A 49,261-nucleotide genomic window follows, 5' to 3' on the forward strand; every position below is an offset into this window, starting at 1 on the left:
GAGCGGGGGGGGGGGGGGGGCGGGGGGCCCGGCGGGGGGGGGGGGGGGAACGGCGGCGGGGCGAGGAACAGCGGCCGGACCGGCTCCCACGGCCAGTGACACCGGCCGGGCGGCCAGCCGTGCCCCTGGGCCGGCCCGCCCGCGGCGATCGCCATGACCAGCGCGGCGCAGACGGCGAGGACGGCGCAGGCGGCTGTCGCTCCGGTGCGGCGGACGCGCTGTCCTGGTGACATCACGGGGCGATCCTGCGCGCGAGACGCGCGCACCACGAGGCTGTCGGCAGATTTTCGCTTGATGTGGTGAATTCCGGCGCCAGGAGGATTGAACGCCGTAACCCGGTGGCGGTCACAGGGCGTTGACGAGCGTCAGGTACCGGTCCCAGTCCCAGTGGGGGCCGGGGTCGGTGTGGGTGGCGTCCGGCACCTCGTGATGGCCGATGACGCGGGCGCGGGTTCTGGGGATGCCGTACGCGGCGCAGATCCGCGCGGTGAGGGCGGCCGACCGTTCGTACATGGTGGTGGTGAACCACCGGGGCTCGTCCACCCAGCCCTCGTGCTCGATGCCGATGCTGAGCGTGTTGTAGCTCCAGTTCCCCGCGTGCCAGCCGATGTCCCGCTCGCGCACGCACTGCGCGATCCGCCCGTCGGCGGCGACCACATAGTGCGCGGAGACCTCGCGCGCCGGGTCCTGGAAGATCCCCACCGTGTCCGCGTACGTCTCCTGCGCGACGTGGATGACGACATACCGCACCGGGTACGTCGACGGTCGGTCGGCGGCCGTGTAGGTGGAGGCGGCGGCGGGAGCCCACGCCGCGCCGGGGAACTCGGCGGCGCCCGCCTCCCCGGTCGGGAGGGCGGCCGTCGCGGTCCGGCCCAGGGCCTGGTCGCCGGAGACCGACAGGGCCGTGGTCCCGGTCGCCAGCACGGCGCCGCCCCGCAGCAGCGAGCGGCGCGACGGGCGCGGGCCGGGCGGGGGCGGTGGGGCCATGGTGTTCCTTCTCGGCGTGCGTGCGGAAGGGGCGTGCGCGGCGGACCGCTCCCATGCTGAGGCACGGCCTGTGGCCTGCCAAGATGTCCGTTCCCGCCAGGGGCGGATCTCGGCCAGGGTCACCACGGGACAGGTGTCACCCCGGGGTGCGCGGGGCGGCCCCCGCGCTCAGGACCGCCGCAGCAGCGCGTCGGCGTCCGAGAGGGCCGCGGCGATCCTGGCCAGCGCGGCGTCGTCCCGTGCCACCGCCTCGTACGCGGGCCCGTCGGACGTGCCCCAGTCCCGGGCGACGGCGGCCGGATCGCGGCCCAGGAGCAGCCCGGCGGCCTGGGCGGCGGCGCCGGGGGCCACCAGCTCCCGCGCCCGGGGCACGAGCACCGGGCGGCCGGACAGCCTGCGCACGGTCTCGCGCCAGGCGGTGCCTCGGGCGCCACCGCCGATGAGCACGATCGGCACGGCGGGATCGCCGCCGTTGCCGTCGCCGTCGAGGACCTGGCCCAGGGCGCGCAGCAGGGCGAACACCGCGCCGTCGTAGGCGGCCTGGAGCACCTGGCCGCCGGTCGTGGCGTGGCGCAGGCCGTGGACGAGGCCCGTGGCGCCGGGGAGGTCCGGGGTGCGCTCGCCGTCGAGGAACGGCAGCACGACGGCCTCGCCGCCGGGCTCGGCCGCCTCCCGGTCCAGGCCGAGCAGCGCCGCGAACCGGTCGACGGCCAGGGTGCAGTTGAGCGTGCAGGCCAGCGGCAGGAAGGCGTGGCCGGCGTCCGCGAAACCGGCCACGACACCGGTCGGGTCGGCCGGGCGGCGCGTGGAGACGGCGTAGACGGTGCCGGAGGTGCCCAGGCTGAGCACCGGGCGACCGGGAACGAGCCCGAGGCCGAGGGCGCCGGCCATGTTGTCCCCGGTGCCGGCCGCGACCGGGATGCCCGCGGGCAACGGCAGGCCCGGCCGGACCGTGCCGGCGGGCTCGCCGGGCGGGACCACGCGCGGCAGCAGCTCCGGGTCGAGCCCGACGTGCGCCAGGACGCCGTGGTCGTACTCCCCGGTCGCGGTGGACCACCAGCCGGTGCCGGAGGCGTCGCCTCGGTCGGTGGTGCCGCCGCGCGCCTCCTGGCCGGTCAGCCGCCCGGTCAGGTAGTCGTGCGGGAGCCGCACGGCCCGGGTGGCGGCGGCGGAGGCGGGCTCGTTCTCCCGCAGCCAGGCCCACTTGGTGACGGTGAACGCGGGCCCCGGGACGCTGCCGACCCGCTCCGCCCACGCCTGGGCGCCGCCCAGCTCGCCGACCAGCCGGTCCCGTTGCGGCGCGGAACGGGTGTCGTTCCACAGCAGCGCGTCGCGCACCGGGCGGCCCGAACCGTCAAGTGTCACCAGGCCGTGCTGCTGACCGGCGACGGACACGGCCGCGGCCCGGCCGACGACCGGCCCGCACTGTCCGACCGCGTCGGTCAGCGCCCGCCACCACTGCTCGGGGTCGGCTCCCCGGCCGGGGGTCACCGTGTGCGGCGCCTGGCCGCGGGCCACGACCGAACCGTCGGCGGCGTCCACCACCAGGACCTTGGTGGACTGCGTGGAGCTGTCCACACCGATGACGAGCGGGCCCTCGGGCACGGGCATGACACGCTCCTTCCGGGCGGACGGACAGGCGGAGGCCGGGCAGCGGCCTCCGCGGCGGCGCGCGGAGCATCCTAACTGTCCGGCGTTCGTCGGCCCGCGCTGCCCGGAGGTCCGGCGGAGGGCCGTGTTCACCGGTTCTCCGGGGACGTCAGCGCCAGCAGGCCCAGCACGATCAGACCCATCCCGGCCCAGGCCGCGGCGCCGAGGTGTTCGCCGACGACCGTGACGCCCAGCACCGCGGCCACCACCGGTTCGAACAGGCTGAGCGTCGTCGCCGCGCTCGCCGGGACCCGGGCCAGCCCGGCGCCGAACAGGGTGTACGCCAGCCACATCGGGACCACCGCGAGGTAGGCGGCGATCGCCAGACCGCGTGGCTCGCCGACCAGCGCGCCGCCCGTCGCCGCGAACAGCGGCTGCGGCGCCCGGCTCATCCGGTCCGGGCACTCGGCGCGCGCCACGATGGGCGCGCTGTTCGGGCTCGGGGCCACCGTGCTGCTGGTACGCGTAGGTGGCGTAACCGGCGCCCGCCAGCACCGCCAGGGCGACGCCGGCGGTCACCCGGCCGCCCGGGCCGCCGCCGCTCCCGGCGAGTACCAGCGCGAGGCAGCCCAGCATGGCGCACGCTGTCGCGGCCCACCGGCGCCGGGTCAGCCGCGTCCCGTCGACGGCCCGCTCCAGCAGGGCGGCGGCGACGGGGGCGCAGCCGAGACTGACGACCGTGCCGACGGCCACCCCCGCCCAGGCCACGGCGGGGTAGAACGCCCGCGGGTAGACGACCACGCCGATCGCGCCGAGCAGCGCGCAGCGCAGCGCCCCGGGGCCGTCGCGCAGCACCGCGAACGCGGGCCGGCCGGCCGCCGCCAGGGGGAGCAGACCGCCGAGGCCCGTGGTGGCCGCGCCGATGGACAGGGCCGAGGCGTCGTCGGGGGCGAACCCGGCGGCCGTGCCGGTGGTGCCCCACAGCGCGGCGGCGGCCAGGATCAGGCAGGGCCCGACGGCCGGACGGCGCGTGGCGGGCACGGCCGTCGAAGGGGTCGAACGTGTCGAAGGGGATGAAGAGGATGAAGAGGGAGAGGGGGGCGCGGACATGGTGAGGGGCGTCCTGCTCCGTGAGGTCCGTGAGGTCCGGGATCAGCGGGAGGGCGCACCGGGACACCGGCCGGGCCGGTGGGCGGCGGGCCGGTGGCGTGTCGCGGCGTCAGTCGTGCGCCCTCAACGGGCGGACGGCGGCGGTGTGACGGTGTGCCGGTAGGACGGTCGCATGAGCGAGAGCCTAACGGGCCGTGCCGGGGCGCCCGAGCGAGGCGAGGGCGCCCTCCAGGGCGAAGGTGGCCGCGCCCAGGCTCACCGGGTTGGCCGGGAGGGGGCTGAGCACCAACTCGGTGGCGGCCAGCGGGCCGCGCAGCGCGTACCGGGCCAGGGCCTCCCGGGCCAGCTCCAGCAGCGGCGGGCCCAGCCGCCGGGCGACCCAGCCGGTGAGCACGATGATCTCGGGATTGAGCAGGTTGACCAGATCGGCGAGGGCGGCGCCGAGATAGCCCGCCGTGGTCCGCAGGACCTGGCGGGCCACCGGGTCCCCCTCGACGTAGCCGCGCGCCAGCCGCGCGACGGTGGCGGCCTGGTCGCCGGGGGCGAGCATCGGGCTGTCCGGGCTCGTCTCCCGCAGGTTCCGCATGATGCCGGGTGCCCCGACGTAGGACTCGACGCAGCCGCGCCGGCCGCAGTGGCATGGGCGGCCGTCCAGCACCAGCGTGGTGTGCCCCCACTCGCCCGCGCTGTTGGAGACACCGCGGTACGGGGTCCCGCCGAGGGCCAGCCCGGCGCCGACGCCGGAGCCCAGGCTCACCACCACCGCGTCGTCCCGGCCGCGCGCCGCGCCGAACCACAGCTCGGCGACCAGGCAGGCCCGCAGCGGGGTGTCGAGGTACAGCCGGTAGGGGACACGCTCGGACAGCAGCCCCAGGAGCGGCACGTCGTGCCAGCCCCAGTCGGCGGCGAAGACCGACACCGCGCCCTCCCGGTCCACCATGCCCGGCACGCTGATGCCCGCGCCCAGCACCCGCGGCTCGGCCGCCGCCCGTGACGCCGCCGCGCTGACGGCGGCGGCGATGCGGCCGGCCACCCGCGGCGGCTCGTGGTCGCCGCGCCGCAGCTCCTCGTGGGCACGGGCCAGCACGCGCAGCGCCAGATCGACGACCTCCACATGCACATGGGTCTCCGCGACCTCGACGCCGATCAGCGCCCCGCCGCGCGGGTTGACCGCGAGCAGGCCACGAGGCCGCCCGCCGCCCGAGTCCTCGAAGCCCGCGTCGATGAGCATCCCCTGATCCAGCAGCTCGCCCACCAGCGTCGCGACGGTCGCCAGGCTGAGGCCGGTCGCCGCCGCGAGCCGGGGACGGGACACCGGGGACTCCGCGATCGCCTGCCGGACGAGCCGGTAGCGGTTGGCCGTGCGGATGTCGCGGGAGGAGCCCTTCACCTCACTCCCCGCCGCCGTCCTTGCCCTTCCGCCGGAACCATCGTCGCTTCCCCGGCCCGCCCGCCTTGCCCCGGCGTCCCGAGCCGTATATCCATCCGGCGGGCGGCTCGTCGGAACGCCAGGGCTGCGGGGTGGGGCCGCCGTCCTTCCAGCGCTCGCTCAGCATGCGTGTCCTGGCCGCGGGCTCGCGCACCTCGGCACCGCGCACGAAGCTCTCGTCGAGCACGACGTCGTCCCACTCGTCGCCTTGCGGGTCGTCCCGGCCCGTCGGCTCCGTCCCCATGAGCTGTCTCCCGTCAACCCTCGGTGTCCGGCAGTCCACCACAGGGTGAACTCCTCGCACGGCCGGCTGGTTCCTGCCCAGACGCGGCATCCCGGGGCGACACCGTACCGAAGGGGTGCCTAGCGCCGCGCCTCCGGTGTCCCGGCGTCCGCCCGGTCCCCGCGCGTCGCGTACAGGCTTGTGACGGTGGTGACGGCCAGCACGGCGCAGATGACGCCCAGCGAGAGGGGGGTGCTGATCTCCGGGGTGTGCACGCCCGACTCGTGCAGGGCGTGCAGCACGAGCTTCACGCCGATGAAGCCGAGGATGATCGACAGCCCGTACGACAGGTGCACCAGCTTCTCCAGCAGGCCGCCGATCAGGAAGTAGAGCTGGCGCAGGCCCATCAGCGCGAACGCGTTGGCGGTGAAGACGATGTAGGCGTCCTCGGTGAGCCCGAAGATGGCCGGGATCGAGTCCAGCGCGAAGAGCAGGTCGGTGCTGCCGATCGCCAGCATCACGATCAGCATCGGCGTGATCAGGCGGCGGCCGTTCTCCCGGATGAAGAGGCGGGTGCCGTGGTACCGGTCGGTGGCCGGGAAGCGCCGCTCGACCAGCTTCAGGAAGCGGTTCTCCTCGTACTCCTCCTCGGGGTGGTCGGCCCGCGCCTCCTTGATGAGCTTCCACGCGGTCCAGATGAGGAAGGCGCCGAAGATGTAGAAGACCCAGGAGAAGCTGGCGATCAGCGCGGCGCCCGCCGCGATGAACCCGGCGCGCAGCACCAGCGCGATCAGCACGCCGACCATCAGCACCCGCGCCTGGTACTCCGCGGGCACGGCGAACTTGGTCATGATCAGCACGAAGACGAAGAGGTTGTCCACGCTGAGCGACTTCTCGGTGACATACCCCGCGAAGAACTCACCGGACGGGGTGCCGCCGGAGAAGATCAGCAGCCCGATGCCGAACAGCACCGCCAGCACGACCCAGATCACGGTCCACGTCCCGGCCTCCCTGAGCGTCACCTCGTGCGGCTTGCGCCCGAAGAAGAAGTCCACGGCGATGAGCGCGCAGAGCACCACCACCGTGAGCACCCACATGGTCAACGAGACGTCCACTGTTCCTCCGTCTTCCGGTCTTCGGCACGGGGCCGTGCCGAACCGTGCCTTCCCCGAGGCGGCCAGGACGGCCGCCCGGACCGCCGAGGCGATCGGATGCAAGGTTAATCAAATAGTAAAGACCCTGGTGTTCGAGGTGGATAAAGAGCCGGTTCCCGTACTGGTGAACGGCGCCGCCCGGATGGCCCGGGCGGCGCCGGGCGGAATTCGGGTGCGCGTCCGGGGCCGCCGGGAGGAGGATCGGCCTCCATGGGACGATCTGCCGCCGGGCTGCGGATCTACCGGGACATCTTCCGCGTACCGGGCGCCGGGGCGTTCGTCGCGGCGAGCGTCGTGGGCCGTATGCCCATGTCGATGCTCGCGCTCGGCACGGTCCTCCTGGTGACCCATGTCACCGACAGCTACGCCACCGCCGGAGCCGTGGCCGCCGGGGGAGCCCTCTGCTACGCCCTGGTGGTCCCCCGGGTGGGGTACGCCATCGACCGGTTCGGGCAGCGGCGGGGGCTGCGCCCCGTCGCCCCCCCGGTCGGCGCGGCCGGCGGACCGTTCCTGCTGGCCGCCCCGACGGGGGCCCCGCGCCGGCTGCTCTACGCGGCCGGCGCCGCCCTCGGCGCGACGATGCCGCCGCTGAGCGCCCTGGTCCGGGCCCGCTGGAGCCACCTGGCGGGCGACGACCCCTCCGGGACGCTGCTGACGTCGTCGTACTCGTTCGAGTCGGTGGTCGACGAGCTGATCTTCGTCGTCGGGCCGCTGCTCGTCGCCGCCGTCGTGCTGATCCACCCGGCGTCCGGCGTGGTCGTGACCGTCCTCACCGGGATGACCGGCAGCCTGCTGCTGGCCGCGCAGCGCCGGACCGAACCCCCGGTGCCGCCCCGCCGGAGCGGCGGCGCCCGCGCCCTGTCCGTCCCGGGGCTGCGTCTGATATGCGGTGTCTACGTGTTCACCGCGGCCATGTTCGCCGCGTGGGAGCTGAGCACGCTGGCGTTCACCGACGTGTACGGCGGGACCTGGGCCGTCGGCGTGGTCATGGCCGCGTACGCGTCGGGCAGCGCGGCCGGGGGACTGTGGTACGGCGCGCGGGCCTGGCGCCTGCCGCTGGACCGCCGGTTCCTGCTGGCGCTGGCCGCCGTGGTCGCCGGGGTGGGCCCGCTGTGGGCGATGCCGAACGTGGCCGCGCTGTGCGCCTTCTCCCTCTTCTCCGGCTTCCTCATCGCCCCGACGATCATCGCCGGTTACAGCCTGGTGCGGCGGGGCGCGCCCGGCGAGGCCCTCACCGAGAGCATGGCCTGGCTCTCCACGGCGGTGGGCCTCGGCCGGGCGTTCGGCGTCCTGACGGCGGGACTGGTCATCGAGGAGCACGGCCCGCGCTGGGGCTACGTGTTCACGCTCGGCTGCGGCTGCGCGGCTCTCCTGACCGGCGCGCTCGGCGCCGGGAAGCTCCGGGTCATGGCCACCGCCCGCTTCACCCGTACCGCGTGATTCCGGTCACCCCGCGCCGGGTCAGCTCTCGCCGCCGTCCTCCGGCGCCAGGGGCAGATCCGCCCAGACCACATGTCCCCGGCCGCCCTCGCGCGGCCGTACCCCCCACACCTTCGCCAGCGCGCAGACCAGGAACAGGCCCCGGCCGCTCTCGTCGTCCTCGGCCGCGGGACCGGGCGCCCCCTGCGGACCCGTCCCGTCACTGGCCACCGCGACGCGCAACGCCCCCTCGACGCGACGCAGTTCGCAGCCGACCGTCCGGCTCCCGGTGTGCCGCAGCGCGTTGGTCACCAGCTCCGACACCACCAACTGGGCACTGTCGGCGGTATCGCCCGGTGTCCGCCACGCCGCCAGTTGCAGGCGCGTCCGTCTTCGCGCCTCGGAGGCCGAGGCGTCGACGGCCGGCAGGACGAAGCTGAGCCGCTCGTCCGTCAGAACAACGGTCCGGTCCTGTCCGGGTGACTGAGCGTGCGAGGAAAAGGCCACCGACCTACTGTGCGTGCTGGTCGTCTCATCCGGCAAGAGTCAACCTGCAATTTTCAGATGTACCGATATCAGTCTGTCGCCGACGCTGACGCCATGACAGACTGCTTGTACATGGCGGTAGTTGAAGGGGCGGCATAGTGGCGAGCGGACCGGCGGGCGGTGCGGCGACGGTGCTGCGGCTCGTGCTCGGCAAGCGACTGCAGGACCTGCGGGAGACCGCGGGACTGTCCTTCGAGGAGGCGGCCAGGGCACTGGACGTCACCCACGCCACCATCCGCCGGATGGAGAAGGCGCAGGTCGGCCTCAAGGTCCCCTACGTCGAGAAGCTCCTGCGCATCTACGGCGTGACCGGCCAGGGGGAGATCGACGGGTTCCTCACGCTGGTGCGCGAGGCCAACCAGCCCGGCTGGTGGCACCGGTACCGGGACGTCCTGCCCGAGTGGTTCAGCGCGTTCGTCAGTCTGGAGGCGGAGGCCGACCAGATCCGGGCGTACGAGCCGCACTACATTCCCGGCCTGTTGCAGACCGAGGCGTACGCCACGACGGTGCTCCGCGCCGGCATGCCGCACGCCCCGGCCCGTGAGATCGAGCGGCTCGTGGCGCTGCGCCTCACGCGCCAGGAGCTGCTGGTCCGCAAGCAGCCGCCGCTGCTGTGGATCGTGATGGACGAAACGGTTCTGCGCCGGCCGATCGGCAGGCCGCACGTCATGCGCGCCCAGATCGCCCGGCTGATCGAGGCCGCCACCACGATGCCGCAGGTGCGGCTCCAGGTGATGCCGTTCTCCGCGGGACCCCATCCGGCGATGTACGGGCCTTTCCACCTCTTCCGGTTCCCCCTGCCCGAACTGTCCGATGTCGCCTGTGCGGAGAGCCTCGTCGGCGCGGCGTACTTCGATCAGCGCGACGATGTGTCGGCGTTCCGGGAGGCCCTGGACCGGATGTGCGCGCAAGCCGCGCCAGTGAACCGCACCGGGGCCCTCCTCGGCGCCATTCGCAAGGAGATCTGAACCATGGATCGCGTATACAACGGCATGCCCGCCGCGCAGCTCGGCACCGAGGGGTGGCACAAGCCCTGGAGCGGCGGCAACGGCGGGAGCTGTGTCGAGGTGATGCGGCTGGGGGACGGCCGGGTGGCCCTGCGCCAGTCGGCCGACCCGGACGGCCCCGCGCTGATCTGCTCGCATCACGAGATCGAGAGGTTCATCCAGGGAGTGAAGTCCGGAGAAGCGGACTTCCTCCTGGTCTGACCATCCGCGGGGATGGGAGCGCGGTGTCCGCCCACGGGGGGGCGGACACCGCGCCGGTAAGCAGGGACGAGAAGACGGAGCACGCCGTGAGCGACGAAGGCCGGACCGGGGTCCACAGCGCGGGATTCACCGCGGAGCAGATCGACACCGGCAGACCTCACCCCGCGCGGATGTACGACTACTACCTCGGCGGGCAGGACAACTACGAGGTGGACCGCGCCGCCGCCGAGCGCGTGATCGAGCTGCTGCCGGACATCAGAACGGCGGCCCGGGAGAACCGCGGGTTCCTGCGCCGCGCCACCAGGGCCGTCGTCGGCCGGGGCATCCGCCAGATCATCGACATCGGCACCGGCATCCCGACCTCGCCCAACACCCACGAGGTGGCGCGGGCCACCGACCCGGACGTCCGGGTGGCGTACGTCGACAACGACCCGATCGTCAGCACCTACGCGGGCGCCAAGCTGATCAACGACGGGAACGCGGAGTTCGCCCTCGCCGACCTGCGCGACCCGGCCTCGATCCTCGCCCATCCCGCCGTCACGGAGCTGATCGACCTCGGCCGGCCCGTGGCGCTGATGCTCGTGGCCATCCTGCACTTCATCGACGACGCCGACGACCCGGCGGGCATCGTCGCGGCCCTCACCGAACCGTTGCCGCCGGGAAGCTGCCTGGTCCTCAGCCACGGGACCTCCGACTTCCACGACCCCGGCCGGCTCCGGGCCGTCAGCGACGTCTACCGCGAGGCGACCGCCGCGCTCACGCTGCGCCCGCGCGCCCGGGTGCTGGAGTTCTTCGACGGATTCGACCTCATCGACCCGCCCGGCCTGGTGCAGCCGCCGTTCTGGCAGCCGGAGCGGCCCGTTCCGGAGGATCCGGTGCTGCACGGGCTCGGGTTCTACTGCGGGGTCGGCGTGAAGCGCTGACCGCCCGGCACAGGCCGCCAACGGCACCGGGAAGCGCCCCGGACGGACGCGTCACCACGGGTGGCGCGGATCGTTGCCGTTCGTGAACGCCATACCGGACTGACCCCCTTTCAGGCTTGGCATGGTCATAACGTGCCGAGGGTAGGGCGCCTGTGCCCTGCCGTTCCTCGCTGCTCTTCTTCCGGAGGTTCCATGAAACTGCGCCGCTTCCTGGCGTCGGCCGCCCCCGCGGCCGTCGCGGTCGGCGTGACCGCCCTCGCCCCGGGCTCGGCCCTGGCGCAGGACACCCCCGCCGCCACGGCCGTGGACTACGTGGCCCTGGGCGACTCCTACTCCTCCGGCCTCGGCGCCGGTGACTACGACGGCGCCAGCGGTGACTGCAAGCGCAGCGACGTCGCGTACGCGGAGCTGTGGGCCGACGCCAACGCCCCCGCCTCCTTCGACTTCACCGCCTGCGCCGGCGCCGTGACCACCGACGTCGTCAGCGACCAGCTCGGGCCGTTGGACTCCGGGACCGACCTCGTCACCATCAGCATCGGCGGCAACGACGCCGGGTTCGAGGACACCATGATCACCTGCGTGTTCCAGAGCACCAGCTCCTGCCTGGCGGCCGTCGCCACCGCGAACACCTACATCACCAACTCCCTCCCCGCCCGGCTGGACGCCGTCTACGACGCCATCCGCGCCGAGGCGCCCAACGCCCACGTGGTGGTGATGGGCTACCCCCGCATGTACGAGCTGGACGGAAGCTGCTGGTTCGGGATCGACGAGGAGGCCAGGGCCGCCATCAACGGCGCCGCGGACAACCTCGTCGGTGTGATCGCCGACCGGGCCGCCGACCACGGCTTCACCTTCGCGGACGTCCGCCCCGCCTTCACCGGCCACGAGATCTGTTCCGACGACGAGTGGCTGAACAGCGCCACCCTGCCCGACTACACCGAGTCCTACCCCCCGACCGCCGAGGGCCAGTCCGGCGGCTACTACGCGGTGCTGGAGGCCCTGGCCTGACGGCCGGTCAGCCCTCCTGATCGCCGACGGCCCGGCCGTCGCCCCCGTCGCCCCGAGCGGCGGCCAGGGCGGCGGCCGGATCCGTCTCGGCGGGACCGGCCGGCCACCACCGTCCGGCCGACTTGCGGAACGGCCACCAGCGGCCGTCCGCGTCGCAGCGGAGCTGCACCCCCTCGCCCACGACCGTCCAGCGGGCGCCGGAGCGGCGCAGCACGGGCCGGGACTCCTCGCCGGCCCAGGCGACGGCGAGCCGCTCGACGGCCCGCCCGGGAACCTCGGGCGCCTCCGTCTCCGCCTCCAGCACGGCCAGCCCCGCCGGCCCGCCGCACTCCCAGGCCCGGGCGGCCACATCGAGATCGCGCACGCTCCGCCCGCAGCCCTCGGCCAGCCGCCGGGCCACGCGCTCCGGGGGACGGCCCGAGGCCATCCGCGCCGCGTCCTCCCACACGCCCAGCGGCGCGGGCACCGGGTCCGTGGCGTGCCCGGCGCCGAGCGCCTCGGCGAGCAGCCGCCTGGCCCGCACGGCGGTGTCCGCGACGAGGAACTCCAGCGCCCCGGTGTCCAGTCCGCCGGCCGGACCCGGGCCGCCGGACAGCGCGGGCCCGGTGCCCGGCTCGCTCACGGCGGGCGGCGGCGCGGGCAGCGCCGGGAGCGCCCCGGCGCGCGCGTACGCGTCGGCCGCGCTCACCCCGGCGGGCAGCGGCGGGAGCGCCGGGTCCGGGCCGGACGGCTCGGCGCGGGCGGCGCTGCGCCGTTGCAGCTCGTCGGTCAGCTCGCGCTCCGCCCGCCCGCGCAGGAGCAGCAGCAGGAACGGATCGGTGTCCAGCAGCCGGGCCACCTGGTAGCACAGCGCCGCGGTGTGCGCGCAGTGGTCCCACTCGCCGCACTCGCACGACGGTTCCAGGTCGCCGATGCCCGGCAGCAGGTCGACACCGGCCGCCGCCGCGTCCTCCACCAGATGGGCGGGCATGTCCCGGTCCAGCAGCGCCGCCAGGTGCCCCGCCTCGCCGGAGACCGTGTCCAGCAGCCGGTCCCACTCCGCCCCGGTCAGCCGCCGCAGCAGCACGTCGGCGCGGTGGTGCGTGCCGTCGGCGTCCCGCACCACGGCCGTCAGCCGCCCCGGCCGGACGGAGACGGCGCCGACCGCGCCCGCCCGGGCGTGCCGCCGGCCCTGCCGCAGCCGGTTGCCGTCCAGCGCGGTGTCCTCCAAGGCCTTCAGCCAGCTCTGCCCCCACCAGGTGGCCGCGAAGCCGCGCCCGGGGGCCGGGGGCAGGGCGGCGAGGACCACCTCGTCGTGCCCGGTTCGGTTCATCGTGCGCTCCCCGGCTGCCCGGCCCCGCGCAGTGCCACGAGGTCGGCGAGTTCGGCGTCGGACAGGGTGGACAGGGCGGCCTCGCCGGAGCCGAGGACCGACTCGGCCAGGGCCCGTTTGCGGTCGAGCATCGCGGCGATCCGGTCCTCGATCGTGCCCTCGGCGATCAGCCGGTGGACCTGCACCGGCCGGTCCTGGCCGATGCGGTAGGCGCGGTCGGTGGCCTGCGCCTCGACGGCCGGGTTCCACCAGCGGTCGAAGTGCACGACGTGCTCGGCGCGGGTGAGGTTCAGCCCGGTGCCCGCCGCCTTGAGCGAGAGCAGGAAGACCGGGACCTCGCCGGCCGAGAACGAGGCGACCATCTCCTCCCGGCGCGGCACCGGCGTCCCGCCGTGCAGCAGCAGGCTCGGCACGCCGCGCGCCGTCAGGTGCCGTTCCAGCAGCCGGGCCATCCGGACGTACTGGGTGAAGACCAGCACGCTCGCGCCTCCGGCCAGGATCGTGTCCAGCAGCTCGTCGAACAGCTCCAGCTTCCCCGAGCGCCCCGGCAGCCGGGGGTCGTCCTCCTTGAGGAACTGCGCGGGGTGGTTGCAGATCTGCTTCAGCGAGGTCAGCAGCTTGACCACCAGACCCCGGCGGGCGAAGCCGTCGGTGCCCGAGACGGCGGCCAGCCCCTCGCGGACGACGGCCTCGTAGAGCCCCGCCTGCTCAGGCGTGAGGGCGACGGCGCGGTCGGTCTCGGTCTTCGGCGGCAGTTCGGGCGCGATGCCCGGGTCCGACTTGCGCCGGCGCAGCAGGAACGGCCGGACCAGGCGCGCGAGCCGCTCGGCGGCGGCCGGGTCGGCGCCGGACTCGACGGCGTCCGCGTAGCGGGAGCGGAAGGTGCCGAGGCGGCCGAGCAGGCCCGGGGTGGTCCAGTCGAGGATGGCCCACAGCTCGGACAGGTTGTTCTCCACGGGCGTGCCGGTCAGCGCGACCCGGGCGCGGGCCGGGATCGTGCGCAGGCTCCGGGCGGTCGCGGAGAACGGGTTCTTCACGTGCTGCGCCTCGTCGGCGACGACCAGGGACCAGTCGGCCGCCGAGGCGAGGCGGTCGGCGTCCAGCCGCATGGTGCCGTAGGTGGTGAGCACCACCTCGTTCCCGGCCAGTCCCGTCAGGTCGCGGTCCGGGCCGTGATGGCGCCGCACGGGGACGCCGGGGGCGAACGCCGCGAACTCCCGCTGCCAGTTGCCCAGGAGCGACGCCGGGCACACCACGAGCGTGGGCCCGGCGGTGGCCGGGTCGAGGGCGCGGTGCAGGTGGAGGGCGATCAGCGTGATGGTCTTCCCCAGGCCCATGTCGTCGGCGAGGCAGGCGCCGAGACCGAGCGAGGTCATGCGGTGCAGCCAGTTCAGCCCGCGCACCTGGTAGTCGCGCAGGGTCGCGGCCAGCGCTGCCGGCTGCGGCACGGGGTCGGGATCGGCCCGTTCCGGATCGGCCAGCCGGTCGCGGAGGGTGCTCAGCCAGCCGGTCGCGGCCACCTCCACGCGTTCGCCGTCCACCGCGGTGCTGCCGGTGAGGGCGGCGCCGAGGGCGTCGAGCGCGGTGACCTCCCGGTCCCGGCGGTCCCGGGCGCGGCGCACCTCCTCCGGGGCGACGAGCACCCACTGGTCGCGCAGGCGCACCACGGGTCGTCCGGCCTCGGCGAGGCGGTCCAGCTCCGCTCGGGTCAGCTCGGTGTCGCCCACGGCGAAACGCCAGTCGAACGCGAACAGCGCGCCGGGCGACAGCAGCGACGGCGCCGCGGACTCGGGACGCGGACCGGATGCCTCCCCGTCCCGTCCCTCGTCCCGTTCCCCGCCCGGTCCGACGACGGCGCGGGCGGTCAGGCCGCGGACCAGATGGCGCGGCCAGTGCACCTGGACACCGGCGGCCGTCAGGGCGCGGGTGACGGGTGCGCCGAGGAGCGCGGTGACGTCCTCGTCGGCGAGGTCGACGGCGTCCGGCACGGCGGCCGACAGCAGCGCCGTCAGCGGCTCCCACGCGGTCGCCGCGCGGCGCAGCGTCAGCAGCGCGTCGGTCCGGGCGCGCGGCCCGAACGCCGCGGCGGCGGGCGAGGTGCCCGCCCACACGTCGGCGGCGTCCGCGACGGCGGTCGGGTCGCTGGGGCTGTGGAGCTGGACCACCGCGCGGACCGCCGGCCCGGCCGCGCCGTCCGCCGGGGCCGAGGGGATGTCGGCCTCGACGCGCAGCGAGACGCGGACGCCCGCGTCGTGCCCGGCCGCCACGCCCTCGGCCCAGGCGCGCTGTTCCGGCATGCGCCGGGGCGTCCGGCCGGCGAAGGCGGGGCCGCCCGCGGCGAGCGTGGCGGCGGGCGTGCGGGGCAGCGTGTCGGCGACCGCGTCGAGGAACGCGCGCAGCAGCGTCTCGGGCCGGGGCAGCGCCGGCCCGCCGTCATCGGCCGGTTCCGGCAGCGGCACGGCGTGGGCGTGGGGCGGCATCGCGGCGGCCAGCTCGCGCAGCCGCCCGGCGTCGGCGGCGTCCAGCGGGCCGAGGCGCCAGGCGTCGTGGTCGGCCGGGGTCAGGCCGGGCAGCAGCCGTCCGCGGGCGGCCAGTTGGAGGGCGAGCACGGCCGCGGCGCCCCAGCAGGCCGCCGCGCCGTCGGCCCGGGCGGCCCGGGCCCGGGTCAGTACGGGCAGCGCGTCGCGCACGGGCAGCACGACCGCCGGGACGGTGCGGACGCGCACCGCGCCGTCCGGGTCCGGCAGCACCACGGCCAGGTCCTCGGTGGGCAGGGGGGCCTCGGGCGGGGAGCCGTCGGGGTGCCAGAAGGCGACCCGGGAGTCGCGTGGCGGATCGGCGGGGAGGAAGACGGCGGCGCAATGGGCGAGGGCGGATGCGTGGGCTGATGCGTTGGTCTATATTAGAGTCGTGAACAGCGTGCTTTTGTATGTGACTTTTTTTTTTTCAAGCAGAAGACGGCATACGAGATTTCTGCCTGTCTCGTGGGCTCGGTGACACGCGCTGACCGTCTCCTCAAATTTGACTAGTGGCGGGGCGACCGCCGAGGTTACCTCACCCTCCGGCGGGACGGAAACGGTTTGCGGAAACCAGGACAGCCCCCGTGGCGACAGGGGTGCTGGGTACACCCCCGGCCGGGGGCTGCGGCCATGGTCCCGGCGGTTCCGCCGTCCCTACGGTGGGACGGAGCTGATCGCGACCCCTTTCCCTGACTTTCCCCGACTTTCCCCGACCGATTACCGGAGACACGATGCCCCGAGCCGCCACCGCGCCCACCGCCCCACCGCGCCCTCCGGCCTCGCCGGGGGACGAGTTCTCCCCGCTGCTGCGGCAGGTCAAGGGTCTGGATCTGCTGGCTCGGCGCACCGGCTGGTACACCGCGGGCATAGCCGTCAACGCCCTCGCCCTGGCCGCCGTCGTGGCCGCGGTGCTCGCGGTCGGCGACTCCTGGTGGACCGTGGCGCTCGCCGTGCCGCTCGCGCTCTTCTCCCCCCGCACCGCGTTCTTCGGCCACGACGCCGGCCACGCCCAGATCGCCGCGACGCGCCGGACCAACCGCCTGATCGGGCTGGTCCACGGCAACCTGCTGCTCGGCATGAGTTCCGCCTGGTGGAACGACAAGCACAACCGGCACCACGCCAACCCGAACCACCTGGACAAGGACCCCGACGTCGGGGAGGGCGTGTTCGTGTGGACCCAGGCGCAGGCGGCGAAACGCGCCGGGTTCGCCCGTTTCCTCACGCGCCATCAGGCGTGGCTGTTCTTCCCGCTGCTGCTCCTGGAGGGCATCGCGCTGAAGGTGTCGAGCGCCCGGATGGTGCTCGCGGCCGAGGGATGGCGGCGCGACGGCCGGGGACGGGCCGTCGAGGGCCTGCTGCTCGTCGCCCACTACGCCGGCTACGCGCTGCTGCTCGGCGCGGCGATGGGCCCGGGGAAGGCGGTGGTCTTCGCGTTCGTCCACCAGGCCCTGTTCGGGCTCCACCTCGGCTGCGTCTTCGCGCCCAACCACAAGGGGATGGAGATGCCCACGGAGGACGGCGCCCGCTGGGGACACCTCCGGCGCCAGGTGCTCACCTCGCGCAACGTACGCGGCGGACCCGTCACCGACTGGCTGATGGGCGGGCTCAACTACCAGATCGAGCACCACCTGTTCCCCAGCATGCCGCGCCCGCACCTGCGGCTGGTCCGGCCGGTGGTGATGCGGTACTGCCGCGAGGCGGGCCTGTCGTACGCCGAGACGGGGCTGGTGGACTCCTACCGGCAGGCTCTGCGCCACATGCACGCGGTGGGCGCCCCGCTGCGGTAGCCGCCCGCCGGGACCGGCCGGTGCGGGACCCGCGATCCGGGCGAGCGACACCGCCGCGAGCACGGGGTGTTCTTCCTCCCCACCGGCCCCTTCCGCCTCCGTCGCACGCGACGGGAATCGCCCTGTTCGACCCGGTGGTCCGGCTGACCAGAGGAAAAGGTACCGTCCCTTCCCGATAGCGGTACCGCACAGGTGGTTGCCGACAGCCTCTTACTGGGGAAGGCTGACACAGCAGTCGCCTTACGAGAAGGGGGAGCTGGGGATGGCACTGAGCACCACGCTCGACTGGCTGCTGGACGATCTGGCGCAACGGCTGCCGCGCGTGCGGCACGTTCTGCTGCTGTCCAGCGACGGGTTGGTCACCTCCGTGAGCCGGGGCCTGAAGCGGAGCAGCGCCGAGCACTTGGCCGCCGTCTCCTCCGGCCTGCACAGTCTCGCCAAGGGAGTCGGGGAGCACTTCCGGTGCGGCGACGTCCGGCAGACGATGATCGAGTTCGACGACGGTGTGCTGTTCGTGACGGCCGCGGGGGACGGCAGTTGCCTGTGTGTGCTGGCCGGGTCGGACGCGGACATCGGGCAGGTGGGGTACGAGATGACCCTGCTGGTGAACAAGGTGGGCGAGCACATGGGGATCGCCGCGCGGGAGAACCTGCCCTGAGCTGTCGGCGTGAGATCCACAGGGTGCGCTCCGCGATTCCCTGATCACAGAGGGTTGTCATCGGTGACGATCCGTGGCTATGCTGGTGACGCAACGTAGTCAGCTTGCTGCGGAAAGGAACCGCCATGCCCGTGCGGGAGACCACCGGCCGTCCGGCCACCTGCTCTGCCCCTTCGATGCCCTCTGCCCCCGCTGCCGCCCACTCCTCGGCGCCGGCGTCCGCTCCCGTCCCGGCCGCTGTGCCGGTGCGCGCCGCCGCGAAGGAGCTGGGGCTGCGGCCCCGGGAGGTGACCGACGCGGTGCGGCTGGATCACATCCCCACGGTCGCCACCGGCGTCCCGTGGCGGCGGAGCGTCCCGCGTGCGGCGCTCGACCGGCTCCTGGCCGACCAGGGATTCCCCGAGCTGCTGCGCGGCCGGGCCCTGATGGTCAACGCCACGGAGGGGGCGGAGCTGCTGGGCGTCGCGCCCTCGCGCTTCGCCCGGCTGGCGCGCGGCGGGCTGCTGGCGCCGGTCGACTTCCACCTGAACCGTCACCGGGTCGTCGTGTGGCGCTATGCCGCCGCCGAGCTGCGGGAGTTCGCCGTCCGCAGCGGCGAGCTGCTCACCGGCCCGGCGCCGGAGGAGCTGCGCCGGGCGGTGCGCGACGGGGCGGACTGGCGCCCGCGCCGCTGGCGGCGGCGCCGCACCGACCTGCTGTCGCGTCAGGCCCGCGACGGGTGGGAGCGGGCGGCGGCGCTCGCCGCGGTGCTGGAGCCGCCGGTGCTCGCGGCCGACGTGCCCGACGCGGCGGAGCGGGCCCTGCTGCTGTGGCTGCGCCCGCCGCTGCCCGGCGTGCCCCCCGGCGGCTCGCGGTGGGACGTCGTCGCGCCGCTGCTGACGGCGACCGACCCGGAGGAGGCGCGGTGGTATCGCGCCGAGCTGTCCGCCGCCCTGAAGGAGGCGCGTGCCGGGGCCCCCGTGGCGGCCGGGTGAGGGCGGCGCTCAGAGCTGGCCGACGTCCACCACCTTGATCACGGCGCGGCCCTCCGCGTCCGAGGCGGTCAGGTCCACCTCGGCGGAGATGCCCCAGTCGTGGTCGCCCGCCGGATCGGCGAACGTCTGCCGGACCCGCCACAGGCCGTCCTCGGGCCGCTCCTCGATCGACAGCAGCCGCGGGCCCCTGGCGTCCGGCCCGGTGCCCAGCTCGTCGTACTCCTCCCAGTAGGCGTCGAGGGCGTTGGCCCAGGCGTCGGCGTCCCAGCCGGACTCCGCGTCCAGCTCGCCCAGTTCACGGGTCCGGTCCAGCGCCGCCAGCTCGACCCGGCGGAAGAGGGCGTTGCGGACCAGGACGCGGAAGGCCCGCGCGTTGGCGGTGACAGGCCGCACCTGATCGGCGCGATCCTGCGCCTCGGTGGCGTCCTCGGTCTCGGGGTTGGCCAGTTGCTCCCATTCGTCGAGCAGGCTGGAGTCCACCTGCCGCACCAGCTCGCCGAGCCAGGCGGTGATGTCCTGGAAGTCCTCCGACTTCAGGTCGTCGGGCACGGTGTGCTCCAGCGCCTTGTAGGCACCGGCCAGATAGCGCAGCACGATGCCCTCGGTGCGCGCGAGCTCGTAGAAGGAAACGAACTCGGAGAAGGTCATGGCCCTTTCGTACATGTCACGCACGACCGACTTGGGGGAGAGCGGATGATCGCCCACCCAGGGGTGGCTCTTGCGGTAGACGCCGAAGGCGTGGAAGAGGAGGTCGTCCAGCGGGCGCGGATGGGTGATGTCCATCAGCCGCTCCATCCGCTCCTCGTACTCGACGCCCTCGGCCTTCATCGCGGCGACGGCCTCACCGCGGGCCTTGTTCTGCTGGGCGGCCAGGATCTGCCGCGGATCGTCCAGCGTGGACTCCACGACCGAGACCATGTCCAGCGCGTAGGAGGGGGATTCGGGATCGAGCAGCTCGAACGCGGCCAGCGCGAAGGTCGACAGCGGCTGGTTGAGCGCGAAGTCGGCCTGGAGATCCACCGTCAGCCGCACGGAGCGCCCCTGGGCGTCAGGTGTCTCCAGCCGCTCGACGATCCCGCCGTCCAGCAGCGAGCGGTAGATCGCGATGGCCCGCCGGATGTGCCGGAGCTGTTGCCGGCGCGGCTCGTGGTTGTCCTCCAGCAGCCGCCGCATCGCCCGGAACGGGTCGCCGGGCCGGGCGATGACGGCCAGCAGCATCGCGTGGGTGACGCGGAAGCGGGAGGTCAGCGGCTCGGGGTCGGCGGCGATCAGCCGCTGGAAGGTCTCCTCGCTCCAGTTGACGAAGCCTTCCGGCGCCTTCTTGCGGACCACCTTGCGGCGCTTCTTGGGATCGTCCCCGGCCTTGGCCAGCGCCTTCTCGTTCTCCACCACGTGCTCGGGCGCCTGCGCCACCACGAAACCCGACGTGTCGAACCCGGCCCGGCCGGCCCGCCCGGCGATCTGGTGGAACTCGCGGGCCCGCAGCACCCGCACCCGGCTCCCGTCGTACTTGGTGAGCGCCGTGAACAGCACGGTCCTGATGGGGACGTTCACCCCCACACCGAGGGTGTCCGTGCCGCAGATGACCTTCAGCAGCCCGGCCTGCGCCAGCTTCTCCACCAGCCGGCGGTACTTGGGCAGCATCCCCGCGTGGTGCACGCCGATGCCGTGCCGGACGTAGCGGGACAGGTTGCGGCCGAACGTGGTGGTGAAGCGGAAGTTCCCGATGAGGGCGGCGATCTCGTCCTTCTCCGCGCGGCTGCACATGTTGATGCTCATCAGCGCCTGCGCCCGCTCCACGGCCTGCGCCTGCGTGAAGTGGACGATGTACACCGGCGACTGACGGGTCTCCAGCAGCTCCGTCAGGGTCTCGGTCAGCGCGGTCGTCCGGTACTCGTAGCTCAGCGGCACCGGGCGGGTGGCGGAGCGGACCACCGTCGTCGGCCGCCCGGTGCGCCGCGTCAGGTCCTCCTCGAATCGGGACATGTCGCCGAGCGTCGCGGACATCAGGACGAACTGCGCCCGGGGCAGCTCCAGCAGCGGGATCTGCCAGGCCCAGCCCCGGTCCGGCTCGGCATAGAAGTGGAACTCGTCCATGACGACCTGGCCGATGTCGGCCTGCGCGCCGTCCCGCAGCGCGATCGACGCGAGCACCTCGGCGGTGCAGCAGATCACGGGCGCGTCGGCGTTGACCGAGGCGTCGCCGGTGAGCATGCCGACGTTCTCCGTCCCGAAGAGCTTGCACAGGTCGAAGAACTTCTCGGAGACCAGGGCCTTGATGGGCGCGGTGTAGAACGTGACCTCGTCGCGGGCCAGCGCGGCGAAGTGGGCGCCGGCCGCCACCAGCGACTTCCCCGAGCCGGTCGGCGTGGACAGGATGACGTTCGCCCCCGACACCACCTCGATCAGCGCCTCCTCCTGCGCGGGGTAGAGGGAGATCCCCCGCTCGCCCGCCCACGACGAGAAGGCGTCGAAGAGGGCGTCGGGATCACTGGTCGCAGGCATCTGATCGATAAGGGTCACCGGTCCATACTGCCCGCATCCGCGCACCGAGGGGGAACCGGCCGCTCCGCTCAAGATCACGGGGCACTACGCTGTGCCGCCGACGGGGAGCACGGAACGGCACGACCAGGGGAAAGAGAAGGGGCGGGGCTGTCTCTTTTACACATCCGACGCTGCCGACGAAGAGGATAGGGGAGAGATCGGTGGGACGGGTGGCGCTTAAAAAAAGATAGGATAGACCACAGACAGGTGTCTCGATGTATATAGTGCATAGACATATACAATCACTCTGAGCAACAAGAGCAAGCGGTGCCGGGGGCAGGTGGCGCTGGACACCCAGGAGCACCCGGTGTACGGCGGGCCGCTGCGCGACAACCTGCTGCTGGCCAGGACCGAGGCCCCGGACGCCGATCTGTGGGCGGCGCTCGCCCCGGACCTGGACCAGAAGTCCGCGACGATATCCCGCGCGTTCGGGCCGGCGTCCAAGCTGCTCGCCGTGATCATCGACAAGCTGTCCGAGGCCGTCTACAACGCGACGCGCGCCAAGGGGGAGCGGCGCCGCACCGGCGGCCACCGCACGCTGACCCACACCTGGATATGGGCGGTGCTGGTCGGGGCGGGCTTCTCGTTCGCGGCTGTCACCTGGGGCCGCTGGGCGGTGCTGGCCACCCTCTTCGTGCATGTGGTCCTCGCCGTGGAGGGCCTGCTGTGGCGGATGGCCCGGGTCTCCAGCGACATCCTGGTGTGGCTGCTGGGCGCGACGAGTGCCTGGACGCTGGTGGGCGTGCTGAACGAGCCGGGGAACGGTTCTGACTGGCTCTTCGACGGCCGGCCCTATCTGTGGCTGGGGTTGCCCATCGTGCTGGGCTCCGTCGTCCACACGCTCGGTGACGCGCTGACGGTCTCCGGCTGCCCCATGCTGTGGCCCCTGCCGATCGCCGGGAAGCGCTGGTACCCCCTGGGCACCCCGGCGTTCATGCGGTTCCGGGCCGGGGCCTGGGTGGAGAACAAGGTGCTGATGCCGGCCTTCGTGGTGATCGGCGCGGCCAGCGGCGTGGGGGCCGTCGTCCTGACGGCCTGACGGTCCCCGCGCCCGGGGCGTCCCGGGCGCGGGCGCCGGTCAGCCGTGCCAGGACCGCCACAGTGCCGCGTAGGCGCCGTCGGCCGCCACCAGTTCGTCGTGGCTGCCGAGTTCGCTGACGCGGCCGTCCTCGACGACCGCGATCACATCGGCGTCGTGCGCGGTGTGCAGCCGGTGGGCGATGGCGATGACGGTGCGGCCGTCGAGCACCCGCGCCAGCGATCGTTCCAGGTGACGCGCGGCCCTCGGGTCGAGCAGCGACGTCGCCTCGTCCAGCACCAGCGTGTGCGGGTCGGCCAGCACCAGGCGGGCCAGCGCGATCTGCTGCGCCTGCGCGGGAGAGACGTTCAGCCCGCCGGAGCCGACCTCGCTGTCGAGGCCGTCCGGCAGTTCACGCGCCCACGCGTCGGCGTCCACGGCGGCGAGCGCCGCCCACAGTTCGGCGTCCGTGGCGTCGGTCCTGGCCAGCAGCAGGTTGTCGCGCAGCGGCCCGACGAACACGTGGTGCTCCTGGTTGACCAGCGCCACCTGCTGCCGGACGCGTTCGGCCGTCATCCCGGCCAGCCGGGCGCCGCCGAGCGTCACCTCACCGGCGCGCGGTGCGTAGACCCCGGCCAGCAGCCGGCCGAGCGTGGACTTGCCCGCGCCCGAGGGGCCGACCAGCGCCATCCTGGTGCCGGGCGGCACGTCGAGCGACACCCCGTGCAGCACGTCGCTGCCCGGCAGGTAGCCGAACCGGACCCGGTCGGCGTTCAGGTCGCGGCCGTCCGGGGTGATCGACGCGTCGCCCCCGTCGTCCTCGACCTCGTGCACCCCGACCAGCCGGGCCAGGGACACCTGCGCCACCTGGAGTTCGTCCAGCCAGCGCAGGATCAGCCCGACCGGTTCGGCCATCATCAGGGCCAGCACCGCGCCCGTGGTCAGCTCGCCGATGCTGATCCAGCCCTCCAGCACGAAGGCTCCGCCGAGCAGCAGCACACCGCTGACGATCAGCGCGTTGAAGACGTTGACCGTCGGGATCAGCACCGACCGCAGCCACATCGTGTACCGCTCCCAGACCGTCCACTCCTTGACGCGGCGGTCGGACAGCTCGATCCGGTGGCGCTGGAGGCGGTGCGCCTCGATGGTCCGCCCGGCGTCCACCGTCTCGGCCAGGGCCCCGGCGACCGCCGCGTATCCGGCGGACTCGGAGTGGTAGGCGGCGGGCGCCCGCCGGAAGTACCACACGCACACCGCCAGCAGCAGGGGCGCGGGCAGCAGCACGGCCAGACCCAGGGGCGGCGCGGGCACCACGATGCCGGCGAGCAGCATCCCGGTCCACACGACGGCGATGGTCATCTCGGGGACGGCCTCGCGCATCGCCTTGGAGAGGCGGTCGACGTCCGTGTTGATCCGGGCGAGCAGGTCGCCGGTGCCGGCGCGTTCCAGCACGCCCGGCGGCAGCCCGACCGACCGCACCAGGAAGTCCTCCCGCAGGTCGGCCAGCATCCGCTCGCCCAGCACGGCTCCGCGCAGCCGCATCAGCCGTGTGAAGCACGCCTGGACGGCGAGCGCGACGGCGAACAGCGCGATGGTCCGTCCCAGTTCCGGTTCCCGGTCGCCGTCGGCGAGATCCTGGACGACCCCGCCGAGCAGGTGGGGGCCCACCATGGAGGCGACGACGGCGACGATGTTGACCGACAGCAGGATCAGGAACGGCCGCCGGTGACGGCGCATCAGATCCCGTACGTAGGCCCGCACGGTGGTGCGGCCGGCCACCGGCAGGATGGTGGCGTGCCCGTCGGAGGCCGGATCGTGGTCCGGGGGGCGCAGCCCGATCATGCGTTCTCCTCGGCAAGGGGTGCGGGTTCGGTCTCGCGGGTGACGACCGCGCGATACGCGGGGGCGGCGCGCAGCAGCTCGCGGTGCGTCCCGGTGGCGGCCACCGAACCGTCGCGCACCAGGACCACCCGGTCGGCGCGGTCCAGCACCAGCGGGCTGGAGGTGAGGACGACCGTGGTCCGTCCCGAGCGCAGGGCGCGCAGCGACTCCGCGATCCTGGCCTCGGTGTGCGCGTCCACCGCCGACGTCGGCTCGTCCAGCACCAGCACCTCCGGATCGGTGATCAGCGAGCGGGCCAGCGCCAGCCGCTGCCGCTGCCCGCCCGACAGCGAGCGGCCCCGCTCGGTGATCCGGGTGCGCATCGGGTCGCCGCCGCCGTCGGCGGTCCCCTGGGCCAGCGCCGCCAGCACGTCGTGGCACTGCGCGGCCCGCAGCGCCTCACCCACGGAGACGCGGCCCGAGCCAGGCACGTCCAGCAGTTCCGCCAGCGTGCCGGACAGCAGCACCGGGTCCTTGTCCTGCACCAGCACCGCCGCGCGGGCGGCGTCCAGCGGGATGTCGTCCAGCGGGACGCCGCCGAGCAGCGCGGACGGCTCGCCGCCGCCGTGCACGGGGTGCCCGCCCAGCCGGTCGGCCAGCCGCTCGGCGAGGTTGGGGTCGCCGCACACCACGGCCGTCAGCGTGCCCGCCGGAACCCGCAGCCCGGTCGCGGGGTCCCGCAGGTCACCGGCGAGCGGCGCGGCCGGCGCGGCCACGGCCGTCTGCTCCGGGTTCTCGCGGCGCAGCCCCAGCACCCGCACGGCCCGGGTGGCCGACGGCCGGGAGAAGGTGAACGCCATGGCCGTCTCCTGGAAGACCTGGAGCGGGAGCATCAGGGAGCTCACCGCGCCGTAGACGGTGACGAGTTCACCGGCCGACAGCGCGCCGTCCAGGGCGAGCCCGACGCCCTGCCAGACGACCGCGATCAGCAGCAGCCCGGGCATCACCACCTGCACGGCGTCGATCAGGGACCACATGCGGGCGTTGTGCACGGACGCGGCGCGCACCTCCTGCGAGGCGCGGCGGTACCGCTCAAGGAACAGCTCCTCGCCGCCGATGCCGCGCAGCACCCGCAGCCCCGCGACGGTGTCGGACGCCAGCTCGGTGGCCCGGCCCGACTTGGCGCGCTCGGCGTCGGCCCGCCGGGTCGCGGCCGGCAGCAGCGGCCAGGCGCTCAGCGCGACGGCGACGATCCCCGCGAGGACGAGCAGGCCCAGCCGGGGTTCGTAGACGATCAGCCCGGCGCAGACGCCGAGCGTGACCACGACGGCCGCGGTGAAACGCGAGAACGCCTCGACGAACCAGCCGATCTTCTCCACGTCGCCCGTGGACACCTTCACCACCTCGCCCGCCGCCACCCGCCGGGTCAGGACACCGCCGAGTTCCGCGGTGCGGCGTGCCAGGAGCTGCTGCACGCGGGCGGCGACGAGGATCCAGTTCGTCACCGAGGTGCGGTGCAGCATCGTGTCGGCGACGGCCATCACGGCGGTGATGGCGAGCAGCAGCAGACCGGTGAGGGCCAGCCGGCGGCCCGACTCGTCGGTCACGGCGTCGATGGCCAGTCCCATGGTGAGGGGCAGGCACGCGATCGACGACAGGTGCAGGGTGCCCCACATCATCGCCCGGAGCTGGCCGCCGGTCTGCTGACGGAAGAGCCAGACGAGGAAGCGGAGACCGGTCCGTACGTCGGGATCGCCGGGGTCGGAATGCGGAAGGTCGCGAATCTGCATGACATCCCAGAATCGGTGCGGGTGGCTGGGCAACCTCGCAAGGGTCACGGTCCACCGGGGCGATTATCAACAGCTTTTCTGCCCGCCCGACCGCAATCCGTTCCCCACCGCCCGCCGCGTCGCCGGCGGGACAGCGCCCCAGGGCCGCCATCGCCGCGTTGTGCCCGGGCACGCCGCTCACCCCGCCGCCGCGCACCGCGCCCGCCCCGCACAGCAGCACGTTCGCGTGCCGGGTCGCCACGCCCCAGCGCTCCGCCGGGTCGCCCTCCACGTCCGCGTCGTCGGCGGCGAACGGGAACGCCAGGTCCCGGTGGAAGATGTGCCCACCGGGCAGCCGCAGCTCACGCTCCAGGTCCAGCGGCGTCCTCGCCTCCACACACGGCCGCCCGTCCGCGTCGACGGCCAGGCAGTCCGCGATCGGCTCCGCCAGACACGCGTCCAGCGTCGCGAGCGTCGACTCCAGCAGCGCCGCGCGCGCCGCCTCGTTGTCCCGCGCGAACAGCCGGGCGGGGGTGTGCAGCCCGAACAGCGTCAGCGTCTGGTAGCCCCGCGCGGCCAGGTCGGGGGAGAGGATCGAGGTGTCGGTCAGCGAGTGGCAGTACATCTCGCTCGGCGGGGTGCGCGGCGGCTCCCCGGCCGCCGCCTGCCGGTAGGCGTCCTCCAACTGCCCGTAACCCTCGGCGACATGGAAGGTCCCGGCGAACGCCTCCCGCGGATCGGTGTCCGGGTCCCGCAGCGCGGGCAGCCGCCGCAGCAGCATGTTCACCTTGAACTGCGCCCCCTCCGCCGGCTCCGGCGCCGGGTCCCCGAGCAGCTCCGCCAGCGCCTGCGGCGAAACGTTCACCAGCACCTGACCGGCCCCGACCGTGCCCTCCGCGCCGTCCGCGCGGAACGACACCTCGGCCCGCCGCCCGTCCGTGGCCACGGCCGTCACCTCGTGCCCGGTGGCGATCTCGGCCCCGGCAGCGCGCGCCGCCGAGGCCAGCGCGCCGGTCACCGCGCCCATGCCGCCGACCGGCACGTCCCAGTCACCGGTACACTGCCCGATCACGTGGTAGAGAAAGCAGCGGTTCTGACGGAGCGACGGGTCGTGCGCGGAGGCGAACGTGCCGATGAGCCCGTCGGTGAGAACCACCCCGCGCACCAGATCGTCGTCGAACGCGGCCTCCACCGCCTCGCCCAGCGGCCGTTCGAACAGCGCCTCCCATGCCTGGTCGTCGCCGATCCGGGCGCGCAACGCGGCCTTCGTCGGCAGCGGTTCGGTCAGCGTGGGGAAGACCCGTCCCGCCACCCGCCGCGTCGTCCCGTAGAATCGGAGCCACGCCTGGTACTCCCGGTCGGACCCGGTGAGCCGGGCGAACGCTTCCCGCGTCCTGCTCTCCCCGCCGCCGACGAGCAGCCCGGTCGGCCGCCCCCGGCGCTCGGCGGGCGCGTAGGACGAGAACTGGCGCCGGCGCAGCGACAGCCGCAGGTCCAGATCCTCCACGATCCGCTCCGGCAGCAGGCTGACGAGGTACGCGTACCGGGAGACCCGGGCCGCCATCCCGGGGAACGGCATGCCGGACACGGCCGCGCCGCCGGTCCGGTCCAGGCGTTCCAGCACCAGCGTGCGGCGTCCGGCGCGGGCGAGGTAGGCGGCGGCGACCAGACCGTTGTGGCCGCCACCGACGATCACGGCGTCGTACGAGGCGAGGGCGGGCATTCACCCTTCGTAACACGACGGGCCCGCACCGGCCAGTGGGCCGCCCCCCGGGCGGCGCGGCCGGTCCCGGCCGGGGCCGGCGACCGGCACGTAAGCTGGTCGGTCGTCGTCCTCACCAGCACTTTCACTTTCCCATCCCTTCTCTCCTTCCGAAGGAGCTCATGACGTCTCACGAGATACCGCACTGGACCACGCACCCCGGTGGACCCCGGCGATTCACCCCCGGCCCGGGCGGACCGGGCCCCCCCGGCGGACCCCGGCGCCCCGGCGGGCCGCCGCGCCCCGGGGAGCCGCACTCCGGCGGGCCGGGTCACGCCGGTGAGCCGGACGACCCGCCGCAGCCCGCGCAGATCCGCCGCATCCTGCGCCTGTTCCGCCCCTACCGGGGGCGGCTCGCCGTCGTCGGCCTGCTGGTCGGCGCCTCGTCCCTGGTGGCCGTCGCCACCCCGTTCCTGCTCCGCGAGATCATCGACGTGGCGCTGCCCGAGCAGCGCACCGGGCTGCTCGCGCTGCTCGCCCTGGGCATGGTCGCCACCGCCGTCACCGCCAGCGTCTTCGGCGTGCTCCAGACCCTGATCTCCACCACGGTCGGCCAGCAGGTCATGCACGACCTGCGGACGGCCGTCTACGGCAAGCTCCAGCAGATGCCGCTGGCGTTCTTCACCCGGACCCGCACCGGCGAGGTGCAGTCCCGCATCGCCAACGACATCGGCGGCATGCAGGCCACCGTCACCTCGACCGCCACCTCGCTGGTGTCCAACCTCACCTCCGTCGTCGCGACCGTCGTGGCGATGCTCGCCCTCGACTGGCGCCTGACGCTGGTCTCGCTGGCCCTGCTGCCGTTCTTCGTCTGGATCGCCCGCCGCGTCGGCCGCGAGCGCAAGCGGATCACCACGCAGCGGCAGAAGCAGATGGCCGCGATGGCCGCCATGGTCACCGAGTCGCTCTCCGTCAGCGGCATCCTGCTGGGCCGCACCATGGGCCGCGCCGAGGCGCTCACCCGCGAATTCGCCACCGAGTCCGAGCAGTTGGTCGGCCTCGAAGTGCGTGCCAGCATGGCCGGACGCTGGCGGATGGCGACCATCGGCATGATCATGGCCGCGATCCCGTCCCTGCTGTACTGGTCGGCCGGGCTGATGCTCCAGTTCGGCGGCACCCCGCCGTCGATCGGCACGCTCGTGGCGTTCGTCAGCCTCCAGCAAGGCCTGCTGCGCCCCGCCGTCTCCCTGCTGTCCACCGGCGTGGACATCCAGGCGTCGCTGGCGCTGTTCGCGCGGATCTTCGAGTACCTCGACCTCCGCGTGGACATCACCGAGCGCCCCGACCCGGTGGAACTGGACCGGGCGCAAGGCGCCGTCCGCTTCGAGCAGGTGTCCTTCTCCTACGACCCGGCCGCCGCGCCCACCCTCAGCGGCGTCGACCTGACCATCCCGGCCGGGAGTTCGCTCGCCGTGGTGGGCCCGACCGGCGCGGGCAAGAGCACGCTGGGCTACCTGGTGCCGCGGCTGTACGACGTCACGGAGGGCCGGGTCACGCTCGACGGTGTCGATGTCCGCGACCTCGGCTTCGCCTCCCTCGCCCGCGCGATCGGCGTGGTGTCCCAGGAGACCTACCTCTTCCACGCCTCCGTCGCGGACAACCTGCGGTTCGCCAAGCCGGAGGCGACCCAGGAGGAGATCGAGGCCGCGGCCCGCGCCGCCCAGATCCACGACCACATCGCGGCCCTCCCGGACGGCTACGACACGGTGGTGGGGGAGCGGGGCTACCGTTTCTCCGGCGGCGAGAAGCAGCGGCTGGCGATCGCCCGCACCATCCTGCGCGACCCGCCCGTCCTCGTCCTGGACGAGGCGACCAGCGCCCTGGACACCCGCACCGAGCACGCCGTGCAGCGGGCGATCGACTCGCTGACGGCCGGGCGCACCACCATCACGATCGCCCACCGCCTGTCCACCATCCGGGACGCGGACCAGATCGTCGTCCTGGACGCGGGCCGCGTCGTGGAACGCGGCACCCATGACGACCTCATGGCCGCCGACGGCCGGTACGCGGCGCTCGTCCGGCGCGACGCCGAGGTCCAGGACGCGGTCGAAGCGACCCCCTGACCGCCCCCTGCGAGGGGCGGCGCGGGGCCGCGTTCGACCCTCAAAACTGTCCGAACGATCGTGCTACTATCTCGCCAGTCATCGACGATCGAGGGGAAGCCGGACATGGACCTCCGCGCCGGGCTCGTCCGCACCGCGCTCAACGGCACCGCCCGCGTCTCGCCCCGGCTGGCCGGCCGGTGGGCGATCGACCACTTCCTGAACCCGCCCTCCCGGGTCCCCGTCAAACCCGCCGAGGAGCCGGTCATGCGCCGGGCCGAACGCGGCGAGCTGACCATCAACGGCAGGACCGTCGCCGTCTACCGCTGGGGCACCGGCGAGCGGCCCGTGCTGCTGCTGCACGGCTGGATGTCCCGCGCCTCCCGGTGGAGCCCCCTGGTACAGGCGCTGACCGACCACGGATACAGCCCCGTCGCCTTCGACGGCCCCGGTCACGGCGAGTCCGGCGGCCGGGGGAGCACGGTCGTCGAGTACCGGGACATCGCCCTCCGCCTCCAGGCCGAACACGGCGTGAACGGCGGGTTCGCGGCCCTGATCGGCCACTCCATCGGCGGCCTGTCCGCCTTCTTCGCCCTGCACGGCGGTGTCCGCGCGGGCCGGCTGATCTCCCCGGCGGCCCCCGCCGACTTCGGCTACGTCGTGAACGGCTACCGGACCGGCGCCGGGCTCGGGCCATGGGCCGCCACCGAGATACGCCGCCGCTTCGAGCGGCTCTTCCCCGGCGAGCCCGATCTGTGGACCCGGCTCTCCGCGACCTACCGCCCCGAGCGGCTCACGCTGCCGATCCTGCTCGTCCACGACGAGAGCGACGACATGATCGCCCGCGAGCAGTCCGACCGCGTGATGGCCGCCTTCCCCGACCAGGCCGACCTGCTGGTCACCACCGGCCTGGGCCACCGGCGGATCCTCGCCGACCCCCGGGTCGTCGAGGCCGTCCTGGACTTCGCCTCAGCCACCGACCCGGTGGGCTAGCGCCGGCGCCTCGGCCGCCGCCGCGCGCAGCCGGGCGGTGATGGCCGTCGCCGCCCGGCCGTAGCCGGAGTCGTCGCCGCTCAGCGCCGACTCCGCGTTCGCCATCTCCATCAGGGCCATCAGCTCGAACGTGAGCTGCGGCAGGTCGGCGTCCTCCCGCAGCTCCCCGACGGCCCGCGCGTCCTCCAGGACGCCCCGGACGCAGGCGCTCCAGTCGGAGTGCGCTCCGGCCACCGCGTCACGCACCGCGCCCTCGCGCGAGCTGAACTCCGCGGTGACGGTGGTGAAGAAGCAGCCGCCGGGGAAGACCCGTTCGCGCGAGTACGCCAGGTATCCCTCGCACAGCCGCCGCACCCGGTCCAGGCCGGGCGGGCTCTGCTCCGCCGGCCGCACCACCCGCTCGGCGAACACGGCCTTCGCCGCCCGGACGGTGGCGAGCTGCAGCTCCTCCTTGGACCCGAAGAGGGCGAACACGCCGCTCTTGCTCAGCCCCAGCTCCGCCGCGATGCGGCCGATCGACAGAGCGCCGAGCCCTTCGACGGAGGCGATGGCCATGGTCCGGCCCAGCACCAGCCGCCGGGTCTGGTTGCCCCGCTCCACCCGACCGTCCGTGCGCGCTCCGGCCACCTCGCCGCCCTTCCGCCAGCAGGTCTTCATGGTACTGAAGGGCCGCCCGGCCGTTCCCGCCCGAGCGGACGCCCGTTCACCGCAGCCGGCCGTCCCGCGCCAGGTCGTCGAAGACCGCGTGGTCCACGGGCGCCGTGCGGTGCCGGTCGGCCAGCGACAGCCAGGCGATCTCCTCGATCTCGCTGCTCGCCACGGGCGTTCCCCGGTGCCGGGCCGTGTAGCAGGCCATCCGCACCAGCGTCCCCGCCGGGTGCCCGTCGGCCTGCGCCGTGTAGGTGCCCAGGTGCGTCACCGTGTCCGGGTCCAGCGCCACGGCCAGCTCCTCCCACACCTCGCGCACCAGCGCCTCGGTGTCGGTCTCGCCCGCGTTCCGCTTGCCGCCGGGGATGTAGAACAACTCCCTGCCCCGGGAGCGCGCGGCGAGAATCCGCCCGCCGTCCAGATGCACCCACGCCACCGCGTCGATGAGCCGCGTCACTGCCCGCCGTCCTCCCCGGTCCGCCGTCGCGGGGGTGACCTCGCCCCCGGATCCGGACGATGATGTCATGGGTGTCCGGGAGGGTGCGATGGAGAACCCGGAGGACTCCGGCCGGTGGCCGGAGGGGCGCGGCCCGCTGTGGCTGCACCCGGACGACGACCTGGCGCCGAACCGGCCGGGCGAGGCCCTGCACGGCGAGCTGGCCGCCCGGCCGGCGGGGCGGCTGCGGCGCGTCCGCGACCGGCTGCTGCTCCGGTCGGCCGGGACCGACGCCCTGCGGGCCGCGCTGGAGGCGGAGGAACGCGCCGGCGAGCGGCTCGGCCTGCTGGCCGGGGCCGGCTGGCGGGTGCTGCACTCGGTGCCGCTGCCCGGCGAGGCGGCGGTCTCCCACCTGGCGATCGGCCCGGCGGGCGTGCTCTGCCTGCGTTCCGTGGGCCACCACGGGGCCCGGCTGGCGGTCGGCGAGGACGAGGTGGTGATCGACGGCCGGCGCGCCGAGCCGTATGTGCGCCACTGCCGCCGCGACGCGCGCCGCGCGGCCCACGCCCTCGGCCGGGGCTGCGGATTCCCGGTCGCGGTGCGGCCGGTGCTGGTGTGCGTCGCCGCCGCGGCCGTCGACCTGACGGCCGGGCCGCGGGACGTGGAGGTGCTGCGGGACGGCGACCTCGACGGCCTCGCGGCGCGCGGTGGCGTCCTCAAACCGGACACCGTCGAGGCGGTGTACGGCGTCGCCCGCGCCCGCCGCACCTGGCGGTGGGCCTGAGCGCCCGCGCGCCCCGGCGCCCGCCGGTCAGCGCACCGACGGCTTGATCACGGGCTCCGGCTCCGGCGGGAACACGCAGAACTCGTTGCCCTCCGGGTCAGCCAGGACGTCCCACTCGATGTCGTCGTCGCGCCGCCGCAGCAGGGTCGCGCCCAGGGCCAGCAGCTCGTCGGTGTCGCCCCGCAGATCGAGGTGCACCCGGTTCTTCACGGTCTTCGGCTCCGGCACCGGGTTGATCCAGATCAGAGGGCCGAGTCCGGCCGGATCGTGGATCGGCACCGGCCAGTGGGCGGGGATCTCCTCGTCCGCCGTCCGGTGGCGGCGTTCGTACCCGAGCGCCGCGCACCACCAGTCGGCGAGCGCCTGGTGGTCGTTGGCGTCCAGCGCGAGGTCCTTGAAACGTGCGGGTGGCATGGCGGGAGCCTACGTCGGGGCACCGCCGAAGCGCGGTGGGCGGCGCCGGGGACGGGGAGGGAAACCGGGAGCGGGCAGGCCGGGCAACGGGCGGGTTCCACCGCCGCCCGCGTGTCGCGGCCCGGAGGCCCGGCTCAGTCGCCGTGGCCCGGCCAGCGGGCGGGAATGCCGTGCGGGTGCGCGGACGCCAGCAGCCGCTCGGGCCCGGAGCCGGTGCGGACGGAGAGCCAGAAGCCGGGCCGCCCCGACACCTCCCGAGGCTCGAAGGAGACGGCCGCGAAACGGGCCTCGGGCGTGGCCGAGGCGGCCAGCCGGGCGATCTCCCGTTCCACCCCGGCCCACTCGGCGGCCGGAACGTACTGCCGCATGACGGAGTGCCACACCACCGTCAGCGTCCCCGGCTCGACCCGCACCTCGGAGAGGAACTCCGCCGCGCCCGCCGCCTCGATCGTCGCGGGGACCTTCGCGGCGATGCGCAGGGCGCCGTCCAGCCGCTGCATGCGTTCGGACTGGTCGGGCCAGACGTACGCCCGCAGCGCCAGCGAACCGTCCGCCGACAGCGGGTCGATGGGGGACGGGTCGCAGCCGCGCCGTTCCACGATCCGCAGCGCCTGGTGGCGCGCCGCGCCCGCGCGCAGCCAGTCCGGCACCGGCCCGTCCCAGGCGTCGGCCAGCCGGACGGGGGAGTCGGCCGGGCCCCAGGCGAAGTCGCCGGAGGTGTAACGGAACTGGTCCGCCCGCAGGTTCAGCCCCGCGCTGGACCCCAGCTCGAACAGCCGCACGGGGAGCTGCGCGGAGGGCACCGTGTCCAGCGGGCCCGCCAGCAGCAGATTCGAGCGGCCCACCTCGTTGGTCTGCGGCGGGCGCGTCAGCCAGTCCCGGATCCACTCCGGCTCGTCCGCCACCGCCGCGCGGAACGCGGGCCACGGCGCGTCCGGGTGCTCCGGGGAGAACGCGCCGCCGGTGCTCGGGTAGTGGGCGGCGAGCGCGGGGGCCCGCCCGGTCAGCGCCAGCGCGTGCACGGCCCCCAGGAAACGCAGCGGCAGCGCGTCGTCGGCCGCGACGTCCTCGTACCCCGCGACCGCGACGGCGCACGGCCCGCCGTCGCGGATGTCCCGCGCCGCCCTGGCCAGCAGCGCCGCGTACAGCGGCGAGCCCAGGCGGACGCAGGCCCCGGCCTGCTGGACGAAGACCTGGGCAACATGTTCACGGGGCATTAGTACTCCTCACTAATGACTGCCCAAGATCATGCGGCTCGGTGGGGCCGGAGCGGAAGACCCGCCGACCGATTGCGCCCCATCGATATCAGGCCGCGCCGCAATCCGTGCCCGATTTCGCAGTGATCATGACACGTTGATGCGGCCGTGTGGTGTCCGGCTGGCATCATGACCGCCATGACGGCCATCACGCGGGTCCTCGGCGACATCACCGAACAGCGGGTGGACGCGGTGGTCAACGCCGCCAACTCCTCGCTGCTGGGCGGCGGCGGAGTGGACGGCGCCATCCACCGCGCGGGCGGCCCCGAGATCCTCGCCGAGTGCCGCGCCCTGCGCGCCGGGCGCTACGGCGACGGCCTGCCGACCGGGCAGGCGGTCGCCACCACCGCCGGACGGCTCCCCGCCCGCTGGGTGATCCACACCGTCGGCCCCGTCCACACCCCCCACGAGGACAGATCCGCGCTGCTCGCCTCCTGCTACCGCGAGTCGCTGCGCGTCGCGGCCGGCCTGGGCGCCGCCACCGTGGCCTTCCCCGCCGTCTCCGCCGGTGTCTACGGATGGCCCATGGACGACGCCGCCCGCATCGCGGTGGAGACCGTCCGCGCCGCCGTCGCGGCCGACGACCGCTTCACCGAGATCCGCTTCGTCCTCTTCGGCGAGCGGGCCTACCGGGCCTTCGGGGACGCCGGGCTTCCCGGGATCTGACGGACCGCCATGGCATCATGACGGCGGCCCGCCCACCCGTCTCGTATACACATCTGGCGCTGTCGAAGAAGAGGGCTGTGTAGATCTTTGTGGTAGTCGTCGGGGTCGGTCAGCTCCACCGCGCGCACCACGGCGCCCAGCGCCAGGCCGTCCCCCGGGTGCGCGGCGGCCACGTCCAGCGCGGTGTCGGCGAGCCGATACGACACGATGCAGTACCGGCGGTGCGGACACAGCGGGGTCCTGCTCCCGGCCGTCTCGCTCGGGCTGTGGCACAACTTCGGGGACACCACCCCGCTCGCCACCCAGCGCGCCGTCCTGCGCCGCGCCTTCGACCGGGGCGTCACGCACATCGACCTCGCCAACAACTACGGCCCGCCGTACGGATCCGCCGAGGCCAACTTCGGGACGCTCCTCGCCCAGGACCTCCGCCCCTACCGGGACGAGCTGTTCATCGCCACCAAGGCCGGGTACGACATGTGGCCCGGCCCCTACGGCGAGTTCGGCTCCCGCAAGTACCTGCTGGCCAGCCTCGACCAGTCGCTGCGCCGGACCGGCCTGGAATACGTGGACGTCTTCTACTCCCACCGCTTCGACCCCGACACGCCGCTGGAGGAGACCCTCGGCGCCCTCGACACCGCCGTGCGGCGCGGCAAGGCCCTCTACGCGGGCATCTCGAACTACCCCGCCGAGCAGCACCGCCGCGCCGTGGACATCCTGCGCCGCCTCGGCACCCCGCTCCTGATCCACCAGGCCGCCTACAGCATGCTCAACCGCACCCCGGAGGACGGCGTGCTGGACGCGGTGGGCGACAGCGGCACCGCCCTGATCGCGTACTCGCCCCTCGCCCAGGGCCTGCTCACCGACCGGTACCTGACGGGCGACGTGCCCGCCGACTCCCGGATGGCGCTCGGCCACTTCCTGCGACGGGACGCGCTCAGCGACGACGTGCTCCGGGTGCTGCGCGCCCTCGCCGACATCGCCGCCCGGCGCGGGCAGTCCCTCGCCCAGCTCGCCCTGACCTGGGTGCTGCGCGACCCGCGCGTGGTCTCCGTCCTCGTCGGCGCCTCGGGCGTCGCCCAGCTCGACCAGAACCTGGACGCCCTCGCCGCCGAGCCGCTCTCCCCGGAGGACCTGGCCGAGATCGACCGCCTCACCTCGGCGGCCGTCACGGGCTGACCGGGGCCCGCGCCCTCAGTCGTCGGGGTCGGTCAGCTCCACCGCGCGCACCACGGCGCCCAGCGCCAGGCCGTCCCCCGGGTGCGCGGCGGCCACGTCCAGCGCGGTGTCGGCGAGCTTGATGGCGTGCGCGTCGCCGGGCGCCGCCGCCCGGTCGAACAGCTCCTCCGCCGTCGCCCCGCCCGTCCCGGCCGGTTCGCGCGGCCCGTCGGCCGGGGCGTAGGCGGCGACCACACCCGCGCTCGCCGCCCAGGCGGCGGCCAGGCTCTGCGCCCACAAGGCGCGCGGCAGCGCGGGCAGGACGCGCAGCACGGCGTGGGGCGCGGTCGCCGCGTGCCCCAGCATCACCGGCTCGCCGTGCGCGTGCGTCGCGTAGTAGCCGGTCGCGGCGCGCACCAGCCCCTCCAGCCGCGCGCGGGCCGCGTCCGGGTCCGTTCCGCCGCCGGGCCCGGCCCAGGCGGGCAGCCGGGTGATCTGGCCCAGCCGGTGGACGATCCCGCCGGACCGGTCCGGCACCGGCTCCACCGCGCGCAGCGCCGCCCGGGCGGCGGCCGGGGCCGGCCCCGGGACGATCCCGGCCGGCAGCGGCTGGTACCGGGCCGCCCCGTACCCGAGGCCGTGCGCCAGCTCCGCGACCCGGGGCGCCGTCCCGTCCCCGGCCAGCAGGACCCGCACGGCGTGCCCCACGCGGATCACCGGATGCGTGGCGCCGGCGGCGATGCCCGGCAGCAGCCGGGGCCACCACTCGGCCAGCACCTCGCGCCAGGGCTGTTCGGCCAGCCGCTCCCCGAAGTACGCGGTCCAGTCGGCGAGATGGCGGGGGTCGCCGAGAGCCTGGCGCCAGTTCTCCCCGGTGATCCGGCCGTGGGGCGCGGGCCGTTCCTCCAGCCGCGCCCGGTAGGCGTCCAGCCAGCGGTGCACCCTTGCCCCCTGCCCGTGGCGGACCAGGGCCTCGACGGCCATGGGCGCGTGGTTGCTGAGCCACCCCCGGAACTCCGGGCCGGTGGCGTGCAGCCGCAGCAGCGCCTCGTCGAGCGTGCCGTCCGTGTCGTGTGCGTCGTTCGTGCCGTTGTCGCGCATGCCCCCGACGCTAGGCGCGCCGCGCGGTCCGCCGTAACCGTCCCCGGACGCGGGCCCCTGCCCCGATCGGCCTAGGTCGTCGGCCCTCCGGCCACTACGGGCGGCGGCCCAGCAGCGCCACCAGGCGGTCCTGCGGCCGGGCCTCGTCACCCACCCGGACCGGCGGGTCGAACAGCCCGGAGTCCTGCCAGCCGTCGATCTGCGACTCGGCGAACCCCAGCTCGGACGCGACGAGTTCGCCGTCCAGCGCGTCGTCCGCGCCGATGCCTTGGGCCAGGTCCCAGGCGTGGACGGTCAGATCGAGGGTCATCTGCCGCAGATAGTCCGTCGCGGGCGTCAGCCCGGAGCCGGTGTGCACGGGCGCGTCCAGCGCGCCCGGCCGGTGGAACGCCCCGCGCGACGCCGCCGCCGCGGCGGCCCAGGCGCCCGCCGGATCGTCCCCCAGCACATCACCGTCGAATCGGTCGCCCACCTCGTCCAGCGACGCCCCGCGCAGCAGCCACGGCGCCCAGAGCTGCTCCCCGGTGACATGGCCGACCAGATCCCGCACCGACCACTCGGTGCACGGCGTCGGCGCGTCCCACTGGCCGTCCCCGACCCGCTGCACCCGGTGGCCGAACTCGTCCAGCGCGCGATCGAAGCTGTCGAGCAGTTCCAGTTCCATGCGGCATCCCACCAAAGTCCGTCGAGGGCGTCGAATCCGCTACATACCGGCCAGGATCACTTCCAGCGTACGCGGACCGTGCACACCCTCAACCCGGGAGAGTTCGATGTCGCTCGTCGCCGAGGGGCCGGAGATCCACGTCAGCGGCCGGCGCGGGTCCAGCCGCCCCAGCGCCTCCGGCACCGAGTCCACCACCTGATCCGGCACCCGCACCACGCAGACGTGGTGGTCCGGCACCAGTGTGACACGCCGCCGCCCCTGCCCCGGGCCGCCGTCGAGGACGATCGTCCCGGTCTCGGCGACGGCCACCGCGCAGCCGGTGACGATACTGTCGCAGGCGTCGAGATCACGCGGCGTCTGCCCGGCCGCGTCCGCGACCCACTCCGGCGCGCCCGTCTCCGGCAGCCACCCGGCCGGCAGCCCGGCGGGCACCACCACCCGGCGGGTGCCCCGCGCGGCCAGCAGCCGCCCGATCAGCTCCGGCACCCCCGCGCCGTCCGTCCGGTGCACCACCGCCCGGTAGTCCGCCAGGTGCTCCGCCAGCGTCGCGACCGGATCGGCGGGGGGGTGGGCGCGCGCATAGGCGCGGGGCACCGGCGCGCCGCCCGGCGTCCCCCCGGCCGGAACGCCCGCCAGCGCCCGCCGCACCCGGCGCAGCACCTCCTCCCGGCCGCTCACCGCGCGCCCCCCTCGTCGCCGCGCGAACGCCGCCACCAGTCGCGGAACGACTCCGCCGGGACCGGCGGCAGATCGCGCGTGGCGGTCCAGGCGCGGCCCGGCCCCGGCAGCCGCCGCCGGGGCTGGACGCGGCGGGGGGGCGCGGGCGGGGGGGGGGGGGACCGCACCCCCCGGGGCGGGTCCCTTACACATCCGTCGCCCGCCGCGCAGACGGGCTGGCGGCGGTAGCGTAGCGGCTGGCTAGCGCACAACAAGTGCAACACGGTAGACCCGCTGTTGCGAAGCGTCAGGGGTGTATAAGGGACGTCCGCCCGGCGGAAGGACGGTGGGATGCGGGTCGCGCTCTTCATCACCTGCGTCAACGACGCGCTCTATCCGCGCACCGGCCGGGCGGTCGTCGCGCTGCTGGAGCGGCTGGGGGTGCGGGTGGAGTTCCCCGAGGAGCAGTCGTGCTGCGGGCAGCCCCAGTACAACACCGGCTACCGGCACGAGACCGAGCCGCTGGCGCGCCGGTTCGCGCGGGCCTTCGACGGCTACGACCACGTGGTGACGCCGTCCGGGTCGTGCGCGGCGATGGTGCGGGAGAACTATCCCCGGCTCGGCGCGCGGGCGGCGGCGGAGGGACGCGGGAACGGGCTGGCCGAGGCCGTGGCGGCGGTGGCGCCCCGGACGCTGGAGCTGACTGAGTTCCTGGTGGACGTGCTGGGGGTGACGGACGTCGGCGCGTACTACCCGCACACCGTGACGTACCACCCGACCTGCCACGGGCTGCGCGCGCTGCGGCTGGGCGACCGGCCGCGCCGTCTGCTGCGGGCGGTGCGGGGGCTGGAACTGGTCGAGCTGCCGGGCGCGGAGGAGTGCTGCGGCTTCGGGGGGACGTTCGCGGTGAAGAACGCGGCGGTCTCGGCGGCCATGGGCGCGGACAAGGCCCGGAGCATCACCGGCACGGGCGCGGCGGCGGTCTGCACGGTGGACAACTCCTGCGGGACGCACATCGGCGGCACGCTGTCCCGTCTCGGTTCGGCGGTCCGTGCGGTGCACCTCGCGGAGATTCTGGCGAGCACGGAGGAGCGGCCGTGGTGAGCGGCCGGGCCGGAGGTGTTCCGCTGGGGATGCCCGCGTTCCCCCGGGCCGCCGAGGCGGCCACCGGGGACGCGCGGCTGCGGGCCAATCTGCGGCACGCCACGCACACGATCCGCGACAAGCGGGCCCGCGCGGTGGCGGAGCTGCCCGACTGGGCGGAGCTGCGCGCGGCGGGCGCGGCCGTGAAGGACCGGACGCTGCGTCATCTCGATCACTATCTGGAGCGTCTCGAACGCGAGGTCACCGCCGCGGGTGGCCAGGTGCACTGGGCGGCCGACGCGGCGGAGGCCAACCGGATCGTGACCGGGCTGGTCCTGGCGACCGGCGAGCGCGAGGTCGTCAAGGTCAAGTCCATGGTGACGCAGGAGATCGGGCTGAACGCGGCGCTGGCCGAGGCCGGGATCCGGGCGGACGAAACGGATCTGGCCGAGCTGATCGTGCAGTTGGGCGACGATCTGCCGTCCCACATCCTGGTCCCGGCGATCCACCGGAACCGGGGAGAGATCCGCGACATCTTCCGCGCGCGCATGGGCGACCGGGGCCGGCCCGCTCGTACACCGGGCACACGTTCAGGCAGGCCGAGCAGCGGATGCAGCGCAGCGCCTGGCGGCCCACGGTGTCGGCGAGCGCGTCGCTGCGGCCGTTGTCCAGCAGGACCAGATGGAACGCGCGCGGCCCGTCGTCGTCCGAGGTGCCGGTCCACATCGACGTGTAGGGGTTCATCCGTTCGGCGGTCGAGGAACGCGGCAGGAGCTGGAGGAAGATCTCCAGGTCCCGCCAGGTCGGCACCACCTTCTCGATGCCGACCACCGAGATCAGCGTCTCGGGCAGCGTCAGGCACATCCGCCCGTTGCCCTCGGACTCCACGACGACCAGGGTGCCGGTCTCGGCGACCATGAAGTTGGCGCCGGAGATGCCCACCTTCGCGTCGAGGAACTTGGTCCGCAGATGCAGCCTGGCCGCCTCGGCGAGGTCGGCCGGGTCGTCCGTCAGACCCTCGGGCGCGGGCCGGCCCCGGTCGCCCATGCGCGCGCGGAAGATGTCGCGGATCTCTCCCCGGTTCCGGTGGATCGCCGGGACCAGGATGTGGGACGGCAGATCGTCGCCCAACTGCACGATCAGCTCGGCCAGATCCGTTTCGTCCGCCCGGATCCCGGCCTCGGCCAGCGCCGCGTTCAGCCCGATCTCCTGCGTCACCATGGACTTGACCTTGACGACCTCGCGCTCGCCGGTCGCCAGGACCAGCCCGGTCACGATCCGGTTGGCCTCCGCCGCGTCGGCCGCCCAGTGCACCTGGCCACCCGCGGCGGTGACCTCGCGTTCGAGACGCTCCAGATAGTGATCGAGATGACGCAGCGTCCGGTCCTTCACGGCCGCGCCCGCCGCGCGCAGCTCCGCCCAGTCGGGCAGCTCCGCCACCGCGCGGGCCCGCTTGTCGCGGATCGTGTGCGTGGCGTGCCGCAGATTGGCCCGCAGCCGCGCGTCCCCGGTGGCCGCCTCGGCGGCCCGGGGGAACGCGGGCATCCCCAGCGGAACACCTCCGGCCCGGCCGCTCACCACGGCCGCTCCTCCGTGCTCGCCAGAATCTCCGCGAGGTGCACCGCACGGACCGCCGAACCGAGACGGGACAGCGTGCCGCCGATGTGCGTCCCGCAGGAGTTGTCCACCGTGCAGACCGCCGCCGCGCCCGTGCCGGTGATGCTCCGGGCCTTGTCCGCGCCCATGGCCGCCGAGACCGCCGCGTTCTTCACCGCGAACGTCCCCCCGAAGCCGCAGCACTCCTCCGCGCGCGGCCGCTCGACCGGTCCCGGCCACCGCACCGGCCGCAGCGGACGGCGCGGCGGGTCGCCCAGCCGGAGCGCGCGCAGCCGGTGGAAGGTCGGGTGGTACGTCACGGTGTGCGGGTAGTACGCGCCGACGTCCGTCACCCCCAGCACGTCCACCAGGAACTCAGTCAGCTCCAGCGTCCGGGGCGCCACCGCCGCCACGGCCTCGGCCAGCCCGTTCCCGCGTCCCTCCGCCGCCGCCCGCGCGCCGAGCCGGGGATAGTTCTCCCGCACCATCGCCGCGCACGACCCGGACGGCGTCACCACGTGGTCGTAGCCGTCGAAGGCCCGCGCGAACCGGCGCGCCAGCGGCTCGGTCTCGTGCCGGTAGCCGGTGTTGTACTGGGGCTGCCCGCAGCACGACTGCTCCTCGGGGAACTCCACCCGCACCCCCAGCCGCTCCAGCAGCGCGACGACCGCCCGGCCGGTGCGCGGATAGAGCGCGTCGTTGACGCAGGTGATGAAGAGCGCGACCCGCATCCCACCGTCCTTCCGCCGGGCGGCTCTCCCTTATACACCCCTGACGCTGTCCACCACTCGCAACTCGGCCTACCAGTTTCGTACGTGAAGCTGTGAAGGCGAAAACCCAGGCCCACCCCCAACTCTTCGTCGGCGGCATCAAATGGGTAAAGGAGACAGGGATGGCGCGGGCCGATTCCTCCGGTTCGCGCAGATGGACCCAGTGGTCGGCGTCCAGTTCGACCAGGGTGGTGCCGGGGCGGCGCGACGCCATCTCGCGGGCCTGCGCGGTGGGCAGCACGTTGCCGGCGGTGCCGTGGAGCAGCAGCGCGGGGCAGTCGGATCCCAGCCACTGGGGCCAGTGGTCGCCGAGGACACGGGTGTCCGAGTCGACCATGTCCTCGGGATGGCAGCCGATCCGCCAGCCGTCGCGGTGCGGTCGCAGCCCGCTCTCCAGCAGCGGAGCCAGGGGGCCGCAGGCGCGCAGGAGTTCCTCGCGGGTGGGGGCGGTGTAGGGCAGATCGAGCAGGAACGACAGCGGGGGAGGGGAGACGACGGGCAGGTACGCCGGTCCGTCGATGTTGACGAGGGCACTGACGGCGCCGGGCCGGCTCGCGGCCAGGTGATAGCCGTTGACGGCGCCGAGAGAATGCCCGAGGACGGGCAGCGGGCGGTGGTCGAGCCCGAGGGGGGTGAGCAGGAGACGGAGATCGTCGAGATACCCCTCCCGGTCGTACCGCTCCGCCCGGTCGGAGTCCCCGTGCCCCCGCTGATCAGGCGCCACCACCCGCCAGCCGTCACCCCCCAGGACAGCGGCGAGCGCCGCGAAGTCCGCGCCTTCACCGAGATGCCCGTGCAGGGCGAGTAACGGCCGCCCCGCGGCGGGCCCGAAATCGAGATAGGACAGACGCCGCCCGTCCGGAGTGGTCAGATGGGCACGCGTGGGTCGCACAGAGGCGGATCCGGTGATCATGACTCCACGGTAGAAGACCAGCACCGTGCCCCGGGGCGCGTCTACGGTTCGTCGGTGATGGCCTTGAGGGCCAAGGCCCGCAGCGGGGCGAGGCGGGTGCGGTTGTCCTGGTGGTGGTAGACCGCGTTGGTGCAGATGACGAGGTACCGGCCGCTGTCGGGGGCGAGGTAGAGACTGGTACCGGTGAAGCCGTGGTGGTAGGCGACGCGGCCCTGGTCGGTGACGATCCAGGCAAGCCCGCGATCCACTCCCGGTTCGATCGTGGCCTGCGGAGTCAGGCTCCGGTCCAGCCAGCGTCCCAGGGGTGAGCGATCGGCCCGGGCGCGCAGCAGGGCGACTGCGTAAGTGGCCAGGTCGCCCGGGGTGGAGAACACTCCGGCGTGTCCGGCGACGCCGCCCAGCAGGCCGGCGTTGTCGTCGTGGGGCAGCCCCCACAGGCGGGGTGCGCCCGGCAACCGCTGTTCGGTCGGCGCGACGTTCGTGCCACGCGCCACGGGACCATAGGTCGTGGCGCGCATGTTCATCTCCTGCCACAACTCGGCGGCGAGTTGGTCCAGGCGTCGGCCGGTCGCGGTGGCGAGGAGGAGTCCGGCGAGGATGAAGCCACGGTTGATGTACCGGTGTGTGGCGCCGGGTTCGGAGATGAGGTCCTCGCGGCAGATCAGCTCGGCGAGGTCGGTGCCGGTGTTGCGGTACTGGTCGAGTCGGGTGTCCGCGCGAAGGCCCGAGGTGTGGGAGAGGATCTGCCGGACGGTCACCCGGCCGCCGGGGGCGGTCTCGGGCAGGTGGGTCAGGATGTCGCGGATGGGGGCGTCCAGGTCCAGCGAACCCAGTCGGCCGATCAGAGGCCAGGTGGAGACGACCTTGGTCAGCGAGGCGACGTCGTAGAGCGTCTCAGGGCCCGGACGGGCGTCGCCGCACTCGGGGGCGACGACGCCTGCGGACAGCCAGACGGGCTCGCCGTCGCGGGTCCCGTAGCCGACAACACCGCCGGGTACGTCCCCGTCAGCGGTCATCAGTTCCAGGCAGTCGCGAACCTCGCTGATCTGGCGGGGGGTCCACACGGGGGCGTTGGTCAAGGCATCTCCTGGTCGATCGTCACACGGGCGCCGAGCGCGGCGAGCTTGGGCAGCAGGCTGCCGTAGCCGCGTCGCAGGTGGTACATACCTCGAATCGTAGAGGTGCCCTCCGCCGCCAGGGCGGCGATCACGAGTGCGGTCACCGCCCTGATGTCCTCGGCCGCGACATCGGCGGCGGTAAGTCGGGAGGCGCCATGGACGGCAATCACTGGACCAGTGGAGTCGACGGCTGCTCCGAATGCCCGCAGGGGGGAGAGATGAGTGTCGCGCCGAGGATAGATCCGCTCCTCCAGCCGGGAAATGCCGTGGGCCTGGGTGAGGAACGCGGTGAGCTGCGGCTGCACATCAGTCGGGAAGCCCGGATGTGGGGCGGTGGACATGGCCACCGCGCATGGCAGCTCGGGAGCACTCACACGCGTTCCGGCGTTCTGTGGGACGCAGCGGATACCAGCGTCAGCGAACACGGATCGCAGGCCGCTCGGAAAGTCCTCCACAGGAAAGTTGTCGAGATGCACCGCACCACCGGTGATAGCGGCAGCCAGCGCGAGGGTGGCCGCCTCCAACCGGTCGGGCGGCACTGCGAACATGCCGCCTTGGAGTCGGTCACTTCCGGTGACGTGCACTGCCTCGGCCCCCTCCCACTCGATGGTGGCGCCGCAGCTCTGCAGGAGTCCGGAGGTGACGGTGACCTCAGGTTCGATGCTTGGGCCCTGGATTGTGGAGGTGCTGGGAGCGCGAGCGGCCAGCAGCAGCGCGGTGACCGTCGCGCCGAGGCTGGGGCCCCATGACTTCGTGGTGACGTTCGTCATGAACGCGCGGGGCCAAGCGCCCCTGGCGCGTGCGTGCACCCGGCCATCGGCGATCTCGATGTCCGCGCCGGCGGCCCGCATCGCGGCCAAGTGCCGATCGATGTAGCGCGCGCAGAAGGAGTCGCCACCCGGTAGCGGGAACGTCACCTGGCCGGTGCGGGCAAGCAATGCGCCCGCTATCACGGGGGTGGTGCGTATGCGTCGGCCGAGTTCGTCCGCGATGACGGTAGAGCGTGTGGCGCCCGGGCGAGTGGCGAACTTCCCGCCGATGACGGTGGTGTGCGTACCGGCGCGGGTCAGGATGTCGGCACACACCCCGGTGTCGAGGATATGCGGCGCCCCGGTGAGCATCATCGGTTCATCGAGAAGGAGTGTGGCGGCGTAGAGGTGCAGCGCGACGTTCTTACTGCCCTGTACCTGCGCCGCTCCGCTCAGCGGTGTGCCACCGACGATCCGGACGGTACGCTGATCGGCGGTCAGCAGCTTCTTCGCGCGCATAGTCATCGTCCCTGGCTACCGGCAGGGAAGAAACCGCCGACTTGGGTCTTGGGGTAAATCACAGTGCCTGCCCCAATCAAGGTGGCCGGCATGAGCACGGTTCCGGCTGGGACGATCACGCCATCTCCGACAACAGCCCCGAACTTGGTCTGACCGGTCGGGATGCGACGGCCATCCAGATGTGCGCAGACCTCCTGGGTGGCAGGTTCGCTGACCGGGCCCGAGGTGACGCGCAGGCTCGTGGTCGCGGCGAACACACCCATGTTGACGTCTCTGCCGAGCACTGAGTCGCCGACGAAGCAAGAATGCTTCATGAACACGCCGTCGACGAGCAGGCTGCGTGTGACCTCGGCACCGAATCCGATCTGGCAGCCAGGGCCGACGATGGTGTTGTCCCGCACCCGGGCACCGGCTCCGATCACCGCACCCGAGCAGACCAGTACCGGTCCGGTGACGATCGCACCCTCGCAGATGACGGCGTTGGCTGCCACAGCGACCGGGCCACGGACGATGGCGCCCGACTCGATGACCCCGGTCGGCTCAGGTAGGGGGACACCCAGGTCGCCGCTCAGTAACTCGGCCACGGCCCTCTTCAACCCGAAGACACTCGGACAGTGCTCCAAAAGGTGCCGAACGGTAGGGTCGCAGACCTGACCGATGTCGAAGTAGTAGGCGGGGGCGATCCGGCGATCCACCTCTTGATCAGCCTGCCTGGCTTTCGCCGTGTCCCGCGCTCGACCCATGACGGTACTCCTCAGTGAAGACAGGGAAGGGCTTCGGTCCTTCAAGCCGCCGGGCTGAACGGGCTTGTCGGAGACAACCAGGAAAGCGATGGCGCCTGTCCTGCAGGAGGTATGCACAGAGGGGCACACTGAGCATAGGTCGGGCGCGCGTAGGCTTCTTCGCGCCGTGCTCCTCGTATCCCTCGGCGCCTCCCCATGCTGCCGCCGTGCGAACGACTCACCCGTGGTCGAACCCGGCCATACCGGAACGCGGTCCCGCCGCTGCCCGCAGCCCGAGTAGCGATGCCCCCGAAAGGCTGGGCCGACTGCCGTTCTCACTCCAGTCAGTAGGGGTACTTTCTGACTGTCAGGAACAGAATCGGGAGTCAGTCATGCCCGTAACAGCCCCCGTGCTCGGGCGGAGCCTCGGGGAAAGAATCCATGAGTTCCGCGCCATCCGCGGCTTCAGCCTTACCGAGTTGGGACGGCGCGCCCACGTCTCAACGAGCCAGCTCTCCAGGATCGAGCGCGGTCAGCGCTCGGCCAGTCCGATGGTCGTGGCCAACATCGCCCGCGTGCTGGGCGTCAGCGTTTCCGTGCTGCACGGACAGCCGTACATCCACATGCTTCAGCGAGACCACCTGGACGCTCTGCTGGAACCCATCGGCAGCGCATTGGACAGTTGGGACATTCCCGATGAGGGGCCGTTCCGATCGCTGGATGCCCTGGAAACGGAAGTACGGTCGATTGTCGACCTGCGGCTCAGAACGAAGTTCGCCGAGATCGCAGAGGCTCTTCCTGCGCTTTTGATCGAAGTGGCGGCCCAAACGCAGCGATACAGTCCTGGCCGTAACCGCGAGCGCGCGTTCGATCTCCAGGCTGAACTCGGACGCACAGCGGCCATCCTCGCCTACAGGTTGGGGTTCATCGACCTCGCCCGGCTGGCGCTCTCTCGCATGGCCGCTGCCGCACCGCACTCCGGTGATCCTTGCCAAGTGGCTATCGAGCGCATGGAACGCTCGGCCATGACGCACGCCCAGAGCGCCCGCTCCGATCGTGGTCTCGCACTCATGCGAGTGGCACTCCGGGACTTGGACGACGACGGGACCCCCGCAACACAGGCCGTGCGCGGCTCGCTGTTTCTTCGAGGCGCGAGCCTTGCGTTCCAGGCGAAGGACAAGAGCTCGTCCGCCGAGCTGCTCGGGGAGGCCCGGGAACTCGCCCACCGTATAGGGGACGTGTACGAGCACGCGCTGATGTTCGGGCCCTTCGGCGTGGCCCTGGCCGAGATGGGCGCCGATAACGACCGCAATGACCATGCTGCGGCGCTGAAGAAGGCTGCGTCCATGCACCTGCCCCCCAAGTGCCCGCCGACCCTGGCCGCACACTTCCACATCAGGAAGGCCCGCGCCCAGGCGTGGATGGCTCAGCATGATGAGGCGCTGGAGTCCCTGTCTCTGGCGAAGGCAACCGCCCCCGAACTCACCCGCTATCACCCTCACGTGCACGAGGCGGTCGGCGTGATGCTCCGCGCACGCGCTGCGGTTCCCGACACTCTGCGGAAGTTCGCGCAATGGAGCGGCGTTTAGCAGCGACCTGACGGCACGTCAAGCGGAACAGCGGCTCTGGCAATGCCTCCTTGGCAACGCCGGAGCCGTTTTCTGCGGGCACTGTGTGACTGTCAGCAAGCGATTGCTCACGGGAGCCCGTCATGACGTCTGCCTCATTGAATCCGTATCCCCCGCCTTGGGTGCCTTCCGGGGACCTGCCCCAGCCGTATCCCTGTGGTGTCGAGTGGGATGCCGTCTCGGTCGGCTTCGTGGACGGATACCGCGTCGTAGGGATGCTGGGGCAGCGTTCCGGGGCGGTGATCGAGGACGCGGAGGGCGGTCGTGTGACCTGGCTGGTGAAGCCGGGGGCGGCCGGTGGCTGGTGCCTGCCGGGGGTCGCGGTGCGCGGTCTCGGGCTCCGCCTGCTCGTGCCGCCCCTCACGCCGCCGAAGACGGCGATCCTGCGGTGGGCGGTCCGGCCGGGGACCGGGTTCCTGACCTGTCACACGGCGTTGTACGGGGCGCTGGTGTACGTGACCGGTGCCCGGCCCGACCCCAGGGTCGTGTCAACCTACACGTCTCCCGAGTGCCTGACGAATGGGCACGAGGCGTGCACGAAGGGGGAGGTGCGGCCGACGCCGCCGGGCTGTGGGGTCGTGGAGGAGCCGTGTGGGTGCGGCTGCCACGGGGCGGGCGGTGGCCGGTGAGCGGCGTGCTGCTGGTTGCGCTGAGCCGGGAGGAGCTGGCGCGGGCCGGGGATCCGTATCCGGAGTTGTGCGTCCGGCTGACGGTGGACGGTATCGCGCACGATCCGTCCGGCCGCAGGCCGCCTGAACGGCTGGAACTGCGCCTGTCGCCCGGTCAGTTGACGGATCTCATCGCGCAGGGTCGCGCGGCGCGGGCCGCTCAGGCCGCGCAGGCGCGGCGGGACGCGCGGGTGATCGAGGCCGCTGCCGACGTGGCCGTGCGGGACACGTGCGTCGATACGGGCGTCCTCGCGCGCATCGCCGAGGCCCTTCCCCGGTACGAGCCGAGGTGAGGCGGCGGTGAACGACAGGCTCCCCGACGAGGTGCTGTTGAAGCGGTACCGGACCGAAGACGCCAGCCTCCAGCTTCTCGCGGCGCTCGGCCGCCAGGACGCCCGTGAGGTGCGCCGGCGGCTGCACCGGCTCGGCGTCCGCGTGGACGTCGTCCACGACCACCCCTACCGGGACAGTGAGGTGGCGGAACTGTCCGGGCTGGTGACCGACTGGTGGTACACACCCGGCCAGGACATCCGCGAGGTGCTGCACAAGACCGGCCTGCGTTACGGCCAGGCACTGGACCTGCTGAAGCCGCCCCCGGGCCAGGACCCTCCCCGCCGGGGCCCGCGCGGAACGCTCCCGCCACCGGTCCCGCCCGCCGAACTGCGCCACCGGTACCTCACCGGCAACGAATCCGTGACCGCCCTGGCCCTGGACTTCCGCACCTCCGAAAGCGCCGTCCGCCGCTGGCTGACGGACGCCGGAGCGCGACGGAAGTCCAGGGCCACGGCGGTCACGGGGCCGTTGCGGGGGGGGGAGCGGGGGCGGCGGGCAGCGGGGGGGACGCGGGGCGGGGGGGGGGCGCGGGGCCGTCCGCGGGGGGGGGGGCGGGGCCGCGGGCGGCCGGCCACGCGGCCCTGG

General features: G+C 73.7%; 44 protein-coding genes and 6 pseudogenes. 20 read left to right on the forward strand and 30 right to left on the reverse strand.

Annotated elements, in window-relative coordinates:
• From BN2279_RS30165 to BN2279_RS03700, 8 genes and pseudogenes are all read right to left on the reverse strand, one after another.
• Positions 1–233, reverse strand: a pseudogene (locus BN2279_RS30165) (hypothetical protein); the annotation flags it as partial.
• 112 nt (positions 234–345) lie between these two features.
• Positions 346–987, reverse strand: coding sequence for an N-acetylmuramoyl-L-alanine amidase (locus BN2279_RS03675; RefSeq protein ID WP_059006374.1), 642 nt, complete (start codon positions 985–987; stop codon positions 346–348).
• A 168-nt stretch (positions 988–1,155) separates the two neighbouring features.
• Positions 1,156–2,598, reverse strand: a complete 1,443-nt coding sequence (gene xylB, locus BN2279_RS30170) for a xylulokinase (RefSeq protein ID WP_059006377.1) — start codon at positions 2,596–2,598, stop codon at positions 1,156–1,158.
• Positions 2,599–2,726: 128 nt separating this feature from the next.
• Positions 2,727–3,086 (reverse strand): EamA family transporter, encoded by a 360-nt coding sequence (locus BN2279_RS30175; protein WP_234347389.1) that lies wholly within the window; start codon positions 3,084–3,086, stop codon positions 2,727–2,729.
• A gap of 163 nt (positions 3,087–3,249) precedes the next feature.
• Positions 3,250–3,687: pseudogene (locus BN2279_RS31355) on the reverse strand (EamA family transporter); the annotation flags it as partial.
• Between the two features lie 184 nt (positions 3,688–3,871).
• Entirely contained in the window at positions 3,872–5,077 is a 1,206-nt protein-coding gene (locus BN2279_RS03690) for an ROK family protein (RefSeq protein ID WP_059006379.1), read from the reverse strand.
• 1 nt (position 5,078) lies between these two features.
• Positions 5,079–5,360, reverse strand: coding sequence for an SGM_3592 family protein (locus BN2279_RS03695; protein ID WP_059006381.1), 282 nt, complete (start codon positions 5,358–5,360; stop codon positions 5,079–5,081).
• Between the two features lie 119 nt (positions 5,361–5,479).
• Positions 5,480–6,454 carry a TerC family protein gene (locus BN2279_RS03700; protein WP_059006384.1) on the reverse strand — a complete coding sequence of 325 codons (975 nt, stop codon included), beginning with the start codon at positions 6,452–6,454 and terminating at the stop codon, positions 5,480–5,482.
• A gap of 249 nt (positions 6,455–6,703) precedes the next feature.
• Here BN2279_RS03700 and BN2279_RS03705 point away from each other — a divergent pair, with 249 nt between their 5' ends.
• Positions 6,704–7,933, forward strand: a complete 1,230-nt coding sequence (locus BN2279_RS03705; protein WP_059006386.1) for an MFS transporter — start codon at positions 6,704–6,706, stop codon at positions 7,931–7,933.
• Positions 7,934–7,954: 21 nt separating this feature from the next.
• On the opposite strand, the gene BN2279_RS03710 is transcribed toward BN2279_RS03705, so the two are convergent.
• Positions 7,955–8,419, reverse strand: coding sequence for an ATP-binding protein (locus BN2279_RS03710; RefSeq protein ID WP_159037039.1), 465 nt, complete (start codon positions 8,417–8,419; stop codon positions 7,955–7,957).
• A 137-nt stretch (positions 8,420–8,556) separates the two neighbouring features.
• Between BN2279_RS03710 and BN2279_RS03715 the strand changes: the two genes are divergently transcribed.
• The 4 genes from BN2279_RS03715 to BN2279_RS03730 all read left to right on the forward strand — a co-directional run bounded on the left by BN2279_RS03715 (position 8,557) and on the right by BN2279_RS03730 (position 11,597).
• Positions 8,557–9,426 carry a helix-turn-helix domain-containing protein gene (locus BN2279_RS03715; RefSeq protein WP_059006387.1) on the forward strand — a complete coding sequence of 290 codons (870 nt, stop codon included), beginning with the start codon at positions 8,557–8,559 and terminating at the stop codon, positions 9,424–9,426.
• 3 nt (positions 9,427–9,429) lie between these two features.
• The gene (locus BN2279_RS03720; RefSeq protein ID WP_059006389.1) at positions 9,430–9,666 is read left to right on the forward strand and encodes a DUF397 domain-containing protein; all 237 of its coding nucleotides are present in this window, start codon (positions 9,430–9,432) and stop codon (positions 9,664–9,666) included.
• Positions 9,667–9,752: 86 nt separating this feature from the next.
• Positions 9,753–10,589, forward strand: a complete 837-nt coding sequence (locus BN2279_RS03725) for an SAM-dependent methyltransferase (protein ID WP_059006719.1) — start codon at positions 9,753–9,755, stop codon at positions 10,587–10,589.
• Between the two features lie 192 nt (positions 10,590–10,781).
• A complete protein-coding gene (locus tag BN2279_RS03730) occupies positions 10,782–11,597 on the forward strand; it encodes an SGNH/GDSL hydrolase family protein (RefSeq protein WP_059006391.1) in 816 nt (271 codons plus the stop codon).
• Between the two features lie 7 nt (positions 11,598–11,604).
• Here BN2279_RS03730 and BN2279_RS03735 read toward each other — a convergent pair whose 3' ends face one another.
• A complete protein-coding gene (locus tag BN2279_RS03735; protein WP_059006393.1) occupies positions 11,605–12,909 on the reverse strand; it encodes an SWIM zinc finger family protein in 1,305 nt (434 codons plus the stop codon).
• Positions 12,906–15,662, reverse strand: coding sequence for a DEAD/DEAH box helicase (locus BN2279_RS03740; RefSeq protein ID WP_234347395.1), 2,757 nt, complete (start codon positions 15,660–15,662; stop codon positions 12,906–12,908). Before BN2279_RS03740 ends, BN2279_RS03735 begins: the two co-directional genes overlap by 4 nt.
• Positions 15,663–16,159: 497 nt before the next feature.
• Here BN2279_RS03740 and BN2279_RS03745 point away from each other — a divergent pair, with 497 nt between their 5' ends.
• From BN2279_RS03745 to BN2279_RS03755, 3 genes are all read left to right on the forward strand, one after another.
• A complete protein-coding gene (locus BN2279_RS03745; RefSeq protein WP_059006395.1) occupies positions 16,160–17,215 on the forward strand; it encodes a fatty acid desaturase family protein in 1,056 nt (351 codons plus the stop codon).
• 262 nt (positions 17,216–17,477) lie between these two features.
• Positions 17,478–17,873: a roadblock/LC7 domain-containing protein gene (locus BN2279_RS03750; protein ID WP_059006397.1), complete on the forward strand. Its 396-nt coding sequence runs from the start codon at positions 17,478–17,480 to the stop codon at positions 17,871–17,873.
• Positions 17,874–18,118: 245 nt separating this feature from the next.
• Positions 18,119–18,847, forward strand: a complete 729-nt coding sequence (locus BN2279_RS03755) for a DUF6397 family protein (protein WP_059006400.1) — start codon at positions 18,119–18,121, stop codon at positions 18,845–18,847.
• 9 nt (positions 18,848–18,856) lie between these two features.
• On the opposite strand, the gene BN2279_RS03760 is transcribed toward BN2279_RS03755, so the two are convergent.
• Positions 18,857–21,370, reverse strand: a complete 2,514-nt coding sequence (locus BN2279_RS03760; protein WP_059006402.1) for a DEAD/DEAH box helicase — start codon at positions 21,368–21,370, stop codon at positions 18,857–18,859.
• 343 nt (positions 21,371–21,713) lie between these two features.
• Between BN2279_RS03760 and BN2279_RS03765 the strand changes: the two genes are divergently transcribed.
• Positions 21,714–22,430 (forward strand): metal-dependent hydrolase, encoded by a 717-nt coding sequence (locus tag BN2279_RS03765; RefSeq protein ID WP_059006723.1) that lies wholly within the window; start codon positions 21,714–21,716, stop codon positions 22,428–22,430.
• 39 nt (positions 22,431–22,469) lie between these two features.
• On the opposite strand, the gene BN2279_RS03770 is transcribed toward BN2279_RS03765, so the two are convergent.
• From BN2279_RS03770 to BN2279_RS27075, 3 genes and pseudogenes are all read right to left on the reverse strand, one after another.
• Positions 22,470–24,251 (reverse strand): ABC transporter ATP-binding protein, encoded by a 1,782-nt coding sequence (locus BN2279_RS03770; protein ID WP_059006404.1) that lies wholly within the window; start codon positions 24,249–24,251, stop codon positions 22,470–22,472.
• Entirely contained in the window at positions 24,248–26,020 is a 1,773-nt protein-coding gene (locus tag BN2279_RS03775; protein WP_059006406.1) for an ABC transporter ATP-binding protein, read from the reverse strand. The genes BN2279_RS03770 and BN2279_RS03775 overlap by 4 nt, the downstream gene beginning before the upstream one ends.
• A gap of 133 nt (positions 26,021–26,153) precedes the next feature.
• A pseudogene (locus tag BN2279_RS27075) lies at positions 26,154–27,722 on the reverse strand (phytoene desaturase family protein); the annotation flags it as partial.
• 161 nt (positions 27,723–27,883) lie between these two features.
• On the opposite strand from BN2279_RS27075, the gene BN2279_RS03790 reads away from it, so the two are divergent.
• Positions 27,884–29,824: an ABC transporter ATP-binding protein gene (locus tag BN2279_RS03790; protein ID WP_079031810.1), complete on the forward strand. Its 1,941-nt coding sequence runs from the start codon at positions 27,884–27,886 to the stop codon at positions 29,822–29,824.
• Between the two features lie 105 nt (positions 29,825–29,929).
• The gene (locus tag BN2279_RS03795) at positions 29,930–30,796 is read left to right on the forward strand and encodes an alpha/beta hydrolase (RefSeq protein WP_059006412.1); all 867 of its coding nucleotides are present in this window, start codon (positions 29,930–29,932) and stop codon (positions 30,794–30,796) included.
• On the opposite strand, the gene BN2279_RS03800 is transcribed toward BN2279_RS03795, so the two are convergent.
• Positions 30,773–31,423 (reverse strand): TetR/AcrR family transcriptional regulator, encoded by a 651-nt coding sequence (locus BN2279_RS03800; RefSeq protein ID WP_059006727.1) that lies wholly within the window; start codon positions 31,421–31,423, stop codon positions 30,773–30,775. The two genes, BN2279_RS03795 and BN2279_RS03800, sit on opposite strands and share 24 nt — an antisense overlap.
• A gap of 76 nt (positions 31,424–31,499) precedes the next feature.
• Positions 31,500–31,901, reverse strand: a complete 402-nt coding sequence (locus tag BN2279_RS03805; protein WP_059006414.1) for an NUDIX hydrolase — start codon at positions 31,899–31,901, stop codon at positions 31,500–31,502.
• A 67-nt stretch (positions 31,902–31,968) separates the two neighbouring features.
• On the opposite strand from BN2279_RS03805, the gene BN2279_RS03810 reads away from it, so the two are divergent.
• Complete coding sequence (locus BN2279_RS03810; protein ID WP_159037040.1) at positions 31,969–32,664, forward strand: nuclease-related domain-containing protein; 696 nt, start codon at positions 31,969–31,971, stop codon at positions 32,662–32,664.
• A 27-nt stretch (positions 32,665–32,691) separates the two neighbouring features.
• Here the strand turns inward: BN2279_RS03810 and BN2279_RS03815 are convergent, their stop codons facing one another.
• Together BN2279_RS03815 and BN2279_RS03820 are read right to left on the reverse strand one after the other, a co-directional pair.
• Entirely contained in the window at positions 32,692–33,078 is a 387-nt protein-coding gene (locus BN2279_RS03815; protein ID WP_059006418.1) for a VOC family protein, read from the reverse strand.
• 134 nt (positions 33,079–33,212) lie between these two features.
• Positions 33,213–34,295 (reverse strand): DUF2332 domain-containing protein, encoded by a 1,083-nt coding sequence (locus tag BN2279_RS03820; RefSeq protein ID WP_059006419.1) that lies wholly within the window; start codon positions 34,293–34,295, stop codon positions 33,213–33,215.
• Positions 34,296–34,463: 168 nt separating this feature from the next.
• Here BN2279_RS03820 and BN2279_RS03825 point away from each other — a divergent pair, with 168 nt between their 5' ends.
• Positions 34,464–35,000, forward strand: coding sequence for an O-acetyl-ADP-ribose deacetylase (locus BN2279_RS03825; RefSeq protein WP_079031812.1), 537 nt, complete (start codon positions 34,464–34,466; stop codon positions 34,998–35,000).
• On the opposite strand, the gene BN2279_RS29045 is transcribed toward BN2279_RS03825, so the two are convergent.
• On the reverse strand, positions 34,961–35,206 hold the full coding sequence (locus tag BN2279_RS29045) for a hypothetical protein (protein ID WP_159037041.1): 246 nt from the start codon (positions 35,204–35,206) through the stop codon (positions 34,961–34,963). The two genes, BN2279_RS03825 and BN2279_RS29045, sit on opposite strands and share 40 nt — an antisense overlap.
• A gap of 1 nt (position 35,207) precedes the next feature.
• Between BN2279_RS29045 and BN2279_RS03830 the strand changes: the two genes are divergently transcribed.
• Complete coding sequence (locus tag BN2279_RS03830) at positions 35,208–36,176, forward strand: aldo/keto reductase (protein ID WP_059006423.1); 969 nt, start codon at positions 35,208–35,210, stop codon at positions 36,174–36,176.
• A gap of 15 nt (positions 36,177–36,191) precedes the next feature.
• Here BN2279_RS03830 and BN2279_RS03835 read toward each other — a convergent pair whose 3' ends face one another.
• The 4 genes from BN2279_RS03835 to BN2279_RS29050 all read right to left on the reverse strand — a co-directional run bounded on the left by BN2279_RS03835 (position 36,192) and on the right by BN2279_RS29050 (position 38,765).
• Positions 36,192–37,256 carry a questin oxidase family protein gene (locus tag BN2279_RS03835; RefSeq protein ID WP_059006426.1) on the reverse strand — a complete coding sequence of 355 codons (1,065 nt, stop codon included), beginning with the start codon at positions 37,254–37,256 and terminating at the stop codon, positions 36,192–36,194.
• Positions 37,257–37,350: 94 nt separating this feature from the next.
• On the reverse strand, positions 37,351–37,920 hold the full coding sequence (locus BN2279_RS03840) for a TIGR03086 family metal-binding protein (RefSeq protein ID WP_199827624.1): 570 nt from the start codon (positions 37,918–37,920) through the stop codon (positions 37,351–37,353).
• A 39-nt stretch (positions 37,921–37,959) separates the two neighbouring features.
• A complete protein-coding gene (locus BN2279_RS03845) occupies positions 37,960–38,598 on the reverse strand; it encodes a LutC/YkgG family protein (RefSeq protein WP_059006428.1) in 639 nt (212 codons plus the stop codon).
• Positions 38,595–38,765 (reverse strand): hypothetical protein, encoded by a 171-nt coding sequence (locus BN2279_RS29050; protein WP_159037042.1) that lies wholly within the window; start codon positions 38,763–38,765, stop codon positions 38,595–38,597. Before BN2279_RS29050 ends, BN2279_RS03845 begins: the two co-directional genes overlap by 4 nt.
• 163 nt (positions 38,766–38,928) lie before the next feature.
• Between BN2279_RS29050 and BN2279_RS03850 the strand changes: the two genes are divergently transcribed.
• A complete protein-coding gene (locus tag BN2279_RS03850) occupies positions 38,929–39,681 on the forward strand; it encodes a (Fe-S)-binding protein (protein WP_059006430.1) in 753 nt (250 codons plus the stop codon).
• A gap of 29 nt (positions 39,682–39,710) precedes the next feature.
• Positions 39,711–40,151, forward strand: a pseudogene (locus BN2279_RS03855) (LUD domain-containing protein); the annotation flags it as partial.
• Between the two features lie 70 nt (positions 40,152–40,221).
• Here BN2279_RS03855 and BN2279_RS03860 read toward each other — a convergent pair.
• The 6 genes and pseudogenes from BN2279_RS03860 to BN2279_RS03885 all read right to left on the reverse strand — a co-directional run.
• Positions 40,222–41,205 (reverse strand): annotated as a pseudogene (locus BN2279_RS03860) (lactate utilization protein B); the annotation flags it as partial.
• Between the two features lie 29 nt (positions 41,206–41,234).
• Complete coding sequence (locus tag BN2279_RS03865; RefSeq protein WP_059006432.1) at positions 41,235–41,987, reverse strand: (Fe-S)-binding protein; 753 nt, start codon at positions 41,985–41,987, stop codon at positions 41,235–41,237.
• Positions 41,988–42,213: 226 nt separating this feature from the next.
• Positions 42,214–42,939: pseudogene (locus BN2279_RS27080) on the reverse strand (alpha/beta fold hydrolase); the annotation flags it as partial.
• Positions 42,940–42,980: 41 nt separating this feature from the next.
• Positions 42,981–44,018, reverse strand: coding sequence for a serine hydrolase domain-containing protein (locus BN2279_RS03875; RefSeq protein WP_234347397.1), 1,038 nt, complete (start codon positions 44,016–44,018; stop codon positions 42,981–42,983).
• On the reverse strand, positions 44,015–45,325 hold the full coding sequence (locus tag BN2279_RS03880; protein ID WP_059006437.1) for a UDP-N-acetylglucosamine 1-carboxyvinyltransferase: 1,311 nt from the start codon (positions 45,323–45,325) through the stop codon (positions 44,015–44,017). The genes BN2279_RS03875 and BN2279_RS03880 overlap by 4 nt, the downstream gene beginning before the upstream one ends.
• Positions 45,326–45,327: 2 nt before the next feature.
• Positions 45,328–46,068, reverse strand: a complete 741-nt coding sequence (locus BN2279_RS03885) for an LbetaH domain-containing protein (RefSeq protein WP_059006439.1) — start codon at positions 46,066–46,068, stop codon at positions 45,328–45,330.
• A 371-nt stretch (positions 46,069–46,439) separates the two neighbouring features.
• Here BN2279_RS03885 and BN2279_RS03890 point away from each other — a divergent pair, with 371 nt between their 5' ends.
• The 4 genes from BN2279_RS03890 to BN2279_RS29060 form a co-directional block, all read left to right on the forward strand.
• The gene (locus BN2279_RS03890; protein ID WP_059006440.1) at positions 46,440–47,636 is read left to right on the forward strand and encodes a helix-turn-helix domain-containing protein; all 1,197 of its coding nucleotides are present in this window, start codon (positions 46,440–46,442) and stop codon (positions 47,634–47,636) included.
• Between the two features lie 161 nt (positions 47,637–47,797).
• Complete coding sequence (locus tag BN2279_RS03895; protein WP_059006442.1) at positions 47,798–48,304, forward strand: hypothetical protein; 507 nt, start codon at positions 47,798–47,800, stop codon at positions 48,302–48,304.
• Positions 48,271–48,636: a hypothetical protein gene (locus BN2279_RS29055; RefSeq protein ID WP_059006444.1), complete on the forward strand. Its 366-nt coding sequence runs from the start codon at positions 48,271–48,273 to the stop codon at positions 48,634–48,636. The genes BN2279_RS03895 and BN2279_RS29055 overlap by 34 nt, the downstream gene beginning before the upstream one ends.
• A 7-nt stretch (positions 48,637–48,643) precedes the next feature.
• Positions 48,644–49,261, forward strand: a 618-nt coding sequence (locus BN2279_RS29060) for a hypothetical protein (protein WP_407702185.1), incomplete at its 3' end; no start/stop codon positions are given.

It is taken from the genome of Streptomyces specialis (assembly GCF_001493375.1).
GTDB lineage: Bacteria > Actinomycetota > Actinomycetes > Streptomycetales > Streptomycetaceae > Streptomyces > Streptomyces specialis.

Bases quoted from the DNA above. Each gene is read 5' to 3' on its own strand.
- BN2279_RS03675 (WP_059006374.1), bottom strand. From the start codon at position 987: ATGGCCCCACCGCCCCCGCCCGGCCCGCGCCCGTCGCGCCGCTCGCTG.
- xylB (WP_059006377.1), bottom strand. From the start codon at position 2,598: ATGCCCGTGCCCGAGGGCCCGCTCGTCATCGGTGTGGACAGCTCCACG.
- BN2279_RS03695 (WP_059006381.1), bottom strand. From the start codon at position 5,360: ATGGGGACGGAGCCGACGGGCCGGGACGACCCGCAAGGCGACGAGTGG.
- BN2279_RS03705 (WP_059006386.1), top strand. From the start codon at position 6,704: ATGGGACGATCTGCCGCCGGGCTGCGGATCTACCGGGACATCTTCCGC.
- BN2279_RS03720 (WP_059006389.1), top strand. From the start codon at position 9,430: ATGGATCGCGTATACAACGGCATGCCCGCCGCGCAGCTCGGCACCGAG.
- BN2279_RS03730 (WP_059006391.1), top strand. From the start codon at position 10,782: ATGAAACTGCGCCGCTTCCTGGCGTCGGCCGCCCCCGCGGCCGTCGCG.
- BN2279_RS03735 (WP_059006393.1), bottom strand. From the start codon at position 12,909: ATGAACCGAACCGGGCACGACGAGGTGGTCCTCGCCGCCCTGCCCCCG.
- BN2279_RS03745 (WP_059006395.1), top strand. From the start codon at position 16,160: ATGCCCCGAGCCGCCACCGCGCCCACCGCCCCACCGCGCCCTCCGGCC.
- BN2279_RS03750 (WP_059006397.1), top strand. From the start codon at position 17,478: ATGGCACTGAGCACCACGCTCGACTGGCTGCTGGACGATCTGGCGCAA.
- BN2279_RS03770 (WP_059006404.1), bottom strand. From the start codon at position 24,251: ATGATCGGGCTGCGCCCCCCGGACCACGATCCGGCCTCCGACGGGCAC.
- BN2279_RS03775 (WP_059006406.1), bottom strand. From the start codon at position 26,020: ATGCAGATTCGCGACCTTCCGCATTCCGACCCCGGCGATCCCGACGTA.
- BN2279_RS03790 (WP_079031810.1), top strand. From the start codon at position 27,884: ATGACGTCTCACGAGATACCGCACTGGACCACGCACCCCGGTGGACCC.
- BN2279_RS03795 (WP_059006412.1), top strand. From the start codon at position 29,930: ATGGACCTCCGCGCCGGGCTCGTCCGCACCGCGCTCAACGGCACCGCC.
- BN2279_RS03810 (WP_159037040.1), top strand. From the start codon at position 31,969: ATGGGTGTCCGGGAGGGTGCGATGGAGAACCCGGAGGACTCCGGCCGG.
- BN2279_RS03815 (WP_059006418.1), bottom strand. From the start codon at position 33,078: ATGCCACCCGCACGTTTCAAGGACCTCGCGCTGGACGCCAACGACCAC.
- BN2279_RS03820 (WP_059006419.1), bottom strand. From the start codon at position 34,295: ATGCCCCGTGAACATGTTGCCCAGGTCTTCGTCCAGCAGGCCGGGGCC.
- BN2279_RS03825 (WP_079031812.1), top strand. From the start codon at position 34,464: ATGACCGCCATGACGGCCATCACGCGGGTCCTCGGCGACATCACCGAA.
- BN2279_RS03830 (WP_059006423.1), top strand. From the start codon at position 35,208: ATGCAGTACCGGCGGTGCGGACACAGCGGGGTCCTGCTCCCGGCCGTC.
- BN2279_RS03835 (WP_059006426.1), bottom strand. From the start codon at position 37,256: ATGCGCGACAACGGCACGAACGACGCACACGACACGGACGGCACGCTC.
- BN2279_RS03840 (WP_199827624.1), bottom strand. From the start codon at position 37,920: ATGGAACTGGAACTGCTCGACAGCTTCGATCGCGCGCTGGACGAGTTC.
- BN2279_RS03850 (WP_059006430.1), top strand. From the start codon at position 38,929: ATGCGGGTCGCGCTCTTCATCACCTGCGTCAACGACGCGCTCTATCCG.
- BN2279_RS03865 (WP_059006432.1), bottom strand. From the start codon at position 41,987: ATGCGGGTCGCGCTCTTCATCACCTGCGTCAACGACGCGCTCTATCCG.
- BN2279_RS03880 (WP_059006437.1), bottom strand. From the start codon at position 45,325: ATGCGCGCGAAGAAGCTGCTGACCGCCGATCAGCGTACCGTCCGGATC.
- BN2279_RS03885 (WP_059006439.1), bottom strand. From the start codon at position 46,068: ATGGGTCGAGCGCGGGACACGGCGAAAGCCAGGCAGGCTGATCAAGAG.
- BN2279_RS03890 (WP_059006440.1), top strand. From the start codon at position 46,440: ATGCCCGTAACAGCCCCCGTGCTCGGGCGGAGCCTCGGGGAAAGAATC.